47 protein-coding genes and 2 pseudogenes are annotated in these 51,463 nt (G+C 64.7%); 18 read left to right on the forward strand and 31 right to left on the reverse strand.

Annotated elements, in window-relative coordinates:
* The 5 genes and pseudogenes from R3280_RS04835 to R3280_RS04860 all read right to left on the reverse strand — a co-directional run.
* Positions 1-524: alcohol dehydrogenase catalytic domain-containing protein (locus tag R3280_RS04835; protein WP_318997450.1), on the reverse strand; the 524-nt coding region annotated here is incomplete at its 3' end.
* Positions 525-796: 272 nt separating this feature from the next.
* Positions 797-2,599: pseudogene (locus R3280_RS16895) on the reverse strand (acyl-CoA dehydrogenase).
* A gap of 12 nt (positions 2,600-2,611) precedes the next feature.
* The gene (locus R3280_RS04850) at positions 2,612-3,796 is read right to left on the reverse strand and encodes an acetyl-CoA C-acyltransferase (protein ID WP_318997453.1); all 1,185 of its coding nucleotides are present in this window, start codon (positions 3,794-3,796) and stop codon (positions 2,612-2,614) included.
* A gap of 104 nt (positions 3,797-3,900) precedes the next feature.
* Complete coding sequence (locus R3280_RS04855) at positions 3,901-5,994, reverse strand: 3-hydroxyacyl-CoA dehydrogenase NAD-binding domain-containing protein (protein ID WP_318997454.1); 2,094 nt, start codon at positions 5,992-5,994, stop codon at positions 3,901-3,903.
* A 255-nt stretch (positions 5,995-6,249) separates the two neighbouring features.
* On the reverse strand, positions 6,250-7,050 hold the full coding sequence (locus R3280_RS04860) for an IclR family transcriptional regulator (protein WP_318997497.1): 801 nt from the start codon (positions 7,048-7,050) through the stop codon (positions 6,250-6,252).
* Positions 7,051-7,383: 333 nt separating this feature from the next.
* On the opposite strand from R3280_RS04860, the gene R3280_RS04865 reads away from it, so the two are divergent.
* On the forward strand, positions 7,384-8,313 hold the full coding sequence (locus R3280_RS04865) for a glyoxylate/hydroxypyruvate reductase A (protein WP_318997455.1): 930 nt from the start codon (positions 7,384-7,386) through the stop codon (positions 8,311-8,313).
* A 10-nt stretch (positions 8,314-8,323) separates the two neighbouring features.
* Here R3280_RS04865 and R3280_RS04870 read toward each other — a convergent pair whose 3' ends face one another.
* Positions 8,324-9,655: a hypothetical protein gene (locus R3280_RS04870; protein ID WP_318997456.1), complete on the reverse strand. Its 1,332-nt coding sequence runs from the start codon at positions 9,653-9,655 to the stop codon at positions 8,324-8,326.
* A 225-nt stretch (positions 9,656-9,880) separates the two neighbouring features.
* On the opposite strand from R3280_RS04870, the gene R3280_RS04875 reads away from it, so the two are divergent.
* Together R3280_RS04875 and R3280_RS04880 are read left to right on the forward strand one after the other, a co-directional pair.
* Positions 9,881-11,086: a 3-oxoadipyl-CoA thiolase gene (locus tag R3280_RS04875; protein WP_318997457.1), complete on the forward strand. Its 1,206-nt coding sequence runs from the start codon at positions 9,881-9,883 to the stop codon at positions 11,084-11,086.
* 80 nt (positions 11,087-11,166) lie between these two features.
* Positions 11,167-12,333 carry an acyl-CoA dehydrogenase gene (locus R3280_RS04880; protein ID WP_318997458.1) on the forward strand — a complete coding sequence of 389 codons (1,167 nt, stop codon included), beginning with the start codon at positions 11,167-11,169 and terminating at the stop codon, positions 12,331-12,333.
* Between the two features lie 156 nt (positions 12,334-12,489).
* On the opposite strand, the gene R3280_RS04885 is transcribed toward R3280_RS04880, so the two are convergent.
* Positions 12,490-13,791 carry a DcaP family trimeric outer membrane transporter gene (locus R3280_RS04885; RefSeq protein WP_318997459.1) on the reverse strand — a complete coding sequence of 434 codons (1,302 nt, stop codon included), beginning with the start codon at positions 13,789-13,791 and terminating at the stop codon, positions 12,490-12,492.
* 332 nt (positions 13,792-14,123) lie between these two features.
* On the opposite strand from R3280_RS04885, the gene R3280_RS04890 reads away from it, so the two are divergent.
* The 3 genes from R3280_RS04890 (at position 14,124) to R3280_RS04900 (ending at position 17,106) form a co-directional block, all read left to right on the forward strand.
* Positions 14,124-15,320 carry an acyl-CoA dehydrogenase family protein gene (locus R3280_RS04890; RefSeq protein WP_318997460.1) on the forward strand — a complete coding sequence of 399 codons (1,197 nt, stop codon included), beginning with the start codon at positions 14,124-14,126 and terminating at the stop codon, positions 15,318-15,320.
* Positions 15,321-15,330: 10 nt separating this feature from the next.
* Positions 15,331-16,473 (forward strand): acyl-CoA dehydrogenase, encoded by a 1,143-nt coding sequence (locus R3280_RS04895; protein WP_318997461.1) that lies wholly within the window; start codon positions 15,331-15,333, stop codon positions 16,471-16,473.
* 174 nt (positions 16,474-16,647) lie between these two features.
* Positions 16,648-17,106 (forward strand): MaoC family dehydratase, encoded by a 459-nt coding sequence (locus R3280_RS04900; RefSeq protein WP_318997462.1) that lies wholly within the window; start codon positions 16,648-16,650, stop codon positions 17,104-17,106.
* Between the two features lie 57 nt (positions 17,107-17,163).
* Here R3280_RS04900 and R3280_RS04905 read toward each other — a convergent pair whose 3' ends face one another.
* From R3280_RS04905 to R3280_RS04960, 12 genes are all read right to left on the reverse strand, one after another.
* Positions 17,164-18,318, reverse strand: a complete 1,155-nt coding sequence (locus tag R3280_RS04905) for an ABC transporter substrate-binding protein (RefSeq protein ID WP_318997463.1) — start codon at positions 18,316-18,318, stop codon at positions 17,164-17,166.
* A gap of 95 nt (positions 18,319-18,413) precedes the next feature.
* Positions 18,414-19,121, reverse strand: coding sequence for an ABC transporter ATP-binding protein (locus R3280_RS04910; protein WP_318997464.1), 708 nt, complete (start codon positions 19,119-19,121; stop codon positions 18,414-18,416).
* Positions 19,108-19,875, reverse strand: a complete 768-nt coding sequence (locus tag R3280_RS04915; RefSeq protein ID WP_318997465.1) for an ABC transporter ATP-binding protein — start codon at positions 19,873-19,875, stop codon at positions 19,108-19,110. Before R3280_RS04915 ends, R3280_RS04910 begins: the two co-directional genes overlap by 14 nt.
* On the reverse strand, positions 19,868-20,908 hold the full coding sequence (locus tag R3280_RS04920) for a branched-chain amino acid ABC transporter permease (protein ID WP_318997466.1): 1,041 nt from the start codon (positions 20,906-20,908) through the stop codon (positions 19,868-19,870). The genes R3280_RS04915 and R3280_RS04920 overlap by 8 nt, the downstream gene beginning before the upstream one ends.
* Before the next feature lie 2 nt (positions 20,909-20,910).
* The gene (locus tag R3280_RS04925) at positions 20,911-21,774 is read right to left on the reverse strand and encodes a branched-chain amino acid ABC transporter permease (RefSeq protein WP_318997467.1); all 864 of its coding nucleotides are present in this window, start codon (positions 21,772-21,774) and stop codon (positions 20,911-20,913) included.
* 245 nt (positions 21,775-22,019) lie between these two features.
* Positions 22,020-23,693, reverse strand: coding sequence for a long-chain fatty acid--CoA ligase (locus R3280_RS04930; RefSeq protein WP_318997468.1), 1,674 nt, complete (start codon positions 23,691-23,693; stop codon positions 22,020-22,022).
* 58 nt (positions 23,694-23,751) lie between these two features.
* The gene (gene surE / locus R3280_RS04935) at positions 23,752-24,513 is read right to left on the reverse strand and encodes a 5'/3'-nucleotidase SurE (RefSeq protein ID WP_318997469.1); all 762 of its coding nucleotides are present in this window, start codon (positions 24,511-24,513) and stop codon (positions 23,752-23,754) included.
* 14 nt (positions 24,514-24,527) lie between these two features.
* Positions 24,528-25,610: a phosphotransferase gene (locus R3280_RS04940; protein ID WP_318997470.1), complete on the reverse strand. Its 1,083-nt coding sequence runs from the start codon at positions 25,608-25,610 to the stop codon at positions 24,528-24,530.
* A gap of 7 nt (positions 25,611-25,617) precedes the next feature.
* Complete coding sequence (locus R3280_RS04945) at positions 25,618-26,385, reverse strand: SDR family oxidoreductase (RefSeq protein WP_318997471.1); 768 nt, start codon at positions 26,383-26,385, stop codon at positions 25,618-25,620.
* Positions 26,386-26,395: 10 nt separating this feature from the next.
* Complete coding sequence (locus tag R3280_RS04950; RefSeq protein ID WP_318997472.1) at positions 26,396-27,610, reverse strand: acyl-CoA dehydrogenase family protein; 1,215 nt, start codon at positions 27,608-27,610, stop codon at positions 26,396-26,398.
* Positions 27,611-27,676: 66 nt separating this feature from the next.
* The gene (locus tag R3280_RS04955) at positions 27,677-28,123 is read right to left on the reverse strand and encodes a PaaI family thioesterase (protein ID WP_318997473.1); all 447 of its coding nucleotides are present in this window, start codon (positions 28,121-28,123) and stop codon (positions 27,677-27,679) included.
* Entirely contained in the window at positions 28,123-28,908 is a 786-nt protein-coding gene (locus R3280_RS04960; protein WP_318997474.1) for an SDR family oxidoreductase, read from the reverse strand. The genes R3280_RS04955 and R3280_RS04960 overlap by 1 nt, the downstream gene beginning before the upstream one ends.
* A 166-nt stretch (positions 28,909-29,074) precedes the next feature.
* Between R3280_RS04960 and R3280_RS04965 the strand changes: the two genes are divergently transcribed.
* Positions 29,075-30,643: a class I adenylate-forming enzyme family protein gene (locus R3280_RS04965; RefSeq protein ID WP_318997475.1), complete on the forward strand. Its 1,569-nt coding sequence runs from the start codon at positions 29,075-29,077 to the stop codon at positions 30,641-30,643.
* Here R3280_RS04965 and R3280_RS04970 read toward each other — a convergent pair.
* On the reverse strand, positions 30,631-31,386 hold the full coding sequence (locus R3280_RS04970) for an enoyl-CoA hydratase/isomerase family protein (protein ID WP_318997476.1): 756 nt from the start codon (positions 31,384-31,386) through the stop codon (positions 30,631-30,633). The genes R3280_RS04965 and R3280_RS04970 overlap by 13 nt on opposite strands.
* 326 nt (positions 31,387-31,712) lie before the next feature.
* On the opposite strand from R3280_RS04970, the gene dctP reads away from it, so the two are divergent.
* The 3 genes from dctP (at position 31,713) to R3280_RS04985 (ending at position 34,789) form a co-directional block, all read left to right on the forward strand.
* Positions 31,713-32,759 (forward strand): TRAP transporter substrate-binding protein DctP, encoded by a 1,047-nt coding sequence (dctP, locus tag R3280_RS04975; protein WP_318997477.1) that lies wholly within the window; start codon positions 31,713-31,715, stop codon positions 32,757-32,759.
* Positions 32,760-32,916: 157 nt separating this feature from the next.
* Positions 32,917-33,489, forward strand: a complete 573-nt coding sequence (locus R3280_RS04980; RefSeq protein ID WP_318997478.1) for a TRAP transporter small permease subunit — start codon at positions 32,917-32,919, stop codon at positions 33,487-33,489.
* Positions 33,479-34,789 (forward strand): TRAP transporter large permease subunit, encoded by a 1,311-nt coding sequence (locus R3280_RS04985; RefSeq protein ID WP_318997479.1) that lies wholly within the window; start codon positions 33,479-33,481, stop codon positions 34,787-34,789. The genes R3280_RS04980 and R3280_RS04985 overlap by 11 nt, the downstream gene beginning before the upstream one ends.
* A 110-nt stretch (positions 34,790-34,899) precedes the next feature.
* On the opposite strand, the pseudogene msrA reads toward R3280_RS04985, so the two are convergent.
* Positions 34,900-35,577, reverse strand: a pseudogene (gene msrA / locus R3280_RS04990) (peptide-methionine (S)-S-oxide reductase MsrA); the annotation flags it as partial.
* Positions 35,578-35,876: 299 nt separating this feature from the next.
* Here msrA and R3280_RS04995 point away from each other — a divergent pair.
* Positions 35,877-36,458 (forward strand): hypothetical protein, encoded by a 582-nt coding sequence (locus R3280_RS04995; RefSeq protein WP_318997480.1) that lies wholly within the window; start codon positions 35,877-35,879, stop codon positions 36,456-36,458.
* Between the two features lie 17 nt (positions 36,459-36,475).
* Here the strand turns inward: R3280_RS04995 and R3280_RS05000 are convergent, their stop codons facing one another.
* The 9 genes from R3280_RS05000 to folE form a co-directional block, all read right to left on the reverse strand.
* Complete coding sequence (locus tag R3280_RS05000; protein ID WP_318997481.1) at positions 36,476-37,243, reverse strand: ABC transporter ATP-binding protein; 768 nt, start codon at positions 37,241-37,243, stop codon at positions 36,476-36,478.
* Positions 37,243-38,211: an iron ABC transporter permease gene (locus R3280_RS05005; protein ID WP_318997482.1), complete on the reverse strand. Its 969-nt coding sequence runs from the start codon at positions 38,209-38,211 to the stop codon at positions 37,243-37,245. Before R3280_RS05005 ends, R3280_RS05000 begins: the two co-directional genes overlap by 1 nt.
* A 78-nt stretch (positions 38,212-38,289) precedes the next feature.
* Entirely contained in the window at positions 38,290-38,889 is a 600-nt protein-coding gene (locus R3280_RS05010; protein WP_318997483.1) for a cytochrome c3 family protein, read from the reverse strand.
* Complete coding sequence (locus R3280_RS05015) at positions 38,886-39,389, reverse strand: nitrate reductase cytochrome c-type subunit (RefSeq protein WP_318997484.1); 504 nt, start codon at positions 39,387-39,389, stop codon at positions 38,886-38,888. Before R3280_RS05015 ends, R3280_RS05010 begins: the two co-directional genes overlap by 4 nt.
* A gap of 11 nt (positions 39,390-39,400) precedes the next feature.
* A complete protein-coding gene (napA, locus tag R3280_RS05020) occupies positions 39,401-41,905 on the reverse strand; it encodes a periplasmic nitrate reductase subunit alpha (protein ID WP_318997485.1) in 2,505 nt (834 codons plus the stop codon).
* Positions 41,906-41,947: 42 nt separating this feature from the next.
* Entirely contained in the window at positions 41,948-42,241 is a 294-nt protein-coding gene (locus tag R3280_RS05025; protein ID WP_318997486.1) for a chaperone NapD, read from the reverse strand.
* Positions 42,234-42,713, reverse strand: a complete 480-nt coding sequence (gene napF / locus R3280_RS05030; RefSeq protein ID WP_318997487.1) for a ferredoxin-type protein NapF — start codon at positions 42,711-42,713, stop codon at positions 42,234-42,236. The genes R3280_RS05025 and napF overlap by 8 nt, the downstream gene beginning before the upstream one ends.
* Positions 42,714-42,723: 10 nt before the next feature.
* A complete protein-coding gene (gene napE, locus R3280_RS05035; protein WP_318997498.1) occupies positions 42,724-42,897 on the reverse strand; it encodes a periplasmic nitrate reductase, NapE protein in 174 nt (57 codons plus the stop codon).
* 145 nt (positions 42,898-43,042) lie between these two features.
* A complete protein-coding gene (gene folE, locus R3280_RS05040; protein WP_318997488.1) occupies positions 43,043-43,681 on the reverse strand; it encodes a GTP cyclohydrolase I FolE in 639 nt (212 codons plus the stop codon).
* Positions 43,682-43,908: 227 nt separating this feature from the next.
* On the opposite strand from folE, the gene R3280_RS05045 reads away from it, so the two are divergent.
* Positions 43,909-45,309: an MATE family efflux transporter gene (locus R3280_RS05045; protein ID WP_318997489.1), complete on the forward strand. Its 1,401-nt coding sequence runs from the start codon at positions 43,909-43,911 to the stop codon at positions 45,307-45,309.
* Here R3280_RS05045 and R3280_RS05050 read toward each other — a convergent pair.
* Positions 45,306-46,304, reverse strand: a complete 999-nt coding sequence (locus tag R3280_RS05050) for a GGDEF domain-containing protein (RefSeq protein ID WP_318997490.1) — start codon at positions 46,302-46,304, stop codon at positions 45,306-45,308. The genes R3280_RS05045 and R3280_RS05050 overlap by 4 nt on opposite strands.
* A gap of 221 nt (positions 46,305-46,525) precedes the next feature.
* Here R3280_RS05050 and R3280_RS05055 point away from each other — a divergent pair, with 221 nt between their 5' ends.
* The 6 genes from R3280_RS05055 to R3280_RS05080 all read left to right on the forward strand — a co-directional run bounded on the left by R3280_RS05055 (position 46,526) and on the right by R3280_RS05080 (position 51,356).
* Positions 46,526-46,975, forward strand: coding sequence for a thioesterase family protein (locus R3280_RS05055; RefSeq protein WP_318997491.1), 450 nt, complete (start codon positions 46,526-46,528; stop codon positions 46,973-46,975).
* A 90-nt stretch (positions 46,976-47,065) separates the two neighbouring features.
* Positions 47,066-48,190 (forward strand): HD-GYP domain-containing protein, encoded by a 1,125-nt coding sequence (locus R3280_RS05060; protein ID WP_318997492.1) that lies wholly within the window; start codon positions 47,066-47,068, stop codon positions 48,188-48,190.
* 190 nt (positions 48,191-48,380) lie between these two features.
* Positions 48,381-49,061: a type 1 glutamine amidotransferase domain-containing protein gene (locus R3280_RS05065; protein ID WP_318997493.1), complete on the forward strand. Its 681-nt coding sequence runs from the start codon at positions 48,381-48,383 to the stop codon at positions 49,059-49,061.
* 24 nt (positions 49,062-49,085) lie between these two features.
* Positions 49,086-50,048: an NAD(P)H-quinone oxidoreductase gene (locus tag R3280_RS05070; protein WP_318997494.1), complete on the forward strand. Its 963-nt coding sequence runs from the start codon at positions 49,086-49,088 to the stop codon at positions 50,046-50,048.
* Positions 50,049-50,127: 79 nt separating this feature from the next.
* Positions 50,128-50,487 (forward strand): DUF393 domain-containing protein, encoded by a 360-nt coding sequence (locus R3280_RS05075; protein WP_318997495.1) that lies wholly within the window; start codon positions 50,128-50,130, stop codon positions 50,485-50,487.
* Entirely contained in the window at positions 50,484-51,356 is an 873-nt protein-coding gene (locus tag R3280_RS05080) for a DUF6279 family lipoprotein (RefSeq protein ID WP_318997496.1), read from the forward strand. Before R3280_RS05075 ends, R3280_RS05080 begins: the two co-directional genes overlap by 4 nt.
* The last annotated feature ends 107 nt before the right edge of the window (positions 51,357-51,463 follow it).

The raw sequence follows: 51,463 nt of genomic DNA on the forward strand, positions 1-51,463 counted from the left end.
ACGCCGGTCATGACGGCGCAGCCTACCAGGGCGGCGTTCTGCAGGGGCACGCCGGGCTCGATCCTGACGGCGTTGTCCACGTGCAGGGTGGCGTATTCGGCCATCACGCCGCAGGCGCCAAACACATTGAGGTCGTTGCCCTCACTGTCGGTGGTACGAACGGTGCCGTCTGGCAGGGTGAACATGGCTTTGCCGGCATTGTCGCAGAGCACCGGTCGGCCGCGGACGCACTGGCGGCATTTGCCGCACATTGAGATGAAGGAGCTGACCACATGGTCGCCTTCCTGGAACCCGGTAACGCCCTCGCCGACTTCGATCACCACTCCGGCGGCCTCGTGACCGAGCACCAGGGGCGGCGGGTACTGGATCTTGCCGGTGGCGGCAGAGAGGTCGCTGTGGCAGACGCCGCAGGCGGCCACCTTGATGGTGATTTCATTGCGTTTGGGGGCGGCGACCCGGATGGTTTCCACCGTCAGGGGCTGGCCCCATTCCCGGCAGACGACGGCCTTGGCTTCACGCGTCATGGTGTGCTTGCTCCTGTTTATTCTTGGTTTTGACTGCCGTCCTCGGAGTAGAGCAACGGTCGGACCACCCTCCGAAAACACGCCGTAAACCCCCGCGAGCGGGTCCGGCCTGCAATCACAGATTGCAGTCGTTCGGCTGCGCATGAAGCTCCGCTTCATAAACGCTTGCCTCACCCATGGGGGCTCGGAGTTGCCATCCCTGGCAACACACGGTTTTCGGAGGGTGGTCCGACCGCTGCTCCGCGGGCAGGCAGTTTGCGATCGAAAAATCCCTAAAAACTGTCCTCTGAAATCTCCAGGGTGGTGGTATCCGCCGTGCGCAACAGGCCCGCCAGGGCGTTCACCCGCGGCAGTTCGTAGCGGCAGAAGTAGTCGCAGGCCTTGAGTTTGCCATCATAAAAGGCTGGCGTCCGGGGGCCATGGCCATTGAGGCCGGCCTGGGCGACCAGGGCCTGGCGCAGCCAGAGCCAGCCAACCACCAGATGGCCAAAGGCCTCAAGATACAGCGAGGCATTGGCCAGTGCACGTTCGGTCTCGCCGGCCCGGCGAATCCGGTTGATGGCTTCGGTGGCCTCAACCAGGCTCTCCAGGGCCTCGGACAGACGAGCGGCGTTGTCCGCCAGCGGTGGCACTCGCTCGGCTTCGTCGACGGTGCGGCGAATGCGGTCGACCAGGATCTGGTAGTGTTCGCCGTTGTCCAGGCCCACCTTTCGCCCCAGCAGGTCCAGGCCCTGGATGCCGTGGGTGCCTTCGTGGATGGGGTTGAGGCGGTTGTCCCGGTAGAACTGCTCGACCGGGTACTCCCGGGTGTAGCCGTAGCCGCCGTAGACCTGGATCGCCAGGCTGTTGGCTTCCAGGCAGAACTGGGCCGGCCAGGACTTGATCACCGGGGTCAGCAGATCCAGCAGGCCGGCGGCCTCGGCGCGGGCTTCGGGGGTTTCGGCGAATTTCTTTTCGTCCACCAATATGGCGCCCTGCAGGCACAATGACAGGCCGCCTTCCACGTAGGCTTTCTAAATCAGCAGCATGCGGCGGATGTCGGCGTGGCGGATCAGCGGGACCATCGGTGAGTTCGGGTCTTTCTCCCCCACCGGGCGGCCCTGGCGCCGTTCCCGGGCGTATTCCAGGCTGTGCAGGTAGCCGGTGTAGCCCAGCATCACGGCGCCCAGGCCGACACCGATGCGGGCCTCGTTCATCATGTGGAACATGGCCGCCAGGCCCCGGTTGGGCTCACCTACCAGATAGCCAACGGCGCCGTCTTTCTCGCCGAAGTTGAGCATGGTGGAGGTGGTGCCGCGGTAGCCCATCTTGTGGATCAGGCCCGCCAGGGCGACATCGTTGCGCTGGCCGAGGCTGCCGTCGTCGTTGACCAGGATCTTGGGCACCAGGAACAGGGAGATGCCCTTCACCCCCGCCGGCGCGTCCGGCAGCCGCGCCAGCACCATGTGGACGATGTTCTCACTGAGCTCGTGATCGCCGCCGGAGATGTAGATCTTGTTGCCGAACAGGCGGTAGCTGCCATCGGCCTGGGGTTCGGCGCGGGTGCGCAGGTCTCCCAGGGAGGAGCCGGCCTGGGGCTCGGTCAGGCACATGGTGCCGAAGAAGCGCCCGGCCAGCATGGGGGCGGCATAGCCTTCCTTCTGTGCCTCGCTGCCGTGGGCCAGGATCAGGTTGGCGGCGGCGATGGTGAGGCCGGCGTAGCCCTGGGTACCGACGTTGGCACCCTTGAGCAGGCCCACACACATCTGGGCCACCGGCGCCGGCAGCTGCATGCCGCCACGGTCGTAGTCCTGGCTGGCGGCCATGAGGCCGGTGTCTCGCAGTACATCCAGGGCTTTCTTGACCTCGGGCCGCATGGTGACCCGGCCGTTCTCGAACCTGGGCTCTTCCTCATCCACCAGGCGGGCGTGGGGAGCGAACTCCTCCACAGCCACTTTCAGCGCCAAATCCAGCGCCGCCTGCAGGGTCTCCCGGCTGTGGTCAGCATAGCGCTGGAAGCGCAACAGATCGTCCACCTTGTGCAGCTCGAATAGCTGGAAGGCCAGGTCGCTGGTGTTGATGATATTCTGCTGCACGCTGCCTCCGGATCAGACCACTTCGAACAGGCCGGCGGCGCCCTGGCCGCCGCCGATGCACATGGTGACCACCACGTACCTGGCGCCCCGGCGCTTGCCTTCGATCAGGGCATGGCCGGTGAGGCGGGAGCCGGTGACACCGTAGGGGTGGCCGATGGAGATGGAGCCGCCGTTGACGTTGAGCTTTTCCATGGGGATGCCCAGCCTGTCACGGCAGTAGACCACCTGGGAGGCGAAGGCTTCGTTCAGTTCCCACAGGTCGATGTCGTCCATCTTCAGGCCGGTACGCTCCAGCAGGCGCGGGATGGCGTAGACCGGGCCGATGCCCATTTCGTCCGGCTCGCAGCCGGCGACGGCGAAGCCGCGGAAGATGCCCATGGGTTCGATGTTGTTCTTCTCGGCGTAGGTGCTGTCCATTACCAGGCAGACGGAGGCGCCGTCGGACAGCTGACTGGCGTTGCCGGCGGTGATGAACTGCTCGGGCCCGCGCACCGGTTCCAGGCCGGCCAGGCCTTCCAGGGTGGTGTTGGGGCGGTTGCACTCGTCTTTGGTGAGGGTGACCTCTTTTTCGGTCACTTCGCCGGTTTCCTTGTTCTTGACCTTCATGACGGTGTCGATGGGCACGATCTCGTCGTCGAAGTAGCCAGCCTCCTGGGCCTTGGCGGTGCGCTGCTGGGACACCAGCGCGTACTCATCCTGGGCTTCCCGGCTGATGTTGTAGCGTTTGGCGACGATGTCGGCGGTTTCGATCATCGAGAGGTAGAGTTCCGGCTTGTTCTTCATCAGCCAGTCGTTGGTGGCGTGGAAGGCGTTCATCTTGTCATTCTGCACCAGTGAGATGGACTCGACGCCGCCTGCCACCATGGCCGGAACCTTCTCCGACAGCACCCGCTGGGCGGCCAGGGAGATGGCCTGCAGGCCGGAGCTGCAGAAGCGGTTGATGGACATGCCGGCGGTGGTCACCGGCAGGCCGGCGCGGATGGCTGCCAGGCGGGCCATGTTGCGGCCCTGGGCGCCTTCCTGGAAGCTGGCGCCGAGGATGACGTCCTCCACCACGGCCGGGTCGATGCCGGCGCGCTCAACTACGTGGTGAATCACGTGGCCGGCCAGGTCGATGCTGTGGGTGTTGTTGAGGGCGCCCCGGTAGGACTTGCCAAGACCGGTACGGGCGGTGGAAACAATGACTGCGTCAGACATGGGAATGTCCTCCGTGGCAATGGGTTTGGCACCCGCTGAGTGCAAACGGCCGGGCCCGCCGGTGTGGCCGCGGGCCCATCGTCAGGGATTGTGAAACGCCTGGCTTACAGGTCGCTGAAGCCCTTGCCTTCGCTCACCAGGCGCTCGAGCAGCTCGGACGGGCGCCACTGGTCGCCGCCGACGGTGTTGTGGAAGTTGCGGACCGCGTCCAGGATCTTGTCCAGGCCCACCTGCTCGGCCCAGAACATGGGGCCGCCGCGGTAGGCCGGGAAGCCGTAGCCATAGATCCAGACCACGTCGATGTCCGAGGACCGGTAAGCGATGCCCTCTTCCAGGATCTTGGCGCCTTCGTTGATCATCACGTACATGCAGCGCTCGAGGATCTCGTCATCGCTGATGGAGCGGGGCCGGATGCCCTGTTCCTGGCGGAACTCCTCGATCAGCCGGTCCACTTCCGGATCCGGCACCGGCTTGCGGCTGCCGTCCTCGTATTTGTAGACGCCGGCCTGGGTCTTCTGGCCCAGGCGGCCCTGCTCGGCGAGCTTGTCCATCCAGCTGGGGGGAATGTCTTCGCCAGCCTTGCGGCGTTCCTGGCGGATGCGGTAACCCACATCGATACCGGCCAGGTCGGACATGGCGAACTGGCCCATGGGGAAGCCCAGGCCGGTGAGCACCTTGTCCACCTGCTGGGGACTGGCGCCCTCGTTGACCAGGGCGGTGGCCTCAGCGCCGCGGCGATGCAGCATGCGGTTGCCGACGAAGCCGTAGCAGTTGCCCACCATGACACCCACCTTCCTGATGCGCTTGGCGACATTCATCACCGTGGCCTTGACCTCATCGGAGGTCTTGGCGCCGCGCACATTCTCCAGCAGTTTCATAACGTTGGCAGGGCTGAAGAAGTGCATGCCCACCACGTCTTCGGGGCGGCTGGTCGCGGCGGCGATCTCATCGATGTCCAGGGTGGAGGTATTGGAGGCCAGGATGGCGCCGGTTTTGCAGACCTTGTCCAGCTGGCCGAAGATCTGCTTCTTGATGCCCATGTCCTCGAACACCGCCTCGATCACCAGGTCCACGTCGCTGAAGTCGTCATAGCTCAGGGTCGGGCGGATCAGCGCCATGCGCTCCTCCACCTGGGCCTGGGTCAGCCGGCCTTTTTTCGCGCTGTTCTCGTAGTTGCGACGGATCACGGCCAGGCCCTTGTCGAGGGCGTCCTGCTTTTGCTCCAGCAGAAACACCGGGATGCCAACGTTGGCGAAGTTCATGGCGATGCCGCCGCCCATGGTACCGGCGCCGATGATGCCGACGCTGTCAACGTTGCGGACTGGCGTATCACGGGAGAGATCCGGAATCTTCGCGGCTTCACGCTCGGCAAAGAAGGCATGGATCAGGCCCGCCCGCTGGGGCGATTCCATGCATTCCTGGAACAGCTGGCGTTCACGCTTCATGCCCTCGTCGAAATCCAGTTCGGTGGCGGCCTGAACCGCATCGACACACTTGAAGGGCGCGAACAGGCCGGGGGATTTCTTCTTGAGGGCGTCGCGAAATTCCTCGAACACCGCGCTGCCTTTATCGGCCTGCACCTTGTTACTCAGATCCCGAACCCGGCGCGCCGGTTTGCCCTGGGCCACCACATCACCGGCAAAGACCATGCCGACGGCGCCGATGTCGTCGTCCTCGCGGACCTCGTCCAGAATGCCGGCGGCCTTGGCGTCGTAGGCGGAGATGAACTCACCGGTGGTGATCATCTCCAGCGCCTTGCGGGCGCCGGTCAGCCGCGGCAGCCGCTGGGTGCCGCCGGCGCCGGGCAGCAGGCCCAGCTTGACCTCCGGCAGGCCCACCTTGGCGGACTTGACGGCAACCCGGTAATGGCAGGCCAGGGCCACTTCCAGACCGCCGCCCAGGGCGGTGCCGTGAATGGCGGCCACCACGGGTTTCTCGCTGTTTTCGATGGCGTCCATCACCTCCACCAGCCCCGGCTCCTGCATGGGCTTGCCGAACTCACGGATGTCAGCGCCGGCGATAAAAGTACGGCCCTCACACACCAGCAGGAGCGCCTTGGCTTCGGCATCAGCCTGACCCTGCCTGAGAGCTTCCAAGAGGCCGGCCCGGACGGCGTGGCTGAGCGCATTCACAGGCGGATAGTGGACGGTGATGACACCGATAGCGCCTTCCCGGTTATAGCTGACGACCTCGGACATAACTCCTCCCATAGAAAACGGATGGTGTTCGGTTAAAACGGACTCCCGATAAATCATGGAATCTAGTTTTATTAAGCGAAACATGATAACGATTTAAACCAAATTCGGCTCAAGTTTCAACACTGATCTGACCGTCGGCACCAGGGAACAGCATGGCGTAGGCTTGCCCCGGCAGGCAACCACCGGGCGGCGGCCATAAAAAAACCGCAGGAGCGGGGCGCCTGCGGTTTTTTTGGCCTGGAAAGCCGGCGGGAATCAGACGCCGAGGGATTCGATATCGCTGCCCAGCATGGCCAGCTGGTGGGCGATGGATTCCCGCAGCTTCTCACCGGAAATCAGATAGGAAGGTGCGGCACAGGTCAGCGCCATGATGGTGCCATCCTGCAGGCGTACCGGCACGCCGGCGGAATTGATATTCCGGTCCCACTCACCGAGGGACAAACAGAAGCCATGCTTGCGGAAGTCTTCCATGGCCCGCTCCAGGCCTTCCTTCTTTTCCGGCCAGGCCTCCGGCCCGTACTTTTCCGCCATCGCCTGCATCAGGATGGTCCGGCCATCCTCGCTGATGGCCGAGCAGTAGGCGCGGCCGGCGGAGGTGGTGGCCATGGGCAGCTTGAGGCCGATCTCCATGCGCAGCAGCGACGCCTCCGGCGGCAGCCGGTTCTCGACATAGATCATGTGCAGGCGGTCGCGGCAGGTCAGGCCCACGGACATGTTGGTGCGGCGGGCAAACTCGTCCATGTAGGGCTTGGCCAGCTGGCGCACCTTGAGGTTGGACACATAGGCGTAACCCAGGGCCAGCACGCCGGAGCTGAGCTGGTACTTCTCAAGCACCGGGTTATAGCTGAGGTAGCCCAGCTTGGTCAGGGTATAGGTCATGCGGGAGATGGTGGGCTTGGGCAGGCCGGTGATGCGGGCGATGTCCTGGTTGCCCAGGATCACCGAACCCTGGCTGAAAGCGCGCAGCACGTCCAGCCCGCGGGACAGCGCCTCCACGAACTTGCGGTCTTTTTCCGGCTTGCCCGGATTGGCGCTGCCCGGCCCTTCGGATGCCATATCCAGATCCGGCATTAAATCCTGGTTGTCAGTCATGAGGCCTCTAATTCCTCCGCGGCTTTGGCTGGTGACCGCCATTCGCTACGGTAATGCATGTAATGAAGGTGGAATGACGATATTTTAATCTGTGAAACAGACCAATGCCAGACAAACCAAACAAAATCTGTGCCAAAGATGAAACACTCTTTCTTTTTGTTTCACATTAATTCCGTCAGGATGACAAAAGCCCCGGCATTTGATAGTTTTTTTCGGTAATTAATTTTGACAGGCGGAACAACTGCGGTCAATTTGACTCAGGACTTTCACTTACCTCAGGCCCGAAAGGACCCTAGCATGAAGATACTGTTCGTTGCCGGCGACCCCAAACCCGAACGCTGGACCCAGCCGCTGCAGGCGTTGCTGCCAGAGGCGGAAATCCATGTCTGGGATCCTCAAGGCCCTGCCGTGGGCGCCGATTATGCCATTGTCTGGCAGCCCCCGGCAGAGCTGTTCGAGCGGGAGACCGGACTGAAGGCGGTCTTCAACCTGGGCGCCGGCATTGACGGCCTGCTCAAGGTACCCAATCTGCCCCGGGGCATTCCGGTCGTGCGTCTGGAGGACGCCGGCATGTCGGTTCAGATGGCGGAGTACGTTGCCCACCAGCTGATCGAGGCCAGCCGGGACATGGCTGTGTACCGGGCCCAGCAACGTGACAACCAATGGAAGATCCACCGCCCCATCAAGCGCCGGGAATGGCCGGTGGGCATCATGGGCCTGGGCCACATCGGCAAGCGGGTGGCGCGACTGCTGACGGCACTGGATTATCCGGTCAGCGGCTGGGCCCGCAGTCAACACCGGATCGAGGACGTGACCACCTACAGCGGCGACGCTGGCTTCGAGGAATTCCTGGCCGGCACACGGGTGCTGGTGAACACCCTGCCCCTGACCGAGGCCACCCGCGGCATCCTCAATCACAGTACCTTTGCCCGTCTCCAGCCGGAAGCCATGCTGATCAACGTCGGCCGGGGCGAGCACCTGGTGGAGGCGGATCTGCTGGCGGCCCTGGACGAGGGCCTCCTGACCCGGGCCTCGCTGGACGTTTTCAGCCGGGAGCCCCTGCCGGATGACCACCCGTTCTGGCAGCGCAAGGACATCACCATCACCCCCCACATCTCCGCCCGGACGCTTCGGGATGCGACCCTGGAGCAGATCACCGGCAAGATCCGCCGCCTTGCCGCCGGCGAGGAGATCAGCGGCATCATCGACATCGACCGCGGCTACTGACCGGCGCCCCTCACTCCCAGAGCCACAACAGGATGAGCATCAACGGCAGGGTGCTGAGGGCGAACAGGCCGTTCCAGCCAAAGGCCACCAGCCAGCGGGACAGCTGGCCGAACCGCGCCAGCAGCATCACCGAGGGCCCGAACGGCGACAGCATCATGGCCATGGAAAAACCGATCACCAGCGCCACCGCCACCAGCAGCGGTGGCAGGCCGGTGGCCGTGAGCTGGGACAGCAGGCCGGCCAGGAAACTCAGCACCGTGATGGGGGCGATGCCCACCGCCGCCAGCAGCGGCAGGCTGACCATCGCACCGACCGCCAGGCCACAGATGCCGGCCTGGTCGGCCAGCAGCCCGGCAATCAGCGCCGGTGGCACCTGCAGAGCCAGCGTCACGCCAAGGGCCGCCGACGCGGCGAAGATGCAGATCTCGTTGCGCAATGCCTGGGTGTTGTCCACCACTTCCGCCAGCATCCGCGCCGGCGCCCGGTCCAGCCACAGCATATAAAGACAGGTCACCACCGGCACCGACACCATGGCGGCGCGGGAAACGTTGAGCGGGGTCAGGCTCACCAGTGCCGCCATCAGGCCGAACACTCCCGCGATCACTACCAGCAGGCGCAGACTGCCGCCGGGCAGGCGTTCGAGCCGAGTGCGCTCGGCGCTGATCTGGCGAAAGCGGCGATACTCCAGCACCCAGCCCACCAGCACGAACACCGCCGCCGCACTGGCGCTGTAGGGCAGCAACTGTGCCCAGCTCAGCTCCGGAACCTCCCGGGTGATGATGGCAACGGCAACGCTGGTGGGGGCAATCAGGGGCACCAGGGCAAACCCCCGCAGGGTGCTGCTGAGCACACTTCTGAGCCACCGCAGACGGGTGGCGCCGGTGATGCCCCGTTCGCTGAGGGTCTCGGACAGCGCGCCGCAGAGCAGGTTCATCATCCCGAAATTGAGCACCGAGGCCACCCCGAAGCTGGTGAGGGCATACTTGGGATAGAGCCAAAGTGGCGGGCCGCCAAGCAGCAGGTCGTGGATTCGGCGCAACACCTCGAAGCGGCGCACCAGACACTGCATCATGCCAAGGCTGGCCAGGAAGGTGCCGTAGAAGGCCGCGGCGGTGGCGGCCGCAGCCAGGTCGGCGGCCCCAAGACGGCCGCTGCCACCGAGCAGCGCCAGGGTCGCCAGGGTCACCATGGCCAGGTAGCGGGCATAACCCGCCAGCTGCAGCAGGGTGAGGACGAAGTAGCCCAGCATAGCAGCCCCGGCAACCACGCTGAGCCGGTCCAGCCCGGCCACCAGGGCCAGCAGCTCGGTCACGACCGCAAAGGGCAACAGGTAGTGAATCATCAGCGGCAGACAACTCGCGTTACGGCATGAATGGGAGGCCAACCCTGAACCGGCGGATGGCTTGCAATTGGTCGGCGTGCGGATTAATCTTTCGACAAGCCATATACAAAACTTAATTCCGCTTATCGAAACTATATTAACGTTTCTGACAAGGCAAGCCTGATTTCCCCCGCGCCGGAATCGATCCGGTCGGGCGAGTACCTGCCTTTATCTACAGGAGATGCCATGAGCGCATACATCTATGACGGCCTGCGAACCCCGTTCGGGCGCCACGCCGGCTGTCTTGCCAGGGTGCGCCCCGACGATCTGCTGGCCGGCGTTATCCGCGCCCTGGTGGAGCGCAATGCCTTTGATCCCCTTGCCTATGAGGATGTGATCGCAGGCTGCACCAACCAGGCCGGTGAAGACGCCCGCAACCTGGCGCGCCATGCCAGCCTGCTGGCCGGACTGCCAATGGAGACCGGCGGCATCACCGTCAATCGCCTGTGCGGCTCCGGCCTGGCGGCTGTGATCGACGCCGCCCGCGCGGTCCGCTGTGGCGAAGGCGCCCTGTTTGTTGCCGGCGGCGCCGAGAGCATGAGCCGGGCGCCCTTTGTCATGGCCAAGAGCGAAACCCCCTTCAGCCGGGATTTCCGGGCCTTCGACAGCACCATCGGCGCCCGCTTCCCCAATCCGCTGATCGAGAAGCAGTTCGGCGCCGACACCATGCCGGAGACCGCCGACAATATCGCCCGGGAGCTGGGCCTGACGCGGGAAGCGGTGGACCGGTTCGCCGCCCAGAGCCAGGCCCGCTACGACGCCGCCCTGAAGGACGGCTTCTATAATGAAGAGATCCAGGCGGTGAGTGTCTACCAGGGCCGCAAGAAACCCACCCTGGTGGTGGACCAGGACGAACACCCGCGGCCACAGTCCGACCTGGAGGCCCTGGCTGGCCTGAAGCCGCTGTTCGAGGGCGGCGTGGTTACCGCCGGCAACGCCTCGGGTATCAACGACGGCGCCGCGGCGCTGATCGTCGGCTCGCTGGCGGCGGGGGAAAACGCCGGCATCCGGCCCCGTGCCCGCATCGTATCCGCTGCCGTGGCCGGGGTCGATCCCCGCACCATGGGGTACGGTCCGGTACCCGCCAGCGAGAAGGCGCTGGCCCGAGCCGGCCTCAGCCTCAAGGACATGGACGTGATCGAGATCAACGAGGCCTTTGCCGCACAGGTGCTCGGCTGCACCACACGATTGGGTCTCGACGCCGGTGATTCCCGGCTGAATCCCAACGGCGGCGCCATCGCCGTGGGCCACCCGCTGGGAGCCTCCGGCGCCCGCATCGCCCTGACTGCGACCCGGCAGCTGGAGCGCAGCGGCGGCCGTTATGCGCTGATCAGTATGTGCATTGGTGTGGGCCAGGGCATTGCCGCGGTTCTGGAGCGCTATACCGACTAACCCGCCGTTGGCCACGCCAGGCCCGACGGCTCCGGCGGCACCCATGGGGTGTCGCCCCCATGAGAAATCAGGAGACAAACATGGCTTCCGCACCCTGGGATGACCTGCTGCAATTCGACAAGCAACTGGACGAAACCGAACGCCAGGTCCGTGACAGCATCCGCTCGTTCTGTGACCAGCGCCTGATGCCCGGCATCCTCCAGGCCAACCGCCACGAGAAGTTCGACCGCAACATCTTCAACGAGATGGGCGAGCTCGGCATGCTCGGCGCCACCCTGCCGGAGGAATACGGCGGCCCGGGCCTCAACCACGTCTGCTACGGCCTGATCGCCCGGGAAGTGGAGCGGGTGGATTCGGCCTACCGCTCCGCCCTGAGCGTACAGTCCTCGCTGGTGATGTATCCGATCCATACCTATGGTCAGGAAGCCCTGAAACAGCGCATCCTGCCCAAGCTGGCCTCCGGCGAGCTGGTGGGCTGCTTCGGCCTCACCGAGCCCAACCACGGTTCCGACCCCGGCGGTATGGAGACCCGCGCCAAGCGGGTGGAGGGCGGTTACCTGGTGAGTGGTTCCAAGACCTGGATCACCAACTCCCCCATTGCCGATGTCTGCGTGGTCTGGGGCAAGCTTGACGGCAAGGTTACCGGCTTCGTGCTGGAGCGCGGCGCCAAGGGCCTGGACACCCCCAAGATCGAAGGCAAGTTCTCGCTGCGGGCGTCCGAGACCGGCTCCATCTTCATGGATGAGGTCTTCGTGCCGGAAGAGAACAAGCTGGAAGTCGAAGGCCTCAAGGGCCCGCTGAGCTGCCTCACCAAGGCCCGCTACGGCATTAGCTGGGGGTCGCTGGGCGCCGCCGAGTTCTGCTGGCACGCGGCCCGCAACTACACCCTTGAGCGCAAGCAGTTCGGCAAGCCGCTGGCCGCCAACCAGCTGATCCAGAAGAAGCTGGTGGACATGCAGACCGAGATCACCCTGGGCCTGCAGGCTGTCCTGCAGCTGGGCCGCATGATGGACGACGGCACCGCCACCCCGGATGCGGTCTCCCTGCTCAAGCGCAACAACTGCGGCAAGGCCCTGGACATTGCCCGGGTCTCCCGTGACATGCACGGCGGCAACGGCATTGCCGACGAGTACCACGTCATCCGGCACGTGATGAACCTGGAGGCGGTCAACACCTACGAGGGCACCCACGATGTCCACGCCCTGATCCTGGGCCGTGGCCAGACCGGTATCCAGGCCTTCAGCTGATTGCCGACAGGCGGCAGATCAGGCAGGGCTCAGGCCCTGCCTTTTTTGTGGCCGAAAAAAAGCCCCGAAGCAGGCGTCTTCGAGGCAAAAAGGGGTAAACCACACCTGAGTCATGGGGCGCCGGCCTCCGGCTCCCGCTCTCAAAAGAGCCGCGGATCAGAACCTCAGACGGGCCGAGGCGATCACCTGCTCGTACTGCTCGCTGCTGTCCGACCCGATGCGATCGAAGTCCCAGTAGGCGTACTCCAGGCCCAGGTCCAGTTTCTTGTGGGGCGACCAGATCAGGTTGGCGTGCACCGAGGCGGACTTGTCGAAGTAGCTCAGGGTTCCTGCTGGCGGATTGGCCAGGTCGTCGACAATCTCGGTCTGGGACAGGCTCAGGTTACTGCGCCACTGGGGGCTCCAGAAATGCCGGTAGGCGATGGTGGCACCGTAGGTCTTGAGCGGCTCCACCTCACCGGCCGCCAGGGCGCCCAGATCCAGGTCCGGATAGGTGAACAGGCCCAGGTAGCGGCCCAGCGTGCCGTAGCTGTACTGCAGCCGGAGGTCGTCCCGGCCAAAGGTGGGAATTCGCGCACTCAGTGACACCGCGCCGGTGACGTCGGTCTTGTCCGCGGCATCGTCCTCGATGCTGCGTACCATGCCGGCCACCGAGTAGATCCCGAGCTTGCTGCGCAGCTGGTAGCGCGCGGTCAGGTCCGGGTAGGACTGATCGTCATAGGAGGTGGACCCGAAACCGTCTTCCGGGTTCTCCAGCGCCACCATCAGCTTGCCGCCCGGCGACGCCATGTTGTAGCGGAGCATGGGTTGGACGCTGTAGATAAAGGCCGCCTGCTTGCCCTGGTCAAGGATCTCGGGCATGGCCGCCAGGTCGGAGAAGGTGGTGTAGGTCTGACCGAAATCCCAGCTGTTCCAGGAGCCATAGGCCTGACGCAGACGCGGATTGTAGCTGTTGGAGACCACCTCGTTGCCCGGCGCGTCGATGCCGCCCTGGAAGTCCATCTCAAGATAGGTGGTCAGGGTGGAGCCGGCCACATCCGGGGTCTTGGTACCGAGACTGAAGCGGCTCTCCCTGGCGGTGAAGCCGGTTTTCCAGTCGCCTGTATCGGTGGCGGCGGCGCTGGCGAAGGTTCGGGGCAGACCGACGGAATAGCTGTTGCGGGTGCCGTTGCCGTCGGAGCCGAAGATGGCGTCCGCCTTGATGAAACCGGCGATGGTGATGGTGGTGTTACCGATTTTGAAGCCGTTGCCATCCTGCAGCAGGTAGAGGTTCTTGGCATCGTATTCCGGGGCTTCGATACGCTCACTGACCTGTTTTTCGAGTCGCTCCACCTGCTTTTTCAGGGCCTCCAGTTCGCTTTCCTGAGCCAGGGCGGCGCCGGAGCCCACGGTCAGGGTGACCAGGGCGATGGATCGGGTAAGTGTGTTTTTATTGAACGATCGGGTTGTTTTTCTCATTGCGGACCTCGTCTCGTGCTTGTTGATTTTGTTGTGTCTCAAAAGCCGGGGCATGATCGTCTGCCGAATATCTATTTTTATTGAACCTTGTTCCGCTGTGCGATACTTGTATGATTTATTGTTTCGCAAAGCAATACCGGCTTTCGTATCACCGAATATAGACAAAGCAAAATCGGACAACAACCTTTTAAAACCAAATTCTGCGGAATGACGTATCAGTAAGTACTTATTTGGTCTGTGCTGCAATTGACAGGTCCAGGTTGATCATTCAAGATAAAGATATTCTGCTATGCGGTATTACTTTTCGCTAAGAACAACCGAGAGGTCGATCGATGAATATTAGCTACACCGCTGACGAGCTCGCCTTCCGGGACGAGGTCCGGGCCTTTCTGGAGTCCAAACTGCCCGAGGACATCGCGGAGAAGGTCAAGCACTACCGGCGCCTGAGCAAGGAAGACCACCAGCGCTGGCAGCGCATCCTCAGCGAGCAGGGCTGGTACGCCACGCACTGGCCGGAGGAGTACGGCGGGGTCAAGTGGACCCCGGTGCAGAAGCACATCTGGGACGAGGAGTCCTGCCGCTACGGGGTGCCACGCTCGATTCCGTTCGGCGTCAACATGGTGGCCCCGGTGATCATCAAGTTCGGCACCGAGGAGCAGAAACAGCACTACCTGCCCCGCATCCTCAGCGGCGAGGACTGGTGGTGCCAGGGCTATTCCGAACCGGGCGCAGGCTCCGACCTGGCCTCCCTGAAGACCCGGGCCGTGCGCGAAGGCGACCATTACATCGTCAACGGCCAGAAGACCTGGACCACCCTGGGCCAGCATGCCAACAAGATCTTCTGCCTGGTCCGCACCAACACCGAGGTCAAGCCCCAGGAAGGCATCTCCTTCCTGCTGATGGACATGGATACACCGGGCATCAGCGTGCGTCCGATCATCACCCTGGATGGTGAGCACGAGGTCAACGAGGTCTTCTTCGAGGACGTCAAGGTGCCGGTGGAGAACCTGGTGGGAGAGGAGAACAAGGGCTGGACCTATGCCAAGTACCTGCTCACCTACGAGCGTACCGGCCTGGCCGGCATTGGCCTGTCCAAGGCGGCGCTGGCACACCTGAAGAGCCTGGCCGGGCGGCGCCTGAAGAACGGCCGGCCGCTGATCGAGGATCCGACCTTCAGCCGGCGCATCGCCCAGGTGGACATCGACCTGATGGCGGCGGCCATCAGCAACCTGCGCATCATCGCCTCGGTGGAAGGCGGCGGCGTACCCGGTGCCGAGAGTTCCATGCTCAAGGTCCGCGGCACGGAGATCCGCCAGACCATCAACGACCTGGCGCGCCGGGCCATCGGCCCCTACGCGCTGCCATTCGTGGAGGAGGAGATGCACTACGGATTCGAGGGCGAGTACCTGTCCGATGAGGACGCTGCTCCACTGGCGCCCCAGTACTTCAACAACCGCAAGCTGTCGATCTTCGGCGGGTCCAATGAGATCCAGAAGAACATCGTATCCAAAATGATTCTCGGACTATAAGGAGGCGATCATGGATTTCAGACTCAACGAAGAGCAACAGATGCTGCAGGACACTGTGGCCCGCCTGGTCCGTGGTGAATACAGCTTTGAGAAACGCCTGGAGTTCAGCGAGACCGAGCTGGGCTTCAGCGAGGACTTCTGGAACCATCTGGCTGAGCTGGGCATCACCGCGGTGCCCTTCCCCGAGGAACTGGGTGGCTTTGGCGGCACCGGCATCGAGGTGCGCTCGGTGATGACCGAACTCGGCCGCGGGCTCTGCCTGGAGCCCTATATCCAGTCGGTGATCCTGGGCGGCGGTCTGATCAGCCAGGCGGGCAGTGACCAGCAGAAGCAGCAGTGGCTGGAAGGCGTGGCGTCCGGCCAGCTCAAGGTCGCCGTTGGCCTGCAGGAGCCCCAGAGTTTCTACAACCTGGACGACGTGGAAACCCGCGCCGAAAAATCCGCTGATGGCTACACCCTCAACGGCCGCAAGGCGGTGGTCATTGGCGGCCACTGCGCCGACCTGCTGATCGTATCCGCCCGCAGCAGCGGCGACAGCCGTGACAGCGACGGCCTGAGCCTGTTTGCCATCAACCCGGATGCCAAGGGCGTGGAAAAGCGCAGCTATCCCACCATCGACGGGGCCAAGGCCTGCGACCTCTTCCTCAATGACGTCAAGGTGGGCGCCGACGCCCTGCTGGGCGCCGAGGGCCAGGCCGGCGACATCATCGAATACCAGGTCGGCCGGGCCATTTCGGCGCTCTGTGCCGAGGCGGTCGGGTGCATGGAGGAAGCCAACGAGCTCACCCTGGACTACCTCAAGCAGCGCAAGCAGTTTGGCGTGCCCATCGGCAAGTTCCAGGTCCTCCAGCACCGCATGGTCGACATGATGTCGGAGCTTGAGCAGGCCCGTTCCATGTCGATCCTGGCCGCCAGCGTGGCGGACCAGGACCAGAGTCTGGAGCGCCGCCGTGTACTGGCCGCCGCCAAGAACGTGATCGGCCGTGCCGGCCAGTTCATTTCCGAGAACGGCATCCAGTCCCACGGCGGTATCGGCATGACCTGGGAATACAGCTTCGCCCACTACGCCAAGCGCCTGATCATGATCAACCACCAGCTGGGGGATGACGACCATCACCTGGAGCGCTTCGCTGCCCTGTTGCAGGCCAGCTGAGCGGGTTTTCGAGGCGGCCTCCGGGCCGTCTTTTTTATTGGGGAGAGACCAAGATGACCAACAGCAACGACAGCCAGGACCTGCGCAAGGCCGAGTGACAGGTGCCGGAAAATAATGAAATCAAGTTTCTCTCATTTAAACCTAGATTCTGACATCGATAAGAAGGCTACTGTCATGAACGAGATTTCATTGGGCGATCTGGCCCGCCATCAGGGCGAGTTCATCGGTCACAGCCCCTGGAAGACCATCAGCCAGGACATGATCCAGGCCTTCGCCGATGCCACCGGAGACCATCAGTGGATCCACGTGGACGTGGAGCGGGCCCGGGTCGAATCGCCATGGCGCAGCCCGGTGGCCCATGGTTTCCTCACCGTATCGCTGATTCCGTTGCTGAACCAGGATGTGATCCGGGTGACCGGCACGGCCGCCAGCATCAACTACGGCCTCAACAAGCTGCGCTTTCCCGCCGCCGTCAAGGCCGGCGCCCGCATCCGCACCCGGGTGACCCTGCAGGAAGTCACCGAGCTGGACCCGCAGCGGGTTCTGGCCGCCTACCAGACCACGGTGGAGATCGAGGGCGAGGACAAGCCCGCCTGTGTGGCCGAAAACCTGGTGATGTACGTGCAGAACTGAGGCAAGAGGACAGAGTCCGGGGGCAGAAGAAAGCTTTCTTCTGACCCCTTTTTGCGTTTACTGACCTTCGATCTCCTTCTGCACGATCTTGCCGTCTTCCACCACCGCCAGGGTGGTCTCGGTGACAAAGCCCCCCGTCTCGGTGACTTCGCGCACCTCGTAGGGGTTCTTGCTGGCGTCCATCTGCGCCAGCGCCTCGCTGATGGCACCGCGAATGGCGCGGGCATCGGTCTTGCCGGACCGCTGCATGGCTTCCACCACTGCGTGCAGGGCCAGGTAGTTGTAGGCGGCCTCTGAGCCGGGCATCTTGTTGTACTGGGCCTGGTAGCGCTTGATGAAGTCCTGCGCCGCTTCGGTCTCGTACACGGACAGCGGAACCACGCCAATCGCGCCTTCCAGCATCTCCAGGCCACCAGCGACCTGGGCCATCTCGTCGATCTTGGCCTGGTCCATCACGATGAAACCGCCCTGGTAACCCAGCTGGCGGGCCTGCTGCGCCACCAGGCCGGTGGGCTCGGAAGCGCCGCCGATGAATATCACGTCCGGGCGCTCCGCCAGGATCCGGCTGACACCGGTGTAGAAGTCCGCGGACTTGTTGTAGTCCATGGGGTTGTCAGCCACGATGGTGCCGCCCCTGGCGACCCACTCCTTCTTGATCATGGCCGCCCAGATCTTGGCGTACTCGTGGGTGGCGCCGCCCATGCCGAGGGTATCGCCCTGGTGCTTGAGAGCGTAGTCGGTGAAGGCCTTCACATAGCCGTCGAAGGTGGGCGGGATGCGGATGGTGAGCTCGTTGCCCTTCTCGGTGACCGTGGGCACGCTGGTGTAGGCCATCACCAGGAAATCGTCTTTCTCGTTGAAGTCCTGAAGCGCGAATACGCCTCCGGAGTGGGGCACGAACACCGCCGGCACGCCGGATTCCTGCACCAGGCGCTTGGCGTTGGTGGCAGCCTGAGCCGGGGAATAGCGGTCGTCCAGCGCCACCAGGTTGAGGGTATGGTTCTCGCCGGCCACCTCGAAACCACCGGCGGCGTTGATCTCGTCCACCGCCATGCGCAGGCCGGACAGGGTGTTCTCCCCATAGAGGGCGGCGCCTCCGCTGAGCGGGCCGGTGAAGCCGATGTTGATCTCCTCGGCGACCGCCGAGGTGGACAGGCCAAGTCCCAGTGTCGCCACCGCGACAGCGCGGCCAAGTCTCTTTGCTATTTTCATTGTCTGCTCCCTGGTTGTTCGCTTGTCATGTGAACCGTTTGTTGTTGGAACCGGCAGCGGCACTGGGCCGCCACCGGAATCAGGAACCTCCCCCCTCAGGCCCCGATATACGCCTTGCGGACGTTCTCATTGCCCAGCATGGTCTCGCGGTCGCCTTCCATGACCAGTTGTCCGTTCTCCATCACGTAGGCCCGTGTGGCAATCTTCAGTGCCGCAAACGCATTCTGCTCGGCCAGCAGCACCGTGGTGCCAAGGCCGTTGATCTTCTGGATTGTTTCGAACATCTGCCGGACCACCAGCGGCGCCAGCCCCAGCGAAGGCTCGTCCAGCATCAGCAGCCTGGGACGGCCCATCATGGCGCGGCCAATGGCCACCATCTGCTGCTGGCCGCCGGACAGACTCCCGGCGGGCTGGTCCTTCTTCTCCTCCAGGATCGGATACAGCTCGTACATCTCCCGCAGGCGCTGGCGGTTGCCCTGCTTGTCGCGCCGGTGCACGTAGGCGCCCATCATCAGGTTCTCCTGCACGCTCATCTGCGGGAACAGCTTGCGGCCCTCGGCGCACTGCACCACGCCCGCCTCCACCACCGCGCTGGGTTTGAGGCCGTCGATACGGCGGCCGCCAAAGGCGATTTCACCCCGGGTGGGCCGGTTCAGTCCGCTGATGGTGTTGAACAGTGAACTCTTGCCGGCGCCGTTGGCGCCCAGCAACACCACCAGCTCGCCGGTTTCCACGGTCATGGCGATGTTGTTGAGGGCCTTGAAGCTGCCGTAGCAGACATCAACGTTATTAAGCTGCAGCATCGTCATCACTCCCCAGGTAGGCTTCGATCACGACCGGGTCGTTCCTGACCTGCTCCGGTGTGCCCTCGGAGATCTTCTCGCCGTGGTCCAGCACCATGATCTTGTCGGCTATGCCCATGATCATGTCCATCTTGTGTTCGATCAGGCAGACGGTAAGGCCGGACTTGACCATCTTGCGCATCAGGTCCGCCAGGCCCTCGGTCTCCTCCGGATTGACGCCGGCGGCCGGTTCGTCCAGCAGCACGATCTTGGGATCGGTGGCGAGGGCCAGGGCAAAGGCCACGCGCTTGCGCTCCTCCTGCGTGACATCGGCGATGAAGCGGTTCTCGACATGGGACAGGCCGACGAAATCCAGCACCTCCCGGGCCTTGTCGCGGCTGGCCTTCTCTTCCCGCTGCAGGCGTTTGGAGTTGATCAGCACGTCCCAGAGGCCGGAGCGGGTACGCAGCCGGTGCCCGACGATAAGGTTGTCCAGCACCGTGGCCTGCTCGAACAGGTTGGTGGTCTGGAAGGTGCGGGCCACCCCCAGCCGGGCGATCTGGTCACAGGGCTCCTCGGTGATGTCGACCCCATCCAGCACAATGCGCCCGGAGGTGGGCTTGTGGGTGCCGGCGATCAGGTTGAAGAAGGTGCTCTTGCCGGCGCCGTTGGGCCCGATGATGGCATTGACCTTATTGGCCTCGAAACGCACCGAGACATCGTTGACCGCCGCCAGGCCGCCAAACCGTTTGGTGAGATTGCTTACCTCAAGCATTGCTGTCGGCCTCCCGCTTGGTCAGGGTGTCATCGCTGACTTTGCTCTCCTTGTGCTTGTCCGCCGGTCTGAGCGCCTGCATCTTCTGGTGCATCCAGGTCAGGAAGGAGCCCACGATGCCGCGGGGGAAGAAGATCACCAGGATCACCAGCAGCGGCCCGAAGATGATCATCCGGTACTCCTCCAGGAACTGCAGCGACTGGGTGATCCAGACGATGCCGAGGGTACCCAGCAAAGGTCCCGACAGCGTGCCGATACCACCCACCAGCAGGTAGGTGATCATGTCGAAGGTGTGGTTGATGTTGGCCTCTTCCGGGCCAATGAACCGCACCATGCCGGCGTAGAGCGCACCGGCCAGGCCGGCGTAGGTGGTGGACAGCACGAACGCCAGCACCTTGTTGCGCATCAGGTTGATGCCCAGGGACTCGGCCAGCTGGTCACCGTTGCGGATGGCCAGGAAGGTGCGCCCCAGAAGCGAGCGCGACAGCCGCCCCATGAACCAGATGGCGAACACCAGGAAGGCCAGCACCAGGTAGTAGAAGGGTGTGGTCTCGGTGAAGTCCACCAGGCCGAAGCCGTTGGGCGCGGCGATGTCCCGCACGCCTATGGGGCCGTGGGTGAGTTCCTCCCACTTGTCCAGCACCAGATAGATGATGAACCCCACGCACAGGGTGAAGATGGCAAAGTAATGCTCTTTCAGCCGCAGCGAGACCACCCCTACCAGGAAACCCAGGAAGGCCGTCATCACCAGCGCCGCCAGGAACGCCGGCCAGAAGCTCCAGGCGTAGTCGGAAGTGAGCAGGCCCAGGGTGTAGGCGCCGATGGCGAAAAAGCCGCCGTGGGCCAGGTTGAGCTGACCACAGTAGCCGGTGATGATGTTCAGGCCGTAGACGGCAATGGCCCAGACGAACGCCGTTGCCATGACGTAGACCTGGTATTCGTTGGCGGCCACCAACGGAAAGACCAACGCCAGGATCAGCAGGGCGATCTTGGCCGCCGGGGTCATCAGCAGGGAAGCAAGTTTCAATAGCATGATCAGTGCGCCCCCTTCGCGAACAGCCCTTGCGGACGGACAGACAGGATGAACACCAGCAGGCCGAAGGCAATGATGTCCTTGTAGGCGGTGGAGATGTAGAAACCGCCGAAGGCCTCGGCAAAGCCGATGATCATGCCGCCGGCAATGGCACCGGGGATACTGCCCATGCCACCGAGGATGATGATCACGAACGCCTTCATGATCACCAGGTGGCCCATGGCCGGGTAGACCAGGTTGATGGGGGCATAGAGCGTTGCCGCGATGGCCGCCAGCGCGCCGGAGATGGCAAAGGTCATCATTGCCACCCGGTTGGCGTCGATGCCCACCAGGAAGGCGCCTTCACGGTTCTGCGCCATGGCGATGATGGTGGCGCCGGTCATGGTCTTGCGCAGGAACAGGTGCAGCGCCACCACCAGCACTACCGCGCCGATGATGATCAGCGCCCGCTGCTCGGGAATGATCAGGCCGTCGAAGTTCATGATGCCGGTGAAGGGCGACGCCATGCGACGGAAATCCGAGCCCCAGAACATCTGCACCACGGCTTCCAGGAACAGCAGGATGCCGATGGCGGCGATCTTGTCGTGGATCGGTGGGGAGTTGCGCAGCGGGTGGAAGACCAGGCGCTCACAGATGATGGCCAGCACTGCCACGATGACCGCGGAACCGGCCATGGCAAGCCAGTAGTGGACACCGATGTCGACCATCAGGAAGTAGGACATGAAGGCGCCCACCATGTAGAGCGCACCGTGGGCAAAGTTCGGGATATGCAGGATGCCGTAGACGAGCGTCAGGCCGAGGGCTACGAGACCGTAGATGCTCCCCAGGGTCAGCCCGTTGACCACCTGCTGGAAGAAAAGATTCAAGATCAGCCTCCCGTGGCATTGTTGTTATCGGGGGTTATTGAGCGTTGCCGCGGGTTGTCCGCGGCAACGGCTTGGTGGTGGCTCCGGCAGGAACCCACCTCTGACTTCAGATTACATCGTGAGCTTTTCCTGTCAATAGACAGAATATAATTCCGCTCTGCGGACTTTATAGCACGATTGGTGAGTTTTATTGAAACAGTAGCAGCCCTGCAGGCCGCCCCTCACGGTCCTCCGGCCAAGCCGGTTCAGGCGTTGCCGGCGCGTTTCCACTCTGCATCCTGGAGCGCCCGCCACATCAGCTTGCCGGTGGGGGATTTGGGCAGCTCGGGCACGAATTCGATGATCTCGGGCACCTTGTAGGCGGCCATCTCTTCCTTGCACCAGGCCGAGATGGCCTCCGCCGTGGTCTGGTCCTCGGCTTCCGGAGTCAGCACGATGCAGGCCTTGACCGTCTCGCCCCGGCGCGGATGCGGGGATGAGATCACGCAGCACTCCCGGATCGCCGGGTGGCGGTACATCAGGCTCTCCACCTCCGATGGCCAGACCTTGAAACCGGACGCGTTGATCATGCGTTTGACCCGGTCCACCATGAAGAAGTAGCCCTCTTCGTCGTAATAGCCCAGGTCGCCGGTGCGGAAGAAGCGCGTGCCGTCCAGCTCGATGAAGGCCGCGTCGGTTTCCGCCGGCCGCTTCCAGTAGCCCACAGTCACCTGCGGGCCATGGCTGACGATCTCCCCCACCTCGCCCGGCCCCTTCTCCGCAAGGGTGTCCACATCGATGATGCGGGCGTCCACATCGAACACCGGGATACCCAGGCACTGGGCCTTGGGCCGGTTGGGCGGGTTGATGTGGGTGGCGGCCATGGTCTCGGACAGGCCATAGCCCTCAATGTAGTCCAGCCCGGTCAGGTTGTGGAGCTTGCCGGCAATGGCTTCCGGCATGGCGGCGCCGCCCCCGCCTATGGTGTTGAGGCTGGACAGGTCGTACTGGCCTATCTCCGGATTGGAGAGGAAGTCCACCGCCATGGTGACGATGTTGGTCCAGCCGGTGACCCGGTAGCGCTCGATCAGCTTGGCCGCCACCGTGCGGTCCCAGCGGGTCATGATGACACTGGTGGAGCCGGAATAGATCGGGCTGTTCATCGAGCCCTGCATGCCGGTGACGTGGAAGAACGGCAGCGTTGCCAGTTGCACCGTGTCGGCGGTGCTCAGGTTCCAGAACGCCCGGTGCACCGCCGTGGCCATCACCGCCCGGTGCACGTGCATGCAGCCCTTGGGCGCGCCGGTGGTGCCGGAGCTGTAGGGAATCACCGCCAGGTCATCGGGCCCTGCAGTGTGTTCACCGGGCCGGTAGTTGCCGTTGAGGGCATCCTCCCAGCTGATGCAGCCCGGCGTCTTCAGCGGCTGCATGGGGGCGGCCACCTCCGGCGGCAGCGCCAGGTCGGTTTCGGTACGGAGGTAGCTGCTGTAGGCCGCCACCACCAGGTGACGCAAGTGAGTGGTTTCCAGCAGCGGCGCAATGAACCCGGCCAGCTCCTGGCCGGCCAGGCAGAGTTCGGCACCGGTATCGGCAATGTAGTGCTCGAGTTCGGCGTGGCGATTCATCGGATTGACCGGAATCACTACCGCATCGGCCCGCAGGATGGCGTAGTAGCTGATCACATACTGGGGCGAGTTCTGCATATACAGCAGCACCCGGTCGCCCTTCGCCACGCCCTGGCTTTGCAGGTAGCCCGCCAGCGCCTCCACCTCGTCCAGCAGTTCACGGTAGGTCAGTTTGCTGTCGTAGAAGATGATGGCGGTGTGGTCCGGGAAACGCCGGGCGGAAATCTCCAGGTTGGTGAAAACGCTGGTCCGGGGCAGCGTCATGGTCTTGGGCAGTTCCTTGGGCCAGACCTGATGGTGTCTTGTGAACGTCATTGTTGTTCTCCTGTGTCTTCCGTCGCGTGCCGCCCGACCATGCCGCGGGCGGCAACGGTCAAAGTGTGTCCAGCCGGTACTCGGTGGCGCCGTCCGGCAGGGTGTCCTCGCTGCGCAGCGGCGACACCGCGATGGCGTTCTCCCGCAACACCGTGACATCGGCGTCCGGAGTGACGATGTGCCGGGAGCTGCGTTCGAAGCTGAGCCACCAGTAGGGCAGGTTGCGACCGTCTTCGCCTGCCAGCAGCCGGGTGCGCTGGATCGAGCCGGTGGACTGGCGCGCCCAGCGCACGCCGGTGACCTCGCCGCTTCCACACGCCGGGAAATTCACGTTCCAGCAGCAGCGGCCCTGGTCCGGCGCCCGCCAGAGCTTGCGGATGACCCGCTCGCCCCAGGTCGCCACCGGCGACCAGTCCAGGCCGGCGCGGGTGAGGTAGGCCTGGCTCAGGGCGATGGCCGGAATGCCCATGTGCTCGGCGGTCAGCACCGCCCCCACCGTGCCCGAGTACTGCACCGAATCGCTGATATTGGCGCCGGTGTTGACCCCCGACAGCACCAGGTCCGGCGGGGTCTCGCCGAACCATTCCGCCAGCGCGAACAGCACGCAGTCGGCGGGGTTGCCGGAAATGGCGTAGCGGTTGTGGCCATGGCGGTAGGCCCGCAGCGGGTGCGACAGGGTGATGCTCTGGCCGGCACCGCTGCGGTCGTGCTCCGGCGCCACGATCCAGACCTCCTCGGCAAGCTCGCGGGCGATGTCCGCCAGCACCGCCAGGCCCGGGGCCGCGATGCCGTCGTCGTTGGTGATCAAAATGCGTTTCATCAGCGGGGTCCTGCTCATTGGCCGGTCCCCTTGCGCCCGCGCTGGGCAATCTGCCAGCCGATGTCCGCCAGCACATGGGCCCGTTTGCCCACCTCCAGGGCATCGGCGTTGGCGGCGTTGCCCGCCAGGGCGCGGGCATAGACCCCCTGCAGGATGGCCGCCAGCCGGAACAGCGAGAACGCCAGGAACACATGCCAGTCGGCGATGCCGGCGCGGCCGCTCTGCTCGCAATAACGCTGGATCACCTCCTGCTCGCCGGGCACACCCAGCTCGTCCAGGTTCTCCCCCACCAGGCCCCGGGAGCCCTCCAGGCCCGCCGGCAGGTGGTAGGGCAGGCAATAGTACGCCAGGTCCGCCAGCGGATGGCCGAGGGTGGACAGCTCCCAGTCCAGGATCGCCACCACCTCCGGCTTGTCCGGTGCCAGCATCAGATTGCCCAGGCGGTAGTCGCCGTGGGCAATGGCGCATTCGTCGCTGGCGGGCAGGTGGTCCGGCAGCCAGGCCATGAGCTTGTCCATGGCGGGCATCTCGTCGGTTTGGGAGGCCTGGTACTGCTTGCTCCAGCGCGCCACCTGGCGGGCGACGTAGCCTTCCGGGCGACCGAAGTCCGCCAGCCCGACGGCGTTCACGTCCACCGAATGCAGCTGCGCCAGGGTGTCCATCGCGGCATGGTGGACCGGGCGGCGTTCCTCCGGGCCCAGGGCGGTCAGGGCGGGATGGCTGACCACCCGGCCCGGCATGAAGTCCATGACGTAGAAGGGCGTACCGATGACCGCGCTGTCCTCGCACAGTACCCGGGCGGTGGGCACCGGCACTTCAGTATGCTGCGACAGCGCCCGGATCACGCGGTACTCCCGCTCCACCATGTGGGCCGACGGCAGGGTCTTGCCAGGCGGTTTCTTGCGCAGCACATAGCGTCCGGCCGCGGTTTCCAGCATGAAGGTGGGGTTGGACTGGCCACCCTGGAACTGCTTGATCCCGAGTTCGTTACCGGTGCCCGGCATGGCCTGCTGTAGCCAGTCCAGCAGCCGCACCTCGTCGAAACGATGGGCGTCCAGCACCGGCACCAGGTTGGGTTCCATGGTCTTGAGTTTCATGCCGCCCTCACCCTACGGTCTCGCCGCCATCGGCGACGATCACCTGGCCGGTGATATAGGCACTGGCCGGGGTGGCCAGGAATACCGCCAGGCCGGCGATGTCCACCGGCTCACCGATGCGGCGCAGCGGGGTCTTTTCCTCGGCGCGCTTGACCCGCACCGGATCGTCCACCAGGGCCTTGGCGAAGTCGGTCCGCACCAGCCCCGGCGCGATCGAGTTCACCCGGATACCCCGCGGCCCCCACTCCACCGCCAGGTTGCGGGCCAGTGCGGCCTCGGCGGCCTTGGACACGCCGTAGGTGCCGATCACGGTATTGCCGCGAATACCGGCAATGCTGGACAGCAGGATGACATTGCCGTCGCCGCGCTCCGCCATGTGGGGCAGTACCATCTGGGTAAGCCAGAAGGTGCCCTTGACGTTGGTGTCCATGATCTTGTCCCAGGCCTCGTCGGTCATCTCCTGGGTGGGACCGTAAACTGGGTTGGTGGCGGCATTGCACACCAGAGTGTCTATGCGGCCCCAGGTTTCCAGGGTCTTGTCCACCAGGTTCTGCAGATCCGCTTTCCTGCCGACGTGGCAGGGCACGGCGATGGCCTCGAAACCCTGGGCCTTGAGTTCGCCGGCCACCTGTTCACAGGCCTCGGCCTTGCGGCTGGAGATCACCACCCGGGCGCCACAGCGTGCCATCTCCTCGGCGATGGCACGGCCGATGCCCTTGGTGGAACCGGTGATCAGGGCGACCTTGCCAGTCATGTCGAAAAGGGGATTGGTCATGTCACTGTCCTCACGCGTTGCTGGCTTTCGGGTAGTCCCGCAGCTCGATCTTGGCAATGCTGTCCAGATGGACCTCGTCCGGGCCATCGGCAAAGCGCAGGGTCCGCACGTGGGCCCAGGCCGCCGCCAGGAAGCTGTCCTGACTCACGCCCAGGGCGCCATGGGCCTGCATCGAGCGGTCCAGTACGTTGAGCGCCATGTTGGGCGCCACCACCTTGATCATGGCGATTTCCTGGCGCGCCACCTTGTTACCGACGGTGTCCATCATGTGGGCCGCCTTCAGGGTCAGCAGCCGGGCCTGCTCGATCTCCAGGCGCGAGCGGGCGATGTCTTTGCGGATGGAGTCGAAACGCACCAGCTGTTTGCCGAAGGCCTCGCGCTCGTGGACCCGCTGGCACATGGCCTCCAGTGCGCGTTCGGCAACCCCGATGGTGCGCATGCAGTGGTGGATGCGGCCCGGCCCCAGGCGGCCCTGGGCGATCTCGAAGCCACGGCCCTCGCCCAGGAGGATGTTGGCGGCCGGCACCCGGACATTGTCATAGTGGATCTCGGCGTGGCCGTGGGGCGCGTGGTCGTAACCAAACACCGTGAGCGGGCGCTCGATCTTCACCCCCGGGGTGTCCAGCGGTACCAGGATCATCGACTGCTGCTGGTGGCGGGCGGCCCCGGGGTCGGTCTTGCCCATCACGATGGCGATCTTGCAGGTGGTGGTCATGGCGCCGGAGGACCACCACTTGCGGCCGTTGACCACGTACTCGTCCCCCTCACGGCGGATCTCGGTGGCGATGTTGGTGGCATCGGAGGAAGCCACGCCCGGCTCGGTCATGGAGAAGCAGGAGCGGATCTCGCCATCGAGCAGCGGCTTTAGCCACCGGTCCTGGTGCTCCTTGCTGCCGTAGCGGGCCAGCACTTCCATGTTGCCGGTATCCGGCGCCGAGCAGTTGAACACTTCCGGTGCCATGTGGGAGCGGCCCATCACCTCGCACAGGTGGGCATACTCAAAGTTGGTCAGACCGGCACCGAACTCGCTCTCCGGCAGGAACAGGTTCCACAGGCCGGCGGCCTTGGCCTTGCCCTTGAGCTCCTCGAGGATCGGGGTCGGCTCCCAGCGGTTGCCCTCATTGATCTGCTCGTGGTGCAGGTGCTCGTTGGGGTAGACGTACTCCGCCATGAAGTCGATGACCTGCTGGCGCAGCTGCTTGGCTTTATCGGACAGTTCAAACATGGTGTTGGCCTCTGTTGTGGTCGGGTGCGGCCTCTATAAAAGCCGGTTGTCGGGGCTGCGGAAGGGCTAGATGGGCACGCCCTCCGGGCTCTCGCTGCCGGAGCGCAGCCGGTAGGTGCCCTCGGCGATGGCCAGCAGGTTGCCGTCGGCATCCCGGACCTCGCCGGTACTGTTGAAGATGCGGCTGCCGCCGGCGCGCTTCTCGCCGGTGACCCGGATTACCCCGCCGGAGCACTGGCCGGTGAAGGTGGTGGTCAACGACAGAGTGATGGCCTTGCGCATGCGGCCGGGGAACGGGCAGTAGGTCCCGGCCTCGGCCAGGGCGATGTCCAGCAGCGAGGTGAGCACCCCGCCATGCACCACGCCGCCCAGGTTAAGGTGCTCGGGCCGAAGCTCCAGCTCGATGGTGGCGGTGGTCTCGTCCCAGGCCACCTGGCGATAGCCCAGCAAGCGATGGAAGCCCGGCAGGTCCTGGCCGCCGGAAATGAACGGCCGGTCGGAGTTGTCGCTCATCACACTTTCATCCCCGGCAGGTTGAGGGAGGCGGTGTTGCCGCCATCCACCGCCAGCGCCTGGCCGGTGATGAAACTGGCATCGTCGCTGACAAGGAACAGGATAGCAGCGGCGATCTCCTCCGGCGCGCCATATCGGCGCAGCTCGGCACGGGCGCCCAGTTTGTGGGCCTTTTCGTTGGCACGGGCATACTCGAAGATGGGCCGGGTCATGCCGGTTTCCACCAGGCCCGGGCAGACCGCGTTGACCCGCACGTTGTCACCCCCCAGGTCGCAGGCGGCGGTCATGGTGAGGTTGATGACGCCGGCCTTGGAGGCGCTGTAGGCGTTGCCACCGGCGCCGGAGCGGATGCCCGCCACCGAGGCGGTATTGACGATGGCGCCCAGGCGGCGCGCCTGCATATGGGGCGCCACATGCTTGATGAACAGCATGGGCCCGATCAGGTTGACCCCGAGGATACGGTCCCACTCGGAGCGGTCCTGGTCGGTGATGGGCGGGTGGCGGCCGGCGATGCCAGCGTTGTTGCAGAGCACGTCAATGCGCTGGAACTGCTTGAGGGCGTCGGCCACCACCGCCTCCACCTGGGCCTCGTCGGAGACATCCATCACCCGGCGCAGGACTTCACTGCCTTCCGGCAGCATGCCTTCGGTTTCCACCAGACCGGCCTCGGACTGGTCGATGATCACCAGCCGGGCACCTTCCCGGGCCAGCCGCAACGCGGTGGCCTGGCCAATGCCACTGCCGGCGCCGGTGACAATCGCCACCCGTTCGCTGAAACGCATCATGGGATGCTCCTGTGGTTCTCAGTTTCTTGTTGGCGGGACTCCGGACCCAAAGCTGCATTTAATTTGTCACGGCTTCCGGTTTTGAGTCAATATAAACGGAAATTAATTTCACTAGACAAAACATACTTTGAATTAGTAGGCGAAAATGCAAGCAATCATCCGTCAAATGCCGGTACATGCACCGCTGAACGACACCGAAACCCTGGAATCCTTCGGCGAACGCCTGCAGTACCTGGCCCGTCACCAGCCTCGCAAACTGGCGCTGGTGGATGAGCAGGGCAGTCTGACCTGGGGTGAGCTGGTGGCCCGCAGCAACCGCATCGCCAACCGTCTGCGGGCCGCCGGCCTGGAAGCCGGCGACACGGTGGCGGGACTGTCGGAGAACAGCGCCGACTACGTGGCGCTGTTCCTCGGCACCCTCACCGCCGGCGGCTGCATGGTGCCGCTGTCCGGCATGGCCAGCGGCGAGACCCTGGCGCTGATGATCAACGACTGCGACACCCGTTTCCTGTTCGTCTCCCGCCGCAACCAGGCGCTGCTGGAGCAGTGCCGGGCGCAGCTGCAACGGGTACCGCCGGAAAATCGCATCGGACTCGGCTTCCGGCCGGCGGACAGCGACCAGGACCTGGACGACTGGCTGGCGGACACACCGGCCACCACGGCGCCGGCACCGGTAACCCTGGATGACGCCTTCAACATCATCTACAGCTCCGGCACCACCGGCACGCCCAAGGGCATCCTGCACGACTACCGCTTCCGCGCCCGGCAGATCCGCCGCATGACCACCTACGGCCTGGACCGGGACTGCATCAACCTGGTCAGTACGCCGCTGTATTCCAACACCACCCTGGTGTCGGTGCTGCCCACCCTGTTCAATGGCGGCACCCTGGTGCTGATGGCCAAGTTCGACGCCCGCCGCTTCCTGGAGCTGGCGGAGCACCATCGGGTCAGCCATGCCATGCTGGTGCCGGTGCAATACCAGCGCATCCTGGCGGATCCGGAATTCGACCGCTTCGACCTGTCCAGTTTCCAGCTCAAGCTGTCCACCAGTGCGCCCCTGCGGGCGGCGGTGATTTCCGACGCCATGGCCCGCTGGCCCGGCAACCTGCGGGAGGTCTACGGCCTCACCGAGGGGGGCATCTCCACCAGCCTCGACTGCGCCGCCCACCCTGACAAATGGGACACCGTGGGCCGGCCCACCGAAGGCTCGGAAGTGCGCATCATCGATGACCAGGGCCGCGAGCTGCCGGTTGGCAGGACCGGCGAGATCGTGGGGCGCGCCGGCGCCATGATGCGGGGCTACTACAACCGCGAAGAACAGACCCGGGAGATGCTCTGGCGCAGCCCCGAGGGCCTGGTGTTCTACCGCAGCGGCGACATGGGACGGCTCGATCAGGATGGTTTTCTCACCATCCTGGACCGGCGCAAGGACATGATCATCTCCGGCGGTTTCAACATCTATGCGGTGGACCTGGAGAAAATCCTGCTGGGCCATCCCGACGTGGCGGACGTGGCGGTCATCGGCGTTCCCAGCGAGCAGTGGGGCGAGACCCCGCTGGGCCTGGTGGAGATGCGCCCCGGCGCAGCCACCAGCGAGGCCGAACTGCTGGACTGGGCGAACCAGCGCCTGGGCAAGGCCCAGCGCCTGTCCGCCATCGAGTTCCGGGAGCAACTGCCCCGCAGCACCATCGGCAAGGTGCTCAAGCGGGAGCTGAAGGAGCCTTACTGGCGCTGAGCGCTGCCGCCAGGCAGGCGATCCAGGGCCCGGCGGCAATCGTCCGAGCGCAGACGGTCGGCAAAGGTGTCGCGTTCCCGGTTGAGGGCCTGCACCGTCAGTTCCTGCCAGGGCGCCTTCAGTAGCCGCTTGCTGGTGCGCAGCGCCTGCCGCGGCTTGCGGGCAAGATCCCGGGCCCGGGCCAGGGCCTCGACGGTGGCCTCGCCGTCCGCCACCACCACACTGACCAGGCCGCAGTCCCGGGCCGGGACCGCGGTCAGGGTTTCCCCCATCAATAGCAAGCCGGCAGCCTGGCGGAAGCCCAGGTGCAAGGGCATGGTGACGGTGGAGGCCGCCTCAGGACACAGACCCAGGTCAACGAAGGGCGTGCGGAACACCGCCGATTCGGCCGCAACCACCCAGTCGCAGTGCAGCAGCAGCGTGGTGCCGATACCGATGGCCAAGCCCTCCACCGCCGCAATCACCGGTGTATCACAGGCCATCAGACGCTCGATGAACGCCAGCCCGGCCGAGGGCTCGGGGTTGTCGGCGGTGGCACGGGCGCGGAAATCGTCCAGGTCGTTGCCGGCGGTGAACTGGCCCCCTTGACCGGAAATGACGATGGCATGGACCGACTCATCGTCCGCGGCCAGGTCCAATGCATCCGCCAGGGCCTGGTACATGGCCCGGGTCAGGGCGTTCCTCTTCTCGGGGCGGGCGATGGTCAGATGAGCCACGCCGGATTCCTGTTCCACTTGAATCATGATGCTCAGCCTGTTTTCGAGGTTTTACAAAACAGGGTTTCACAGAAGGCGTGGCTATGCCAGCGGCGCGGCGTCTTGGCGTACCCGCAACGGCACCTGGCTCCGGACTGATCTATGCTGACGGAGTAGCAGCACCTGTCAGCGCTGTGACCCGAGTCCTCCCGGGGGTCGCCCAGGTTGGAGACGAAGCCGATTCGGGTATTGCAAATGGGTGTCTGTGTGATAAATTCCAAGAATTCAGATTCGTTCTGCAACCAAGAATTCCGCACAGCAAAACGTATACGATAAAACTCAGAGCACTCGCACAACAACAAAGAGGCCATCGCATGAACACGCTTTCCCTATTCCGTAGCAAACTGACCCTCTACGCCTCCGCCCTGACCCTGGGGCTGGGCGTCGCACTGGCGGGCAACCAGGCCGCCGCCGCCGACAAAGTCACCTGGAAGGTGCAGTCCCACTGGCCCGGTTCCAGCAGCTCCTATGAGGACAGCCTGGGCCGCCTCAAACGGGTGCTGGAAGAACGCACCGATGGCCGCCTGGAGCTCCAGCTGTTTGAATCCGGCGCGTTGTTCAAGCCCAAGGAGACCTTCAATGCGGTCAGCCGTGGCATCCTTGAAATGGGCACCATCTCCCCGGCCTACGCTCAGGACAAGATGACCCTGGCCGGCATCGCTTCCGGCCTGCCGTTCGCCTTCCGCAATGTCTGGGAGGCCGCGTACTTCCACCAGGGCCTGGGCTTTGAGCAGATGCTTCGGGACGAGGCCGCGCAGTACGGCGTCTACTGGGCCACCGACAAGGTCTACCCCACCGAGATGGTGGTCAAGAAGCCCATCAACAGCTGGGAGGATTTCACCAGCCTGAAGATCCGTTCGTCCGGCGCACTCCAGAAGTTCCTCACCGAGGCCGGCGCCGCCGCTTCCTACATCCCCGGTGGCGAGCTCTACACCGCACTGGATTCCGGCGTGGTGGACGGCGCCCACTGGGGCGCTGCCCAGGGCGCCTACAGTATGGGCCTGTACGAGGTGGCCAAGCACCACGTGCTGCCGCCGCTGAACATTGCCGGTACCGACGTGATCATCGTCAGCCAGAAGGCGCTGGACAAACTGCCGGAGGACATGCAGGCCATCGTCAAGCAGGCCCTGGAAGAGCAGTTCTGGTTCCGCACCAACGAGTACCAGTACAAGGAGCGGGTCACCCTGGCCAAGGCCATCGAGGAACTGGGTGTTGAGGTCAACCGCATGCCGATTGATGTCCAGGCCCGTCTCGTGGAGACCGCCCAGTCCATGTGGGATGCCGAAGGTGAGCGCAGTGACAAGGCCGCCGAAGCGCTGACCATGCTCAAGGGTTACCTGACAGAGCTGGGTTACCTGTAATCGACCGGCCCCTGTTCCGGGGCCTACAGGCAGGCCGGGCAGCCCAAGCTCCGGCCTGCGCTGTTGCTGAACAATCCAGGAGGCTCTGAAAAACCCCCTGTCATCGCAGGCGCCCAGGGCGTTTTCCAGAGCTTCACCAACATCCCGGAGGTTTGCCATGAGGGCGCTCACCGCGTTCATGAACGGCGTTACCAGACTCAATGATCTTATCGGGCGATGGATCGCCTGGCTGGTGGCAGGGATGTTCGTGTTTCTGTTGCTGGAAGTGGGTTTCCGCTACCTGCTGAACTCCCCCACCGTATGGACGAACGAGCTGACCCAGATGCTGTTCGGCATCTACGCGGTCATGTCCGGCGGTTACATCATGGCCCACCGCGGCCATGTCAACGTGGACCTGCTGCACAGCCACCTCCGCCCGCGGGTACGGGCGGTGGTGGATATTCTGACCTCCAGCGTGTTTTTCATCTTCACCCTGGCCCTGCTGTACTTCGGGGTCCAGATGGCCGCCGAGTCCATCAGCAGCTGGGAAACCTCCTACTCCGCCTGGAACCCGCCGATCTGGCCGGTCAAGCTGGCCATCCCGGTGGGTACCGCGCTGCTGATGCTGCAGGGGCTGGTGAAGCTGCTGGAGGACATCGCCATTGCCTTCGACCTGAGCTATTACCGGCCGGCGCCGGAAGCCGACGACACCGACCACCCGATTCCCGAGGAGAGCAGTCGTGAGTATTGAGATCCTGACCCTGCTGTTCTTCGGCTCGCTGCTGTTTTTCCTGCTGCTGGGCCTGCCCCTGGCCTTTGTGCTGGGCGGTGTCTCGGTGGTATTCCTCTACTTCACCTGGGGTTTTGACTCCTTCTACATGGTGGCGTCCCAGATCTGGGGCACCATGGGCAGCTTTACCCTGGTGGCGATACCCCTGTTCGTGTTCATGGCCATGATCCTGGAGCGGACCGGGGTGGCCAATGACCTCTACCGCATGATGCAGTTGTGGTGGGGCGGCGTGCGGGGCGGCCTGGCCATCGGCACCCTGTTCATCTGCGCCATCTTCGCCGCCATGTGCGGTATCAGCGGCGCCGCCGTGGTGGCCATGGGCACCATCGCCCTGCCCTCGATGCTGGCAAGGGGCTACGACAAGAACATGGCCCTGGGCTGCATCAACACCGGTGGCGGCTGGGGCATCCTGATCCCGCCCAGCATCCTGATGATCCTTTACGCGCTGATCACCGGCGTCTCGGTGGGCAAGATGTTCGCCGCCGGTATCCTGCCGGGGATTCTGCTGATGGTGCTCACCATCGGCTACATCGTCATCCGCTGCTACTTCCAGCCACACCTGGCACCGGCGCTGGGGCCGGAGGAGAAAGCCTCCTGGGCCGAGAAGTTCCGGGCCCTGCGGGCGGTGATCCTGCCCATCCTGATCGTGGTGATGGTGCTGGGCTCCATCATCGGCGGCATCACCACCCCCACCGAGGCCGCGGCCGTGGGGGTCCTGGGCTCGCTGATCTCGGCCCTGGTGTACCGCAAGTTCAGCTGGGACCTGATCTCCGATGCCTCGGTGCGCACCTTCAAGCTCACCGGCATGATCATGTGGATCCTGTTCGCCGCCCACGCCTTCAGCGCCGCCTACCAGAGCATGGGTGCCCAGGCGCTGATCGAAAGCCTGATGCAGGGCATTCCGGGCGGGCCCTGGGGCATCATCATCGCCATGCTGCTGATCACCTTCCTGCTGGCCATGGTGCTGGACCCGGTGGGCATCATGCTGATCACCCTGCCCGTGTTCATGCCCATCGTGGAGTCGCTGGGTTTTGATCCGATCTGGTTCGGCATCCTGTTTGTGATCAACATGGAGATCGGCTACATGACGCCGCCGTTCGGCTTCAACCTCTTCTACCTGAAGGGGGTGGTGCCACCGGACATCACCATGAAGGACATCTATCGCTCCATCATTCCGTTCGTGCTGGTGGAGATTGTCGGGCTGATCCTGATCATGATCTTCCCGCAGATTGCCACCTACCTGCCGGACCTGTTCTTCTGAGTCCGCTGTAACCGGCTGGAAACGCTCCGGCGCCCCTTCGGCGGCGGAGCGTTTCCGCCAAACCTTCAGCCGGCACCTTCGCCGGACACCACACCGTCCACCGCATCGGGATTGTCATACTGGCTGGGGTGGTAGTTGCTGTAGTCGATCTCCTCGTCCTCACCCCAGACCTTCTCGATGAACTGGTAGCGGCCGGAGTTGAAGGTGTAGACGTTGTAGCGGACCGGATTTTCCTTGTAGTAGTCCTGGTGGTACTCCTCCGCCACGTAGAAGGACTCGAAAGGCTGGATCGGGATCACCACCGGCTGCTGGTAGCGGTCCGACTCGATCAGCGCCTGTCTGGACTCCTCCGCCAGCCGCTTCTGTTCGGCGTTGTGGTAGAAGATGGCCGGGCGGTATTGCTTGCCCCGATCCACGAACTGGCCCTGGTTGTCGGTGGGGTCCATCATGCGCCAGAAGCCCTGCAGCAGGCCCTTGTAGGTAATCTCGTCGGGATCGTAGTAGACCTGCACCGCTTCGGTGTGGCCGGTCCGGCCGGCGGATACCTGGTTATAGGTGGGATCCTTCTCGTCACCACCGCTGTAGCCGGACACCGCCTCCTTCACACCGGGGATCTTCTCGAAACCCGCCTCCACGCACCAGAAGCAGCCACCGGCAAAGGTGGCCACCGCCAGTGACGGATCGTCGGGGGCATATTTGCCGTTGTCGGCATTGTCAGCCGCCTGTGCCTGCCAGCCGGCCAGACCCGCCAGCAGCGCCAGCGCGGCCCAAGTCAGATGTCTTGTCATCATCACCATCACCTCCGTTGTTGGGCCCCGGCCGGATGTTTACCAGTCGCCCTGATGTTTGTCATGACTGAGTGTGGCGCGAAAGGTTCACGTCCAGGTCTGTAAACGCTTACGAAACGACAGCGACGGGGGGATCAATCGGGAACCAGCCCTGACCAGCCGGCCAACGGCAGCGGCAGGGTATGGACCCCAAGCGAGCATCACGGCCGCAGAGCTTGCCGTCGGCCCACCCCGGCATTATGTTGAGGTAAGGGCCCGGAGCATGGCCCTGTCCACCATTCACAGAAGGAGACGGTGATATGACCTTACTCGCCAGATTCCGCCCCGCAGTGGTTCTGGTCCTGCTGTTCGCCACCGCGACGTTGGCCAGGGCCGAAGCCCTCACCGAGCTGCAGATCGAGAGCTTCATTGCCAGCCTCAAGGAACTGCATACGCTGGAGGCCGATTTCGAGGCCGCCGCACCGGAGGTGGAGAACGGCGATCCCGCCAGCCTCCCCAGAATGGACACGCTGATTTCAGATTCCATCGCCCGGATGGAAGGGCATGTGCTTTACGACCAGGTGGAGCAGGTGGTCCGGCAGCACGGTTTCGAAGGTGTTGAGCAGTGGAGCCGGATCGGCGACCGCATCCTCAATGCCTTCGTGGCCCGCCAGATGGGCGCCCAGGACAAGGACCTGCGGAAGGAGATGGAGCAGGCCCTGGCCCAGATCGAGAACAACCCCAACCTGACCGCGGCCCAGAAGGAGCAGATGAAGTCCATGATGGGGGGTGCGGTGTCATCGGTGGAGGCCATGGCCAATGCGCCCCAGGAAGACGTTCGCGCCATCGAGCCCTACATGCAGCAGCTCGACCGGACGCTCACCGACGAAGGCAGCCAGTAAACCGCTCCTGCCCGCCCTCAGGCTTTCGGCATGAACACCGGCACGCCGTCCATGTCCAGGGTCTGCAGGGCCTGGCCGTAGAGCCGCTCCAGGGCCTCGGGCACCAGCATCTGGCCGGCCTCGCCCCAGCAGGCATCGCCGTTGGGGTAAAGCAGTAGCAGATGGTCACACCAGCGGGCCGCCAGGTTGAGATCGTGCAGGCACATCACCACGGTACGGCCCCGCCGTGCCCGCTCCGCCAGTAGCGCCATCACTTCCACCTGGTGGTGCAGGTCCAGGTGGTTGGTGGGCTCGTCCACCAGCCAGATCGCCGGATCCTGGGTCAGTAGCGTGGCCAGTGCCACGCGCTGACGCTCTCCGCCGGACAGTGTACTCACCAACCGCGGCTCCAGCGCCTCCAGCCCCAGACTGGCCAAGGCGGCCCGGGCCCGGAGCAGATCGTCCGCGGTTTCCGACTGCCAGGGCGACAGGAACGGGTGACGTCCGATGAGCGCGGTTTCCAGCACGGTGGCGGGGAAGCCGTCGTGGTGGTCCTGGAACAGCAGCCCCAGCTGTTGCGCCACCTGGCGCCGCGACAGCGCCCAGAGTGCCTGGCCATCGAGCCGGATCCTGCCGCTACGGGGCGCCCGCAAACCCGCCAGGGTGTGCATCAGGGTGGACTTGCCGGCACCGTTTGGACCCAGGATTCCCCACACCTGGCCCGGCGCCAGGCTCAGGTCCAGGCCGTAGCCATCACCGCGGCCGGGAATATCGATCACCAGTGTGTCTGTGGTTAGCGTGGTCATCATCGGCTCCGGTAGAGCAACAGCAGGAACACCGGCACCCCCAGCAGGGCGGTGATCACCCCCACCGGCAACTGCTCCGGGGCAATCAGGGTACGGGCAAGCACGTCGGCGAGTACCAGCAGGGCACCGCCGGCCAGGGCGCAGGCCGGCAGGATCAGGCGCTGGTCGTTGCCCAGCACCAGCCTGAGCAGGTGGGGCACCACCAGTCCCACAAAACCGATGCTGCCGGCGGTGGTGACCGCCACCGCGGTTACCAGGCTGGCCAGAAGGTAGATCAGCCATTCCAGGGGCCGTACCGACACCCCCAGGGCCGCAGCCTGGAGCGAGCCCCGGGCCAGCACGTTGAGGCTTCGACCCAGCGGCACCAGCAGCACGCAGAGTGCCAGCAGGATGAGCAGCGGCACTACCGGGCTGCCGGCGTAGGTGAGGTCCCCCATCAGCCAGTAGAGCATGCCGGGCAGGCGTTCCGAGGGGCTGATGGCCAGCATCAGGGTAATCACCGCACCCCAGCCGGCGGCCACGACAACCCCGGTGAGCAGCAGGCGGGTCGGGGTCCAGCTGCCGGTGCCGTGGGCCAGACCGAACACCAGCAGGGTGGACAGCAAGGCGCCGGCAAAGGCGGAGCCGGATACCAGCAAGCCCGCCAGGCCCGCCAGCATGGCCAGCAGGGCACCGACGGCGGCACCGCCGGAGATGCCCAGTACATAGGGGTCGGCCAGGGGATTGCGCAGCAGCACCTGCATCAGGGCGCCGGCCACCGCCAGCAGGCCACCGGTGGCAAAGGCCGCCAGGGCTCTTGGCAGGCGCAGGTCCAGAACCAGTGTCCGGTGCAGGGGGTCGCCACCGCCCTGCAGCACCGCCAGCAGTTCCGGCGCCGCCAGCGGCACACTGCCCACCATGACCGCCAGCGTCACGGCGGCCAGGGCCAGCAGGCCCAGCACCGCCAGCGGTTGGAAAAGTCTTTGCATGGCTGTGCGTTACCCCACCACCCGGATCATTCAAGACCGGCACTTTACCACATTACCGGGTGGCGCCGGTGGCGGCGCTCAGCGCTGATGGACCCCGCTCATGTTGGGCAGTTCGTGGGCGATGCCCTTGTGGCAGTCGATGCAGGTCTGGTCGCCGTCCTCGCCCAGGGCGCTGGCGTGCATCCGGGACGCCCGGTCGCCCTGCAGGGTGAAGTCCATGTACTCGAACTCGTGGCAGTTGCGGCACTCCAGCGAATCATTGGCCTTGAGCCTGGCCCACTCGCGTTCGGCCAGGATGCGCCGCTTCTCCTCGAATTTCTCGCGGGTGTCGATGGTGCCGAAAATCCATCCCCAGACCTCCTTGGAGGCCTCCATCTTGCGGGCGATCTTGTCGGTCCAGTCGTGGGGGACGTGGCAGTCGGAGCAGGTGGCGCGGACCCCGGAGCGGTTGGTGTAGTGGATGGTGGGCTTGAGTTCCTGATAGGGGTTGGCGTACATCTCGTGACAGCTGATGCAGAACTGCTCGGTGTTGGTAGCCTCCATGGCGGTATTGAAGCCGCCCCAGAACAGGATACCAGCGATAAAACCACCCAGGGTGAGAAAGCCCAGGCTGTAGTGGACGCTGGGCCGTCTCAGCAGGGTCCAGTAGTAAGCCAGCGTTCGCCGCAGCCACCTCATTGCGCCTGCCCTCCCTCGCCCATGATGACCTCGTCGGCAGACTTGAACTCATTCTCCACCAGGGCCTCGGTATCGGTCTGGGGCACGTGGCACTGGGTGCAGAAGTAGCGCCCGGGCGTGACCGCAGCCCGGACCTGACCTTCCCGGTCCATGAAGTGGGTGACGCTCACCATGGGGGCACCTACCTGGGGCGCGGCGTTGCGGCTGTGGCAGGACAGACACTGGTTGTAGCGCTTGTCCAGCTGGTAACCCCGAATGCTGTGGGGAATCACCGGCGGCTGCTCCGGCCAACCTCTCACTTTGCGCTCACTGCCCCTGGGCTCGCCGGCGATTTCCGGTGCCGGCCGCGTGTCCGCCAGGGTGCCGCCCGGTCGCAGGCCATCCGGGGCAGGGTCGTTGAGCTCTCCAGCGGTGACGCTGGCAATCTCCTCCTGGGCCGGCACCGGAGCGGCGCCGGCCAGCAGCGCCAGCACCATCATCAAACCGTGGAAACGTTTCATGGCTGCTCTCCTCAGGCCAGGCTGACCAGTTCAAGACGGACGGCGCACTTCTTGAAATCCGTCTGCTTGGAGATGGGGTCGGTGGCGTCCAGGGTGACCTTATTGATCAGCCGGCCGGCGTCGAAGAAGGGCACATAGACCACGCCTCGGGGCATTCGTACCCGGCCCCGGGTCTCCACCCGCAACCGCACCTCGCCCCGGCGGCTGATTACCCGGACCTCGCTGCCCCGGCGCCAGCCCTGGGCCCGGGCATCCTCCATGTTCATATAGACCAGGGCATGGGGCACCGCCTTGTGCAGCTCCGGCACCCGCTGGGTCATGGAACCGGTGTGCCAGTGCTCCAGCACCCGGCCGGTGGACAGCCAGAACGGGAATTCGGCATCCGGCGATTCCGCCGGCGGCTCGTGGGGCAGGGCGAAGATGCGGGCACGGTTGTGGGGGTTGCCGTAGAACTGGAAGCCGGCACCGGCCTCGACATAGGGGTCGGAGCCCTCGCGATAGCGCCAGAGTGTTTCCTCACCGTCCACCACCGGCCAGCGCAGGCCACGCACCTCGTGGTAGCGGTCGAAAGGCGCCAGGTCCTTGCCCTTGCCCAGACCGAACTGGCGGTACTCCTCGAACAGCCCCTTCTGGATATAGAAGCCAAAGGCCTCGGCCTCCGCATTGGGGTAGTCCGGGTCCAGATCGTCGAGGCCGAACTGGTCGACGTTGCCGTTGCGGTAAAGCACCTCGTAGAGGGTCTTGTCACGCAGCTCCGGGGCCTTGCTGAGCTGCTCTTCCGGCCAGACGTCCGCCACCTTGATGCGCTGGGCCAGCGACACCGTCTGCCAGAGGTCGGAACGGGCCTCGCCGGGAGCATTCACCAGTTGGTGCCAGAACTGGGTGCGACGCTCGGCGTTGCCGTAGGCTCCTTCCTTTTCCACCCAGCCGGCGGCCGGCAGGATCAGGTCGGCGGCCTGGGCCGAGGCGGTGGGGTAGATGTCGGAAACAATGATGAACGTCTCCGGGTTACGCCAGCCCGGCAGGGTTTCCTGCATCAGGTTGGGACCGGCCTGGATGTTGTTGGTAGCCTGGGTCCAGTAGACCTTGAGAACACCGTCCTTGAGGGCCCGGCTCTGCAGTACGGCGTGGAACCCGGGCTTGTCGGGGATGGTGCCCGTCGGCACTTGCCAGATCTTCTCCGCCTTGTCCCGGTGCTCGGGATTGGTCACCACCATGTCCGCCGGCAGCCGGTGGGCGAAGGTGCCCACTTCCCTCGCGGTACCGCAGGCCGAGGGCTGGCCGGTAAGGGAGAAGGGGCTGTTGCCGGGGGTGGCGATCTTGCCGGTGAGCAGGTGCAGGTTGTAGATCAGATTGTTCACCCAGACCCCGCGGGTGTGCTGGTTCACCCCCATGGTCCAGAAGGTCATCACGCGCTTGTCCGGATCGGCGTAGAGCCTGGCCAGCTCCTCCAGCCGGCGCTCGGGAATGCCGGATTCCTCCGACGCCCGCGCCAGGGTGTAGGGTTTGACGTACTCAACGAACTCCTCGTAGGACATGTCGGTCCAGCTGTTGGCACTGTCGGCGTTCTCGGCCCGTTGTTCGCGGGGGTCCTCCGGGCGCAGGCCATAGCCGATGTCGGTGGCACCGCGGTGGAAGCTGACGTGCTGGCGCACGAAGTCCTCGTTCACCGCGCCGGTCTGGATGATGTGGTTGGCGATGTAGTTGAGGATGGGGATGTCGGCGTGAGGGGTCATGGTGAGCTTCATGTCCGCCAGGTCGTAGCTGCGGTGCTCGAAGGTGGACAGTACCGCCACCCGGACGTGCGGGTGCGACAGCCGGCGGTCGGTGACCCGGGTCCAGAGGATGGGGTGCATCTCCGCCATGTTGGAGCCCCAGAGCACGAAGGCGTCGGCGTTCTCGATGTCGTTGTAGACCCCCATGGGTTCGTCGGAGCCGAACGTGCGCATGAACCCGGCCACCGCCGAGGCCATGCAGTGGCGGGCATTGGGGTCGATGTTGTTGCTGCGGAAGCCGGCCTTGAACAGCTTGCTGGCGGCGTAGCCCTCCCACACGGTCCACTGGCCGGAGCCGAACATGCCGACACTCTCCGGCCCATGGTCCCGGATGGACTGGGTGAACTTCTCGGCCATGATGTCCAGGGCCTCGTCCCAGCTCACCGGCTCGAATTCGCCGTCCTTGTGGTATTGGCCGTCACGCTTGCGCAGCAGCGGCTGGGTCAGGCGGTCGCCGCCGTAGAGGATCTTGGAGAGGAAATAGCCCTTGACGCAGTTCAGGCCCCGGTTGACCTCGGACTGGGTGTCGCCATGGGTGGCAACGATGCGGTTGTCCCGGGTCGCCACCATGACGCTGCAGCCGGTACCGCAGAAGCGGCAGGGGGCCTTGCTCCACTTCAGCTTGGTAAGCTCCTCGTTGGTGATCAGGTTGGCGGCGGCCGAAGGCAAGGACAGCCCCGCGGCACTGGCGGCCACAGCGGCGGCGTTGGCCTTGGCGAATTCACGACGGGTCATGTTCATGGCAGTGTCCTTGTTGTTATCGGTTGATCGGTCGAAAGGCCGTCAGGCGGCGGGCGCGCCGGCGCTGCCCGTCAGCACCTGGTCGCCTTCCATCGCGGTCATGCTCTCGTGGTAGATGAGCACACAGTTGACCACGCCGGGCTGGCCGGCCAGCTGTTCCAGGGCGTCGGTGATGCCGTCCGGCCGGGAACGCTCCACCACCAGTACCAGCTTGCCCTCGGGACTGGCGGCGTGGACCTCGATGTCACGGTGGGCAGCCAGGTAATCCATCAACCCTTGGCTGGCGTCCGGGCGCACGTGGACCAGCAGGCTGGCGATGTGGCATTGCTCAGGCATGGCGTTTCTCCAGGTGGATGGCGTTGTTGGGACAGACGGCGACACAGGCACCGCAGCCGGTGCAGGCGTCGGGGTCGATGTCGGGCTGGGGCACCCGGGCCAGGGCAGGCCGGAACCGGATGGCACGGGTGTCGCAGGCGTCCTGGCAGCTCTGGCAATGGATGTTGTTACTGGCCAGGCAGTCGCTGCCGATGGCGGCAAACCAGGGAAACGCCGGACGCGCCAGGTCGAATACATCGGCCTGGCAGGCCTGTGCGCACTCACCGCAGAGAGTGCAGCCGTCCTGGTCAAAGCGGATTTCCGGAAAACCGCCGTCACCGCGATGAAGAATCTGCTCGGGGCAGGCGGCGACGCAGTCATCGCACCGGCTGCACCGGTCGGTAAGGTTGTCGCCGGTCCAGGGCGGGCGCCGGACCGGGCGGGCGTGGGAGGCGCCCCGCAGCAGGGTGCGTCTGGAAAGGGCCGTGGTCATGTCAGACACCTCAGCCCGGCGGGCCGGGGGGACCGAGGAACAGCTGCGACATCCAGACGATAAAGCCATAACCGCCAACTACGGCCACAGCGAGAATGGGGAACAGGAAAACGATCAGGAAAATGAACAGCCGCCGCTCGTCCCGTTTGCGCTCTGTTGCAGAGAGGTTCTGAGGATCATCCATAAGCCACCCCGGGTTTGCATCTTCTATAACCCTAGCAGAGAAGACCCACGCTTCAATTGACATGGGTCACTTTGGAAACAGACAGGTGGTGTACCCCGGACCCGATGAATGGGCTACGGGAAGCTACGCGGCCGGAGGGCCGGGCTCAGGCGAGGAACTCGGCGCGGTGGTGCCGGTCGGACTTGAAGACCCCGCCCAGGGCGGTGGTCTCGGTGTTGGAGGCCACGTCCATGACGCCGCGGGCCTTGACGCAGTAATGGGTGGCGTGGATCTGCACCGCCACGTCCTCCACTTCCAGCAGGGTCTGAAGCGCCACCAGGATCTGATGGGTCAGGCGCTCCTGGACCTGGGGCCGCTGGGCAAAAAAGCGCACGATGCGGTTGATCTTGGACAGGCCGATGACCTTCCGGCCCGGCAGGTAAGCCACCTTGGCGACGCCGTCGATGGTGACGAAATGGTGCTCGCAGGTGCTGACTACCGAGATGTCGCGGATCTTGACCATCTCGTCCACACCCATCTTGTTTTCGATCTGGGTGATCTTGGGGAAGCGTTCGTAATCCAGCCCCGAGAACACCTCGTCCACGTACATCCGGGCGATCCGCTCCGGCGTGCCGCTCAGGCTGTCGTCGTTCAGGTCCAGGCCAAGGGTGGCCACTACCTGGGACATGAGGTCGGTGATCCGCGCCACTTTCTGGTCCCGACCGAGAACGTTCTCGTGCATCGGGGTTTCCAGACCGCGTTCGGCGAGGGCTGCCTGGACGGCAAGAGCATCGGGACTGGGCATGGGTTTCTCACTTCTGGATGGCTCAGACCCCAGTCAATACGTCAACGAATGCCTTCCCGGATGACAGTTCCGGGTCAACAGTACGCCACGTCAAAGACCGGGTCGGACATTATCCACACCCGGACGGCTTTTGGCACCCTCGGATCCACCTCGCCCGCCGGCTCTGAAAACCGTCACGACCTTGGGCTATACTCTGCGCCCGATTCTGCAACAGGTTGGCAAGCGCCGTGGATGAGATTCATCAACCCATACCCCAGACCCGGCAGCCGCTGATCCAGCGGACCCTGTCGGAGTGGCGCACGCTGGCGCTGCTGGGCGGGCCCATCCTGGTGGCCCAGGTGGCGCAGATGGCCAACGGCGTGATCGACACCGTGATGGCCGGCCATGCCAGCGCCGAGGACCTGGCGGCGGTGGGCATCGGCAGCAGCCTGTGGATGCCGGTCTTCCTGCTGTTCATGGGCACGCTGGGCGCGCTGCAGCCGATCATCTCCGGCTACCGTGGCGGCCGTGAATTTGACCGCATCATGCCTGCCACCTGGCAGGGTCTCTACATCGCGGCGGCGGCCTCAGTGCTGATGATCCTGATTCTGGTGAACGTCCGGCCGGTGCTGGATCTGCTGCGGCTGGAAAGCGAAACCGCCGACATTACCCAGGGCTACCTGGATGCCTTTGCCTGGGGGGTTCCCGCCATGTTGCTGATGGCGGCCCTGCGGGGGCTGACCGATGGCCTGGGCCATACCAAGGTGATCATGGCGTTTTCCCTGCTCAGCACCCTGTTCAACCTGCCGCTGAACTACATTTTCATCTACGGCAAGCTGGGCCTGCCGGCCATGGGCGGCATCGGCTGCGGCTGGGCTACTACCGCCTCCAACGGCATTGCGGCTGTCGCCCTGCTGGTCTACCTCAACCGCAGCGCCGCCTACCGCCGCTTTCACCTGCTGGCGGAGCGGGTAAGGCCCGACCTGGAAAGCATCAGGGCCATACTGCGGCTGGGACTGCCGATCGGCTTCACCATTTTTGTGGAAGCCAGCATGTTCTGCGTGATCGCACTGTTCCTGGCGCCGCTGGGTCCGGTGGTGGTGGCGGGTCACCAGATCGCCCTCAACGTGGTGTCGCTGCTGTTCATGCTGCCGCTGAGTCTGGGTATGGCGCTGACCCTGCGGATCAGCTTTCTGATGGGGGCGCGGACACCGGCCACCGCCGCGCTGCTGTCCCGCAGTTCACTGATCCTTGCGGCGGCGCTGGCGGCGGTGTTCGCCACCGCCCTGTTCGTGTTCACCGACGGCGTGGCGCGGCTCTACACCAGTGACCCGGCGGTGCAGGCAGTGACCGTATCGCTGCTGGTATACGCGGCGCTGTTCCAGGTTGCCGATGTTATCCAGGTGACCTGCATCAGCGCGCTCCGTGGTTACAAGGACACCCGCATCCCCATGATGATCATGCTGTTCTCTTTCTGGGGACTGAGCCTGCCGCTGGGTTACCTGCTGACCTTCACCGACTGGCTGGTGCCGGCGATGGGAGCGGCGGGTTTCTGGATCGGGCTGACCGGCGGCCTGATCTCCGCCAGCCTGATGCTGGGCAGCCGGCTGTGGCTGTTTACCCGGGCAGCCGGTGGGGACAGGGTCTAGACCGCTTCGGCCAGCGCCTCGCTGCCGGCCACGCAGATCCGGTCGCGCCCGCTTTCCTTGGCCTCATAAAGGGCCTCATCGGCCCGGGCCAGCCACTGGTCGGCGGTTTCGCCCGGTTTCAGCAGGGCCAGGCCGTAAGAGGCGGTCACCGGCCCGCCGGGGCAGCGAAGTTCCCGGCGCAGGGCCTTGTGAAGGTTGGCCATCACCACCCGCATGTCGGCGTCCTCGACACCGGGCAGCAGCAGCACGAATTCCTCGCCGCCAAAACGGAACAACTGGTCGGACTGGCGGGTGTTGCAGCGGATGATCTCGGCGCAATTGATCAGCACCTCGTCGCCGATACCGTGGCCATGGACGTCATTGACCCGTTTGAAATGATCCAGGTCCACCAGCGCCAGGGCGAAGGACAGGCCGTTGCGCTCCCGAGTCGCCACCGCCGCTTTCAGTTCCTGTTCCATGGCCCGGCGGTTCTTGACGCCGGTGAGCGGGTCAAGGGTGGCAAGCTGCTCCAGGCGGTGGCGCTGGCTTTCATTACGAAGGGCGAAAATGTAGGCACAGGCGCTGACCACCAGCGCCGTGGTGATGAAAGACAGCATGTGCTCGGCGGACTGGAAGGCAATGCCGAAGCTCACCAGCACCATCAGGGCTCCGCCATTGATGATCATGGCCACCCGCGGCGAGGTCAGGAAGAAACTGGTGATGAACGGCGGGTAAAGCCAGAACAGGCCGGTGTTGCCCAGCACCGAAGCCACCGCAACGCCGCCACCGCAGGCGACCAGCGCCAGCACGAAACCGCTGCGGCGGGTATCGCCGGTGACCCAGGCGTATACCATGGCAGTACAGATACCCAGCAGGATGAGCGTGTCCACCAGGCCGGCCATGACGTTGCCATCGATAAACCGGAAGATCGCAAACGGGGTGATCCCCAGAATGGCGCAGACTCCCATCAGAGTAATGATGGAAAGCCGGAAATTGTGACGCAGGCGGTACAGCATCGCCGATCTCTTCCTCAAACGGATCCGTGTCGGACGGGGAGTCATCCAAGAGCATAGCCCCCGGCTCAGGGAAGAATAGCCTAAGGCGTCACAAAGCGGAGGATTTTTTACAGCTTTTTGCACCATCCCGGAGCATGGCCCGGGCACCCGGAATTGCGGTATCGTGCTGCTGACGCCCGCAACCCCGCCGGCGAACCTACAACAACCACAGGACCACCGCCATGAGCCAGTCCCCCTTTGAATTTCGTCTTCGGGTCCGCTACGGGGAATGCGACGCCCAGGGCGTGGTGTTCAATGCCCGCTACGGCGACTACGTGGATATCGCCGTCAACGAGTACATCCGCACCCTGTTCGGCGACTACCAGAACCTGCTGGACCAGGATATGGACATCCAGGTGGTCAGTCTCACCATCAACTGGCGCTCGCCGGCCCGCTTCGACGATGTCCTGCGTGCCACCATCCAGCCCGGCAGGCTCGGCAATACCTCCTTTGCCCTGGACCTGGCGTTTTTCCGCTATGGCACTGATGAAAAGGTCGCCGATGCCGCCATTACCTATGTGTTGATCCAGCCTTCCACCGGCACCAAACGGCCGCTGCCGGACAGCATCCGGGACACCCTGGCGGCAGGCGCGCCGGGGGTTCTGATCAGCCACGCCGGCGAAACGCCCTGAACCGGGATGGCCTTTGCCGACAGTGCAATTGGCATATCCCTGAGCTATCTTTAGCACAATGCGAATGTCGTCTTTCCCGAAGGTTCAAGCGTGACCAAGCATGTCCGTGTAGCGCCCGGCGCCCTCATCGTGGGCAAGCCCCTGCCCTGGACCGTCTATGACGCCGAGGGTCAGGTCCTGCTGCGCCAGGGTTATGTGATCCAGAGTGACATGCAGCTTGAGCAGCTGTTCGAGCGGGGCCTGTTCCAGCCCAGGGAAATGGAGCTCCGGGCGGAACCGGAGATCGTCCAGGATGTGCGGGCCCGCAATCCGTTCACCGACTACCCCGGCCTGCTGGCGGCCTTGGAAACCACCCTGCGGTCCATTTCGCAGCGGGACCCCTCTGCCCGCAAGCGGCTGGCGGGCCTGGCCCGGCTGATCGATCGTATCTGCCTGGAGGCCCCGGACCCGTGCCTGGCGCTGGTGCACCTGTACGCCGTGGAACCGACAGCGGCCGAGCAGACCCTGTTCTACGCCATCATCTGCCACTTCACCGCCTGCCAGCTTGCCCTGGCCGAGGACAAGCGACTGGTGCTGATCGGTGCCGCACTGACCGCCAACCTGGCCCTGCAGCCGTTTCTGGACAAACTCAACAACTCGCGGCGCCGGCTGACCGATGATCAGCGGCTGGTGATCCGCAAACACCCATTGCTGAGCGTCAAAGCACTGGAAGAGGCGGGCGTCGAGAATGCCCACATACTCAAGATCATTGAGCAGCATCATGAGACTCCGGACGGTACCGGCTACCCTGCCGGGCTTTCGGATGACCAGATTGTGCTGGAGGCCCGCATCCTGGCGCTGGCGGAGCGCTACACCGCCCTGATCACCCGCCGCGCCTACCGGGAGCGCTACAGCGTGGAGCAGGCCATGCGCAGCATCCATGAGGCCTTTCATGACCAGCCCCGGCCGGAGATCTACAAGGCCCTGCTGGCGGCACTGACGCCCTTCCCGCCCGGCTGCCTGGTGCGGCTGGCCAACAACGAGGTGGCGGTGGTGACCCACCGGCCGACGCGCATGGGGGACCATACCGCCCAGGCCATCGTCGGCCCCACCGGCAACCGATACATGGGCGGTTTCAAACGGGACTGCAGCATACTGGAGTTCAACATCCGCGCGGTGGAAGATGTGGACGTGCTGCCCTCCATGGACTTCGGCCTGCTCTGGGGCTTCGGCTGAGCCGCCTTCCCCGGCACCGCACCTTGAAATAGCCCTTTCCCGGCGCAACCCTTACCTGAGTTCCGGTTCCTTCGCGAACCGGGCATCGCCAGAGTGATACAGCCACAGCGGCCAACGTATCTTGGTTCAGTTGCGGCATTGCCAGACCCGGGCAAGCCTCTACCAAGCCAGACACTGTAAGGAGCGCGCAATGAAGATTCTGATGGTTCTCACCTCCCACGCCGAGATGGGCGATACTGGTCACAAGACCGGTTTCTGGCTGGAGGAGTTCGCCGCCCCTTATTACGTCTTCAAGGACGCCGGTGCCGAGGTTCTCCTGGCCTCACCCGCCGGTGGCCAGCCCCCGGTGGACCCCAACAGCGAAGCGGAGGACGCCCAGACCGACAGCACCCGCCGCTTCCAGCAGGACGACCAGGCCCGGAAGGCCCTGGCCCAGACCCGCAAGCTCACCGAGGTGCCCATCGACGCCTACGACGCGGTCTTCTTCCCCGGCGGCCACGGTCCGCTCTGGGACCTGGCGGAGGACCCGGCCACGGTCGCCCTGATCGAGGATGCGGTCAACAAGGACAAAGTGGTGGCGGCGGTCTGCCATGCCCCCGCCGTGTTCAGACATCCGAAGGACGGCACCGGCGCGCCGCTGGTGAGTGGCCGCCAGGTTACCGGCTTCAGCAACAGCGAAGAGGAAGCGGTGGGCCTCACCAAGGTGGTGCCCTTCCTGGTGGAGGACATGCTCAAGAACAACGGCGGCCTCTACTCCAGGGCTGATGACTGGGCCGAGCACGTGGTGGTGGACGGCAGGCTGATCACCGGCCAGAATCCGGCCTCGTCCGAGGCCACCGCCGAAGCGGTCCTGGACGCCCTCAAACACTGAACCGCCGGAGGCCCGCCTCAACCCATGGACGCCATAGCAGTTACCGACAACGGCCTTCGCTGGCAACCCCACCCGGACCTGCCGGCACCGGAAGCGGACGAAGTCCGGATCCGGGTCGCCTGGGCCGGTATGAACCGGGCCGACCTGATGCAGCGGGACGGCCATTACCCGCCACCCCCGGGAGCCAGCGACATCCTCGGCCTGGAGGTCAGCGGTACCGTGGCGGCGGTGGGGGACAACGTCACCCATCTCAGAACCGGCGACCCGGTCTGCGCCCTGCTCACCGGCGGCGGTTACGCCTCCGAGGTGGTGGTCCCGGCGGCCCAGGTGCTGCCGGTGCCGCCAGGGCTGGACCTCAAGCAGGCCGCAGCCTTGCCGGAGGTGTTTGCCACCGCCTGGCTCAACCTCTACATGGAGGCGGCACTGCAACCCGGTGAACGCATCCTGCTGCACGCCGCCGCCAGTGGCGTTGGCACCGCGGTGCTGCAGCTGGCCCGGGCCATGGGCAATCCGGTGTTCGCCACCGCCGGCAGCGCCGACAAACTGGCGCTGTGCCGGGAGCTGGGCGCCGATGCCACCTGGAACCGCCACCAGGGCAGCTTCGTGGATGCGGTGAAGGCCTGGGGAGGCGCCGACATGGTGCTGGAGCCGGTGGGCGGCGACTACATCGGCGACGACCAGAAAATCCTCAAGCCGGGCGGGCGCATCCTGCTGATCGGCCTGATGGGTGGGCGCATGGCCCAGCTGGACCTGGGCCTGATGCTGATGAAACGCCAGCGCCTGATCGGCTCCACCCTGCGGGCCCAGCCGGTACGGACCAAGGGCGAGATCATGGACGCTCTCTACGAAAGCGTCTGGCCCCTGCTCAGCGCCGGCGACATCCGCCCCGTCATCGACCGCACCTGGCCCATCGTGGAAGCGGACGAGGCCATGGCCTACCTGCAGAGCAACACCAGCGCCGGCAAGGTGCTGCTGTCGGTGCCCTAAGTCGGCTGCGCCTGGGCGTCGGCCCATCCGGCCACTGGTCTCGGTCGTACAATGATCACACCGATCCGGGAGAGCCAGTTTGGATACCCTCTACTACGACAGCCAATGCCCGCTCTGCCGCCGGGAGATCGCCACCCTGACCCGGCTGCAGACCGGCGGCCTGGCATTCGCCGATATCCATCGGCTGGATGACGCCGCTGAGCATCCCAGCCGGGAGCAGCTGCTGCGCCGGCTGCACCTGAAAGCCGATGACGGCCGCTGGCTGGTGGGCCTGCCCGCCAATGTCCGGGCCTGGTCCCATACCCGTCTGGGCTGGCTGTTCCGACCCCTGCTGTGGCCCGGCATCCACGCCCTGGCCAGAATCATTTACGAGCGCTGGGCCGACCGCCGTTTCGAACGTCGCTATGGCTGCGCCAGCTGCGCCGGAGATCGGACGTGAGGCGGCTTCCCGACGGTTACGGTCTTCGCCTTGGTCTGCTTGCCCTGGTCCTGGCGCTGGTGGCCGGCTGCAGCTCCAACCGCATGGCCTACCGCTACGCCGACTGGGGCCTGGTGTGGTGGGTGGAGGATTACGTCACCCTCACCGACGCCCAACGCAGCCAACTGGAAGCCGATTTCCAGGCCTTCCGGCAATGGCACTGCAGTACCGAACTGCCCCGCTACAGCCAGTGGCTGGCCGACCTGGAGCAGGACCTGGCGGAAGGCCGGATATCCGAACCCCAGATCCGCCAGCGCCAGCAACAGCTGTTCACCGCCGTCGAGCGCCTGCTGGTGCGGGCCACGCCCCTGGCCGCCAACCTGCTGGCGGACCTGAGCCCCGCCCAGGTTGAAGAGCTGGAAGCCAGGATGGCGGCGGATCAACAGGAGAAAGAACAGGAATACCTGAGCCCGGACCCGGGCGTTGCTGTGGAAAGCCGGGAAAACCGGACCCGGGAGCGGGCGGAGCGCTGGCTGGGGGATCTCAATGCCGAGCAGCGGCGGATCATTGCCGACTGGAACCGGGCCCGCGGCAACCAGACCGGGATCTGGCTGGAGGGCCGCCAGCGCTGGCAGGCAGCGTTGCTGGAAACCCTGGAACTGCGGCCGGGAGAAGCCTTCCGGACCCGCCTGGCAACCCTGATCCAGGACAGCGCCAGCGTCCGGGGAGAAGGCTACCAGGCCATGATGGCGGACAGCCGGGAAGCGCTGGCCAGTCTGGTCAGCGATTTGCTGAGCGCCGCCGACGCCAGCCAGATCCAGCACCTGACGCAGCAACTGGCGGATCTGCGGCGCGACTTTGAGGCCCTCAGCTGTACCGCCGAGGGCTGAGCCGCCTTGAACCCGGACCCTCTACGTGCAAAGCCGATGCCTGGATGCTCTAGACCTGCAAACCCAGGGCCCGGCCGTGATGATCCAGGTGTTCGTCGATGAACGAG

This window comes from Marinobacter sp. (assembly GCF_033722195.1).
Lineage (GTDB): Bacteria > Pseudomonadota > Gammaproteobacteria > Pseudomonadales > Oleiphilaceae > Marinobacter.

Coding starts and splice junctions, on each gene's coding strand:
- R3280_RS04850 (WP_318997453.1), bottom strand. CDS start 3,796: ATGTCTGACGCAGTCATTGTTTCCACCGCCCGTACCGGTCTTGGCAAG.
- R3280_RS04855 (WP_318997454.1), bottom strand. CDS start 5,994: ATGTCCGAGGTCGTCAGCTATAACCGGGAAGGCGCTATCGGTGTCATC.
- R3280_RS04860 (WP_318997497.1), bottom strand. CDS start 7,050: ATGGCATCCGAAGGGCCGGGCAGCGCCAATCCGGGCAAGCCGGAAAAA.
- R3280_RS04865 (WP_318997455.1), top strand. CDS start 7,384: ATGAAGATACTGTTCGTTGCCGGCGACCCCAAACCCGAACGCTGGACC.
- R3280_RS04870 (WP_318997456.1), bottom strand. CDS start 9,655: ATGATTCACTACCTGTTGCCCTTTGCGGTCGTGACCGAGCTGCTGGCC.
- R3280_RS04875 (WP_318997457.1), top strand. CDS start 9,881: ATGAGCGCATACATCTATGACGGCCTGCGAACCCCGTTCGGGCGCCAC.
- R3280_RS04880 (WP_318997458.1), top strand. CDS start 11,167: ATGGCTTCCGCACCCTGGGATGACCTGCTGCAATTCGACAAGCAACTG.
- R3280_RS04885 (WP_318997459.1), bottom strand. CDS start 13,791: ATGAGAAAAACAACCCGATCGTTCAATAAAAACACACTTACCCGATCC.
- R3280_RS04890 (WP_318997460.1), top strand. CDS start 14,124: ATGAATATTAGCTACACCGCTGACGAGCTCGCCTTCCGGGACGAGGTC.
- R3280_RS04895 (WP_318997461.1), top strand. CDS start 15,331: ATGGATTTCAGACTCAACGAAGAGCAACAGATGCTGCAGGACACTGTG.
- R3280_RS04900 (WP_318997462.1), top strand. CDS start 16,648: ATGAACGAGATTTCATTGGGCGATCTGGCCCGCCATCAGGGCGAGTTC.
- R3280_RS04905 (WP_318997463.1), bottom strand. CDS start 18,318: ATGAAAATAGCAAAGAGACTTGGCCGCGCTGTCGCGGTGGCGACACTG.
- R3280_RS04910 (WP_318997464.1), bottom strand. CDS start 19,121: ATGCTGCAGCTTAATAACGTTGATGTCTGCTACGGCAGCTTCAAGGCC.
- R3280_RS04915 (WP_318997465.1), bottom strand. CDS start 19,875: ATGCTTGAGGTAAGCAATCTCACCAAACGGTTTGGCGGCCTGGCGGCG.
- R3280_RS04920 (WP_318997466.1), bottom strand. CDS start 20,908: ATGCTATTGAAACTTGCTTCCCTGCTGATGACCCCGGCGGCCAAGATC.
- R3280_RS04930 (WP_318997468.1), bottom strand. CDS start 23,693: ATGACGTTCACAAGACACCATCAGGTCTGGCCCAAGGAACTGCCCAAG.
- surE (WP_318997469.1), bottom strand. CDS start 24,513: ATGAAACGCATTTTGATCACCAACGACGACGGCATCGCGGCCCCGGGC.
- R3280_RS04940 (WP_318997470.1), bottom strand. CDS start 25,610: ATGAAACTCAAGACCATGGAACCCAACCTGGTGCCGGTGCTGGACGCC.
- R3280_RS04945 (WP_318997471.1), bottom strand. CDS start 26,385: ATGACCAATCCCCTTTTCGACATGACTGGCAAGGTCGCCCTGATCACC.
- R3280_RS04950 (WP_318997472.1), bottom strand. CDS start 27,610: ATGTTTGAACTGTCCGATAAAGCCAAGCAGCTGCGCCAGCAGGTCATC.
- R3280_RS04955 (WP_318997473.1), bottom strand. CDS start 28,123: ATGAGCGACAACTCCGACCGGCCGTTCATTTCCGGCGGCCAGGACCTG.
- R3280_RS04960 (WP_318997474.1), bottom strand. CDS start 28,908: ATGATGCGTTTCAGCGAACGGGTGGCGATTGTCACCGGCGCCGGCAGT.
- R3280_RS04965 (WP_318997475.1), top strand. CDS start 29,075: ATGCCGGTACATGCACCGCTGAACGACACCGAAACCCTGGAATCCTTC.
- R3280_RS04970 (WP_318997476.1), bottom strand. CDS start 31,386: ATGATTCAAGTGGAACAGGAATCCGGCGTGGCTCATCTGACCATCGCC.
- dctP (WP_318997477.1), top strand. CDS start 31,713: ATGAACACGCTTTCCCTATTCCGTAGCAAACTGACCCTCTACGCCTCC.
- R3280_RS04980 (WP_318997478.1), top strand. CDS start 32,917: ATGAGGGCGCTCACCGCGTTCATGAACGGCGTTACCAGACTCAATGAT.
- R3280_RS04995 (WP_318997480.1), top strand. CDS start 35,877: ATGACCTTACTCGCCAGATTCCGCCCCGCAGTGGTTCTGGTCCTGCTG.
- R3280_RS05000 (WP_318997481.1), bottom strand. CDS start 37,243: ATGACCACGCTAACCACAGACACACTGGTGATCGATATTCCCGGCCGC.
- R3280_RS05005 (WP_318997482.1), bottom strand. CDS start 38,211: ATGCAAAGACTTTTCCAACCGCTGGCGGTGCTGGGCCTGCTGGCCCTG.
- R3280_RS05010 (WP_318997483.1), bottom strand. CDS start 38,889: ATGAGGTGGCTGCGGCGAACGCTGGCTTACTACTGGACCCTGCTGAGA.
- R3280_RS05015 (WP_318997484.1), bottom strand. CDS start 39,389: ATGAAACGTTTCCACGGTTTGATGATGGTGCTGGCGCTGCTGGCCGGC.
- napA (WP_318997485.1), bottom strand. CDS start 41,905: ATGAACATGACCCGTCGTGAATTCGCCAAGGCCAACGCCGCCGCTGTG.
- R3280_RS05025 (WP_318997486.1), bottom strand. CDS start 42,241: ATGCCTGAGCAATGCCACATCGCCAGCCTGCTGGTCCACGTGCGCCCG.
- napF (WP_318997487.1), bottom strand. CDS start 42,713: ATGACCACGGCCCTTTCCAGACGCACCCTGCTGCGGGGCGCCTCCCAC.
- napE (WP_318997498.1), bottom strand. CDS start 42,897: ATGGATGATCCTCAGAACCTCTCTGCAACAGAGCGCAAACGGGACGAG.
- folE (WP_318997488.1), bottom strand. CDS start 43,681: ATGCCCAGTCCCGATGCTCTTGCCGTCCAGGCAGCCCTCGCCGAACGC.
- R3280_RS05050 (WP_318997490.1), bottom strand. CDS start 46,304: ATGCTGTACCGCCTGCGTCACAATTTCCGGCTTTCCATCATTACTCTG.
- R3280_RS05055 (WP_318997491.1), top strand. CDS start 46,526: ATGAGCCAGTCCCCCTTTGAATTTCGTCTTCGGGTCCGCTACGGGGAA.
- R3280_RS05065 (WP_318997493.1), top strand. CDS start 48,381: ATGAAGATTCTGATGGTTCTCACCTCCCACGCCGAGATGGGCGATACT.
- R3280_RS05070 (WP_318997494.1), top strand. CDS start 49,086: ATGGACGCCATAGCAGTTACCGACAACGGCCTTCGCTGGCAACCCCAC.